Source organism: Brevibacillus humidisoli (assembly GCF_020923435.1).
Classification (GTDB): Bacteria; Bacillota; Bacilli; order Brevibacillales; family Brevibacillaceae; genus Brevibacillus_E; species Brevibacillus_E humidisoli.
Genome location: NZ_CP087263.1, coordinates 4,202,434 through 4,260,104, shown reverse-complemented (window position 1 = coordinate 4,260,104; position 57,671 = coordinate 4,202,434). Strand labels below are relative to the sequence as shown.

Here is a 57,671-nt window from a genome sequence, read left to right as displayed (position 1 = left end):
CCGGGATCGCCTTGTTGATGACGGCAGCGCTCGGCGTCGTATTGGCCCGGACGATTACAAAGCCGGTCAAAGAGATGACATTGCAGGCAACCGCAGTGGCGGATGGCGATTTTAATCGGGCCGTACGCATCTATAGCGGTGATGAAATCGGTCAGCTGGGAATGGCGTTTAACTACATGACCACGCGACTGAAGGACGCGATCCTGCAGCAGGAGGAGGAGCGGGAAAAACTGTCGCAGATTTTGGCCAATATGAGCGATGGTGTGATCGCTGCCCATCGCGATGGACGGATCATCCTGATGAATCGTTCGGCGGAAGAGATGATGCAGGTACGTGCCGTGGAGGTCATGTCGGCCAGAAAGACGCTCTACGATGTGCTCCGACTCCCTCCTGAGGAGGAGCTGCCTTTGCTGGGGCAGAGTGAACCACTCACCATGGAGATCATGACACCCAATCGGGAAGTACTGATGCTGCGCGTAGCCTTTTCCCCTCTTCAACAAGACAGCGGGAAAAAAGGCGGGATTATCGCCGTGCTGCAGGATGTCACGGAGCAGGCCCGGTTGGATCAGCAGCGACGGGAGTTCGTGGCCAATGTGTCGCACGAGCTGCGCACGCCGTTGACCACGATCCGCAGCTATGTGGAAGCACTGCTGGATGGAGCGGCGGAAGATCCCGAGCTATCCGGCCGGTTCCTGCAGGTGACGCTGACGGAAACTGATCGGATGACACGGTTGGTCAACGATCTGCTGCAGCTCTCCCGCTTTGACTCACAAGGTGTGCGGCTGCACTTGAGAGCTGTCTCGCCTGCGGAGTTAATCCGTTATGCCGTAGACCGTTTTTCCATGCACAGTGAACAGCAGGGAATCGACTTTTCTATCAAGATGAGAGACGAAGAGCTGCCGCACGTATACGCCGATCAGGATGCGATGAGTCAGGTGCTGGACAACCTGCTGTCCAATGCCATCAAATATACCCCCACGGGTGGCTCCGTCACTCTGCAGGTAGAGGTAGATCATCGGCAGCGGCGGGTCTACGTCTCTGTCACCGATACCGGGATTGGCATTCCGAAGCGGGATCTGAGGCGTATCTTTGAACGGTTTTATCGGGTAGACAAGGCGCGTTCGCGCAGCCAGGGCGGTACCGGACTAGGACTGTCGATCGCTCGCGAACTGGTTCAGGCGCACGGTGCGGACATCTCGATTACCAGCGAACTGAATCGGGGAACCACTGTTACGTTTTGGGTGCCGTTTGCGGACAAGGAGGGAGGGGCATGAGGCGATACAAGGAACGGATCAAGTCCGTCGTCCTCAACCTGCTGGTGCTGCTCAGTTTTGTCTTGACCGCCCTGCTGTGGAACAACCAACCACAGTTTGAGATGATCGCGCCTGTCACCTACGTGGAACCGGAACCGATCGGCATTACCCGGGAGCTGGATGAATTGATCCGACCGGAAGAAATCGTGCTTCACTACGGGCAAAACCGGCATACCAAGGCTAGCCCGGTCGATCCTCAGTACACGATGGTGACCAGCCAGATGGATAAGTGGTACTTTTACGATTTTCACCAGTATGTCTTTCCCGCAAGCAAATGGCGGGAGCTGATGCAGGACCATGTGGGAATGGAGATTCGCTACCGTGCCAGCATCCCGATTTCGGTGGTGCAGGAGTTGTTTACGTTTCGCGGGGAGATGAGCCGGGACGTGACCGAGATTGATCGTCTCTGGCTCTATCTGGAGGAGAGCGAAGATATCGTCTATGCGCTGTTTATCTCCACTGAGGAAAAAGAGGTGGTGCGGGCTCGAACTGTGGTGAGTCCCAAAGATTTGCGCGACTCTTATCTGAAGCTGGGCAACAACCTTCCCGAACAGTTCCTCAAGGTGATGGAGGCCGAGATGTACGAAGCCCCGCAACTTCGTACCTACTGGCGCATTTTTTACCTGCCCAAAGAGAGCAGCGTGATGAGGAAATACCGCTACAACTATCTGCCGATTACGGAACAGGCGCTGACGGACGCCTTTTTCCTCGATCCCACCCTTGTGCGCAGAATCATGGAGCGGGATGGGACGATCATCTACACGGACGGCAGCCGCTCGATTCAGCTCCGTCAGGAACAGCCGATGTTCACCTTCACCGATCCGGCCTTGCCGGAGCGACGAGGGGAATTGACGCCGGCCGAGAAGCTGCACAGTGCCGTCGGCTTTATCAACCAGCATCTGGGCTGGACAGATCCGTACTATCTGGAACAGATCCATGAGCGGCCGGGTGAGGGGGACGTGATCACCTTCCGCCAGTACATGGGAGCGTATCCTCTGGTCTCCGACGAGGGAGGAAGCCCGGAGGCGCTGACGGTTACCTCTGATGAGGGACAGGTGATTTCCCTGAAACGGACGCTCCTTGATTACGACATGTACATTGATTTTGAGGAGTTTGCTGTAATGTCCGGGCCGGAGTTGTTTGCCTATGCCAGAGAGCACGAGGTAGACCTGAGCCTTGTCCACCACGCTTACCTGGCGTACCGGCCGAACCTCTATGTCGGCTACATCGAGCTGACACCGGTCTGGGTACTGGAGAACATAACCGGTGAAAAGGTATTGATCGATGCGCGGTCACAGCAGACAGAAGGGAGCGGTCAGAGTGGACTGGAGTAGGGCAAAATCGATCCTGATCGGGGCTTTTCTGCTGCTCGACCTGTTCCTCGGCTATCAGGTGTATGCGTCGCGAACCCAGCAGTGGAGCGATGTGCAGCAGGTTCAAAAGGGAGCGGGTGACATCGAGCTGCTGCTAGACCAACGCAACATCGCGCTGAAAGTGGAGATTCCCGAAGAGGTACGGCAGATGCAGTACGTTCACGTAGAGTATCTCAGTACCGACTCGTTCGGCAAACACCCGCTGCCGACGGATCAGCACATCACGATCAGTGACTCGCTGATTACCGCCCGGTTTGATCAGCCGATCCAACTGAATGACTCCACAAACGCCGCCGAGCTTTTGCGCGAGCTGCAGAAGCGGGTGATGTACGCCGATCAGTACCAACCGGACAAGTATTACACGGAGCGGGGTCTGCTCAGGTACTGGCAGCAGTATGAGGGTCTGCCCATCTTTGTGGCCCCGCTGGAGTTGTTTGTCCAGAGGGAGTCAGTCATCGGTTATCAGCAATCTTATCTGCGCATACGCAATCATGGCAGCGGCCGGCAGGTCATCTCGGCCTATACAGCGCTGCGGTCTTTGCTGGAAAAACAGCTCATCCGAAACGGGGAGACCATCGAGGATGTGACGATGGGCTACTATGGGCATGAATACGATGCCGATATTCAGGTGTTGGCCCCGATCTGGCGGATCATACACGATGGCAAGATCGATTACGTCAACGCTTTTACGGGTGCAGTGGAGCGGCCGCTGGACGACCGTGCCTCCAACTGAAGAGCTAGCGAAGGATAGAGAGGAAGTAGGGGATGCAGTTTGCGATTTAGTATATTGGCCAGCGGAAGTACAGGAAACGCGATCTACATCGGCACCGATCGGATGTCGTTGCTGATCGATGTCGGCATCACAGGAAAACAGGCGGAAGCGGCTCTCAAAGAGATTGGGGTCCATCCGGGGGATCTACAGGCCATTCTGGTCACCCATGAACACGTCGACCATATCAAGGGGATTGGCGTGATGGCACGCCGCTATGAGATTCCCATCTATGCCAACGAAAAGACCTGGCAGGCGATGGACGGACAGATCGGCCGCATCAGCGAGAAACAGCGTCAGCCGTTTGAAGTGGGCGAGATGCGGGAGTTTGCCGATCTCACGGTGCAGTCGTTCGGGATCTCCCACGATGCGGCCGAACCGATGGGATTCTGCTTTTACCATGGCAGCAAAAAGTTGAGTGTGGCCACGGATCTCGGCTATGTCAGCGATCGGATCAAAGAGACGCTCCGCGGCGCCGATGCTTATATCTTTGAGGCCAATCACGACGTGGAGATGCTGCGCATGTCGCAGTATCCCTGGAGCGTCAAGCGGCGCATTCTCAGTGACGTCGGCCACCTCTCCAACGAGGCGGCCGGTGAGGCGCTCTGTGATCTGCTCGGCGGGCGCTCAGAACGCGTCTACCTGGCTCACCTGAGCAAGGAGAACAACCTGATGGACCTTGCCCAGCTAACCGTAAAGGATGTTTTGGAGGAAAGAGGGCTGCGCGTCGGTGACGACGTCCATCTGCGGGAGACATACCCGCACCGGCCTACGAGAATGGAGGAGGTGTAGGGGACACACTGTCCTCTGGCGGTCGATTCGGTCGTTTGGTAGAATCGGATTGAGGATGGCTGCTCGGTAGCACGCGCCCGTCCACAACCGTCTGTTGATCCAGGTGACGTGCTTTCGCATGCAGTTCTTCGTGCGAAAGCACGTTTTTTTCGATCAGGAGTTCAATCAGGGCATCCAGAAGCAGTGTATTGTGGTAGTCGGCATCACGCAGGTCAGCCAGCTTGGCGGCCAGATTGATCTCTTGCAGCGGGGAGTAGCGTTTCATTTCTATCAATCCTTTCCTATGTGGTCAGTAGTCGGATCTTTCATCCGGTAAAGTAGAGACTGAGAATCTACTACCAGCTTATCCGCCCAGACCGGCAAATATGCTTAACAAATATCGTGTCGCGCAGCCCATTCCACAACCTTTCCATATTTCTCACGCCACTTTGCCAAAACGATTTTGTATACTATAGTTGACAAATCGTATAGATGGGGCAAAAAGCTGTTACCCTAGTAATACAAGAGGAAGGAGAGAGAAAGCATGGGTTTTTACGATGATGACATGTATCAGGTGCAGCGAAAAAAACGTCGTGATAGTGGCATCGGTCGGCTGATTCTCACCTCGATCACTTCCGCGGTGATTGGCGGGCTGGTTGTTCTGTTGATGCTGCCGACGCTGTCCAAGGCTGGCTATATCTCGATGATCCAACCTAATCTGGCCTTTGCCAAGGACGAGGGGGATGCTGTTACCGCCGCCAACACAGCCAATACCGTCGTTCAGCCTGTCTCTCTCAGCGTCGAATCCGCTACCGTGGAGGCAGTAGAGAGAGTAGAAGAGGCGATTGTCGGTGTGATCAACATCCGGCGGGTAACCAACTTCTGGACCCAGCAGACCGGAACGGTAGAAGGCGGTCAGGGATCGGGCGTCATCTATGAAAAGAAAAACGGCAAGGCACACATCGTGACCAACTACCATGTGATTGATGGGGCTGAGCGAGTGGAAGTCTCCCTGCCCAACGGAGATAAGGTAGAAGCAAAAATACTCGGTGCAGATCCCTACACGGATATGGCCGTACTGGAGATTGACGGCTCTGCCGTGACGACCGTAGCTGAATTGGGCAACTCTGATACGCTGAAAGTAGGCGAGCCCGCTATCGCCATCGGCAATCCGCTGGGACTGGAGTTTTCCCGCACGGTGACCCAGGGGATCGTCAGCGGCGTCGACCGCTCCATGCCGGTCGATCTCAACAGCGACGGCGAAACAGATTGGGAACTGGACGTGATCCAGACCGACGCCGCGATCAACCCCGGCAACAGCGGTGGGGCTTTGCTCAACATCCAGGGACAGGTGATCGGTATCAATACGCTCAAGATCGCCCGAGAGGATGTAGAGGGACTCGGCTTTGCGATTCCGATCAACGACGTGAAGAAAATCACCAAGCAGTTAGTGGAAGACGGAAAACTAAAGCGTGGCTATCTGGGAATCGTACCGCGTGATCTAACCACGATACCGCGTTACGCTTGGAAGCAGGAGCTGCACCTGCCGGATGAGGTCAAAGCAGGCGTGCTGATCTGGCAGATCGAAGAATTTACGCCAGCGGCAAAAGCCGGACTGCGTCAGTACGACGTGATCGTCAAGTTGGATGATCAAGAGATCACTAGCGGTGCGCAACTGCGCAAGTACCTGACTTTGGAGAAAACAGCCGGACAACAGGTAGAAGTGTCGTACTATCGGGACGGCTTCCTGAAGACGGCTACGGTGACGTTGGGTGAGCAAGGGCAGTAAGGGCGTTTCCTTGACGTCATGTACGGCACTGTTCAGGTGCGGTTTGATCGCCGCACCTGAAGATGAGGAGATGGATGGAACAGCCTATGGAATCGTCAGATGCGGTCAGATTGGCTAAGGTGCGGTCAGATCGGCTAAGATACGGTCAGATTCGCTCAGATGAGGTCGTGTGTGGCGGTTCCCACGCTTTTTTCCTAACCTAAGGTTCTTCTCACAGGAGGCGCGACAGGAGATCATCGCGCCTCTTTTCCTTTTGCAAGCTCTTTCGGGTGTCGGTGCTTCACCGGGCTCCAGCGAGGATGATGTAGATCGCCTATTACGTAGACAGACGTTTCATTATCTTTTGAGTAGCTAGTGTTTGGCTTGCAAATGAATGCTCAGGACGCGGTCTCTTCTCATTTTTATCTTTTAAACCATCCGAATATATGTTAACTTTTATATTGTGTAGAGTTAACATATAGGAGGTGGTTCGTGGATGGAAACGAGAAATACGCGTTTGCGCATGTTGATTCTATGCGCCATGTTTACGGCGATTACGGCTGTATTGGCACAAGTGGAAATCCCGCTTCCCATCGTTCCCATCAGCGGCCAGACACTGGCGGTTGGCTTGACGGCGACGATCATCGGCAGCCGTTACGGAGCACTGGCGATGATTTGCTACGCCTTGCTGGGGGCAATCGGTGCGCCTGTATTCGCTGAAGCAAAAGGAGGTCCGCACATCCTGATCGGTCCGACCGGAGGATATATTATTGGATTTATTGTTACGGCTTATGTGACCGGGCTGATCCTGGAGCGGACTCGGTATACCATCGCGATGGCGATGATTGCCAACACGGTTGGGATGGTGATTACCCTCGCGTTTGGAGCGGTGCAGTTGAAGTATGTGCTGGATATGACGTGGGCCGAGGCGATGGCTGCCGGCGTCACTCCGTTTATCGTCGTGGGACTGATCAAGGCGTTTCTGGCCAGTTGGATCGGCATCATTGTGCGGAACCGGTTGGTGCAAGCCCAATTGTTGGTGAGTCCACAAAAAGCGGCGTAGCCGTTCCGGGCTGCAGACAAAAGGGAAGCGGCGCCGGGGAGAGTAGCTCTTTTCCTCCAGTCGCACCAAAGCCAACCTGCCAGGAAGTGGGACTGTCCGCTGCGCCAGGCTGGTTGGCAAGAGTCGCTTCTTCCAGAAAAGAGCTACTGTCGCTCCTTCCGGGAAAGAGCTACTCTCCGCCTATCCCCGTCTATACGAGAGGATTTGCTGCTAGACTGAAACGGCGTACCATTCGGGTCGTTATGTGATAATGATGAGAATGCCAGAAAACACGATCTTGTGCACCCCTATGTCTCCCAATTGATGAGACATGGGGGTTTGTCGTTATGACAGAGGTACGTAGGGGCTATCTTTTCTTTTACGCGGCAAGTCGGGTAGAATGAAGGGACGGCAACCTGTGCTTGCGGGGGAAGGAGATACATCGATGTTTGAACTTCTGGCGATGTTTGAACTTCTGGAACTTACTTTATGGATTCATATCTTGTCCGGAACCATCTGCCTGCTGACCGGGCTGGCAGCCGCCTTTGCCGCAAAGCGAAAGGGGCTGCACACGATCACCGGCGAAATCTATCACGCTGCCTACGTCGGGGTGTTTCTCTCATCGGTGGTGATGGCGATCGCCAATTGGTCGGAGAGCGCCTATCTGTTTTATATCGCGATCTTCTCATATGGACTGGCGCTGATCGGATACCTGGCCCGCAAGCGTGGCTGGCGCAACTGGATGGGCAAGCACATCGGCGGGATGTTGGGGTCTTATATCGGAGTGGTGACCGGGATGCTGGTGGTTAATCATGGGGACATCCCGTTGGTCAGCGATCTGCCGGTGCTGCTGGTCTGGTTTTTGCCGACGATTGTTGGGACACCGCTGATTTTTATGATGGGCAGGAAGTATGGTAAGCGGAGCGGTACAAATAGCAACTGCACGCAGCAGTAGTCGGGGAGAACATCCGGTATGAGGGCAGTATCGCGTGTGAGTGCAGGGTTCACCGCACATGCAGCGGCCCGCAAAGGGTAGAATAATGGAAACAGGGAACAGAATGAACAATGAACAATGAACAATGAACGAATGAACAATGAATAATGAATAATGAATAAAAGAACGAATGAACAATTGATCACGGTCGAATTGCGTACTAGATTGGAAAGGAAGGGTTCATAAATGGAGACGACAGAAAAAACAGTTGTGATTCAAGGAAAAGAGATGACGATAGAAGATGGGTACCCGGTAAGAGTGAGCTGTGCCGAACATGTGGAGCGGGAACTGGATGATTATGTGGACCAATACGAAGTGGCACCTGATACATACCCGATCGAACAGGTAGAAAATCTCGATCTGGAGAAAACGTGCATGGTCTGCGGAGCGGAAGGACGGGTCGTCCTGCTGCGTGTGAAGGAGATGTAGCTGGTGCAGATCGCGATTATCGCTGTCGGGAAGCTGAAGGAAAAGTATCTGAAAGAAGGAATCAGCGAGTATAGCAAGCGGCTCTCTGCCTACTGCAAACTGCAGATCGTCGAGGTAGCGGACGAAAAGGCGCCGGAGAATCTAAGTCCAACCGAAATGGAGCAGATCAAGCAAAAAGAAGGCGAGCGCATCCTCGCCCAGATCAAACCGGATCAATACGTGATCGCCCTCGCCATCGAGGGCCAGATGTGGTCGTCGGAGAAGTTGTCTAGCGAGCTGGATAGACTGGCGTTGCAGGGGAAAAGTCAGATTGCATTTGTGATCGGGGGTTCGCTGGGGCTGTCGGAGGAGGTGCTGCAGCGGGCCAATGCGGCGCTGTCGTTTTCGAAGATGACGTTTCCGCATCAGTTGATGCGGTTGGTTTTGTTGGAGCAGGTGTATCGGGGGTTTAGGATTAGTCGGGGGGAACCGTATCATCGGTAGTGGTAAAGCAGAGGGTTGAGCTAAAGGTGGACGCTTCGATGCTAAGTCTCCAAATCGGGGCTTAAAAATGCAACACATGTGGAGTGCTGTGTGTCGCTCGTAAGAGTGTAGCACTTTTGGAGCAGCCGCATTTACCTTTCAATGAAACTGACAGCGCCTAAGTGGAGTCAGTGCTTGGGCTTTCCATATGCGCGGATACTGTAGAGGCAAAAGTGAAAGATATTAAGGAAATAGAAGGAAATTGAGAAAAATTGTCGAACTATGATTTGGTGATTCGATATAAATTACTCATAAATGAAGTTTGGCAAATGTTGAAGATACACTCATGAAATACAAATCGAGTCTTTGAATTAGGGATTGTGAGGTACGAGAATGAGCAAATTAATAGATAACAGCATAACAATATACGAGGCTTTACAAAACATCAAAGACGAAAAATATGTAATGCCTGCGTTTCAAAGACAATTTGTATGGGGTATGGAGCAAATTGAAAAACTATGGGATTCCATTTTGCTGGATTATCCTATTGCGACATTTCTATTCTGGCACGTTGATGACTCCAATGTGACATGGGATACCTACTTTTGCGGATTTTTGTTAGAGGTTACTTTTGATAGCAGAAAACAGGCTGACAGCGTTAATTATGAGTTGACAAGCATAAATGTTAAGAATACCGATACAGCGGTATTGGATGGACAGCAAAGGCTAACATCACTGTATTTGTCGTTGTTCGGGGAAGCATACATACGACCGAATTACGCCAGAAAAAAGACCGGGGATAAGATTGTAACCAAATTACTTATAGAACTGAACAAGAATAAGATATCTGTCGATGAAGAAGAATATAACAGTAAAAAATTCGATATTAAGTTTAGTGAAAAGGTTGGAAGATTGAGCCCAACCCAGTTTGAGATAAAAAACATCCTTGATAAGAAATTCCAAGATGAAACCACAAGAGAAAAAGCAATTGAAGATGCCATCGTGAATGTTCCGGCAGATAGCAAGGATTACGCAAGAAACATTCTGCTGAAGTTGTATAAAAAGATTTTTGTCGAAAAACTCGTTAGATATACAGAGATTACAGACATGAAACAAGATGATGCTCTTGAGATGTTTGTAAGATTTAATAGTGGCGGTAAAGCACTGCGAAAATCCGAAATAACGATGTCAATTCTTGAGGCATACTGGCCAAGTGCAAAAACGGAGTTTGGGAAAATTCTCGTTGACTCGTATGCAGGATTCGGTACGGACTTTATTATCCGTTCGGCTTTGATGCTGTATGGTGATGTTGTAAAATCCACTATTAACAAAAAAATTGCAGAGGACTTAAAAAATGATTGGAGTGGTTTCAAGAAAGCACTGACAAATTTGGAAAGTCTACTGATAAAAATGAAAATTGATGTAAGCCGTTTCTCAAGTAGTTGGAACGTGCTGTTGCCGATTATCTATTATATTTACTATAATCCTGATTACGATAAAAACATCAAGGGTGTTCGAGCTTATTTACTTAGGGCGATATTCTTTACTTATTTCCAATCAGGTACTACAAGTAAGCTACAACAGATGAAGAGTAACATTAATAGTTTTGACTATGAAATTACAATTGAAATGCTTGACCAGATGAATGATTTGAGAGTCACAGATGGTAAAATTGAAGATGTACTCAACTCCGAAAAAGGCAGCAGAGTTGCCGGAGAGGTTTTATACTACTTGAATCTTGATTGGACAAATAAAAACTTTAAATATGAACAAGATCATCTTCATCCGGATAACAGATTCAACGAAAGCAAACCTTTTTCTGTTTCTGTAGAAGATTGGCGAAGATGGCGTGGTATGCGTAATCGTCTACCTAATCTACATCTGCTTGAAGGTAGAAGTAATGGCAGTAAAAATGATATGCGACTCGTTGATTATTACAATGATATGAACGATGAACAAAAAGTAGAATTTTGTAAACAGGCTATGATTCCGCAAGAATTTTCACTTGAAATTGAAGACTTCGAAGAGTTTTATGAGGCAAGAAAAACAATGCTTGCAGAAAAGATACGTGAGTTGTTAGGGTGATATCTTTGTTCCATATGAGTTAAAGAATGCCCTTGATTTTTTGTAACCATATGGTGCATGCGGAGTGTGTAATAATTGATGTCGCTATAAGAATAACTTGGACGTGTAATTTTGCTCAATTTTTGATGAGTTCAAATCTTTTGTCCCCTTACTGAACCCGTTCACAAGAGCGGGTTATTTCTATTTAAGTGCAGCCACACATACTCTTTCATATCAAATCATATTAAAACAGATCAATGCATTTTATTTTAGGCAAAACAATTACAATTCTACTTGGTATCTTATATAATAAATAGAAACTATATTCTTCGATCTGAAGGAGCCTTAGAATGGATAGTACTAATGAAAGATGGTCAAGCCTCGAAGAAGTGGCAGAGTATCTTGGAGTCAACAAGGATACTGTGCGTAACTGGATAAAGAAACAGTCAATTCCTGCTTGCAAGATCGGCAAGTTGTGGAAATTCAAGCTGTCTGAAATAGACGAATGGGTAAAGAGCGGTAAAAGTGCTTTGGACTAATTGTCTTGATTATGTATACTTTACATCATGAATAATTGAGTTTTTGAGGTGAAAGAATGAAATTACAAGAGTTACTTGAAAGTGTGACTACTAACGCTATTGGTATTAATGATTACAGAGAATACAAGTCTGCTTTATTCACCGCATCCGAAAATGCGTTGCTTTCGTTTGAGCCGTTGAATATTGGAGAGACAGCCGGTAACCCTATTCAAGTGCTTGACTTCTTTAGTGGTGCGGGAGGAACCTCTCTTGGCTTTGCCGCAATAAATCGCATCTTCCCAGTTTTTCGTTTCCTAGGAGGATGCGATATTAATTCTATATCTGCGGCTACATATAGTAAAAACTTTGGGACTCCATTGTTAAATAATGATATCTTAAAGATATCCCAAGATAGGGAGAGCATTAAGAGTTTTCTGGAGAGCATCAATTTTGACTCGAAACTCCCAACAGTCCTGATTGGCTGTGCTCCTTGTCAAGGATTTTCCTCTCATAGGAAAAAACGATGGGATGAAGAAGATGATGAAAGAAACAACCTTGTGATAGCATTTTCTCGTATCGTTTCAGAAGTGAATCCTACTGTCTTCATCATGGAGAATGTCCCTGAATTTTTATCTAATAAGTATTGGAAATATTTCAGTAAAGCTAGGACAGCTTTTTTCAATGCAGGTTATATAGTAAAGCAACACATTTATAATGCCGCCGAGTTTGGAGTGCCACAGGAACGCTTTCGCTCGGTTATTATTGGTATGAAAAAGGAGTTCCTGTTACCAGAAGGTGTCTATACACCGGATAAATATAGAACTGTTAGAGATGCTATTGGTTCTTTAAGTCCACTTGCCGCGGGTGAGGCTTCAACTGAAGATTGGATGCATAAAGCGGTGGCTCACAAGCCAAGTACTCTCGAAGTAATTAGACAAGTCCCTCATGACGGCGGTAAATTACCTGAAGGAGTTGGCCCCGAGTGCTTGACTCGGGTTAATGGCTTTTCAGATGTTTATGGAAGACTTAGTTGGGACAAACCTTCTATTACAATAACACATTACGCCCGGAATCCTGCGAGTGGACGATTTACGCATCCTGTACAAGATAGAGGACTTACTGCAAGAGAGGCTGCGCGTTTACAGAGTTTCCCTGATGGATTTGCATTTGAAGGAAAATTTGATGACATTTACCGTCAAATTGGAGAAGCCGTACCACCCCTATTGTCATGCGGTATTGCGTCAAGCGTATTAATAGAACTTCTTTCTTGCGAACCATCGGAAGCACAATTAAGTGCGGGTATTCAAGCTGTAGACTTGCCGGTGAGCAATTCATACTCAAGTGTTATCGCAGGCATTAAAAGCACAAGGAGGTTCAAAAATGCGGTTAACTTGTGTTGATAGCTTTTCAGGCGCGGGAGGTTTATCGTTAGGTCTTCAAGAGGCTGGACTTGAAGTGTTACTTAGTTTTGACATTGATCCGAAATGTATTGAGACAATCAATAACAATAAAAAGTACTTTTCACATCCTGCTTTGTGTGAAGACATTAGAAATATGCTTGGAGGACGGCTACTTAATGATATTGGGTTAAAACAAGGGGAACTATTCCTTCTTGCCGGTGGGCCGCCTTGTCAAGGGTTTTCAGTACAGCGTATCGGTGAAGATGTTGACAGCAGAAATGATCTTGTTCTTCAATACGGAAGCCTTATAGACGAGGTTCGACCGATGTTCTTCGTAATGGAGAATGTATCAGGCATACAAGGCAAACGTGGTAAAACGATCCTTTTTGATTTGATAAGCAACATGGAGGCTATTGGCTATGTTGTACATAAGCAACTTATAAATGCAGAAGACTATGGTATTCCGCAACGCAGGAAGCGCATTATTTTGGTCGGAGAAAGAAAGGATATAGGCTCTGAATATACTTTTCCAAAACCGACGGGCGAACGCCAAACAGTACGCGAAACAATAGAGTTCCTACCGGAGCCTCCAGAGGACGGAACCTCACATCCGGAGTACCCTCTTCACAGAAGAGATCGGCTGTCCGATAAAAATATTAAACGGCTTATGGCGTTGAAACAAGGTCAGGGGCGCGACCATCTCCCCGTTGAGTTACTGGCAGATTGTCATAAGATAGATAGCGCAATTATTGGTCATCGCAATGTATACGGTAGAATGTCGTGGGATGATGTAGCACCTACTATTACAGCACGTTTTGATAGTTTCACACGTGGAATGTTTGGCCACCCTGAACAATTGAGGAGCATATCGCTTTGCGAAGGAGCATTATTGCAAACTTTTCCACTCGACTTTGTGTTCTCGGGTTCAAAAGTTGAAGTTGCTCGACAGATAGGAAACGCCGTCCCTCCGAAACTGGGGAAAATTATTGGTGAGAGCATAATCGAATATTACCTTAGAAAAGAAGTGAAAGATTTTGTCCTATCAGGCAATCATTAGAAAATATTTAACAAGCCTTCAGCAGGAATACCGAGACGCTCTGGCAGGTAATCAACACACTGCGGAGCTTTCCTTCAGACCTCCTTTGGATACTATGTTTAGAGAGCTGGCTGTCGAGCTTAACGGTAACCCGAATATCGTTGTCGTACTCGAACCAAAAAATCAAGCTCGTATGGGTAGACCTGATTGGCGTATGCATGACAGGAATACTTTGGGTGTATACGGTTATATTGAAGCCAAAGGCTTGAGCCAGAACTCTTTTGATATTACTCCGTATGAAGAGCAATTTAATCGTTATCTTTCCTTGGGACACAAGCTTATAATCACTGATGGTATAGACTTTGTTTACTCATTTACTGATGGAAAGAAACCACAAGTCGTTTCGTTGATTGATAAAGCACTAATGAATCGGCCCGATTGGTCTCGCCTTACTCCAAATCCACAGTTTGAGCACATGATGCATAGATTCTTTTCTGATCCGTCGCCTCAATATTACGACGAAGGGACATTGGTAGAGCAAGTAGCGCTCAGAACGCGCAATCTGTCTGATGAAATACTTCGTTATTCTGCCATCCCGTTAGACGAGGCAATGGATGATGAAGAGAGAAACGCAATCGTTTTATTAGACGAATTGAAAGAACTGGTATATAACCATAACGATCAGAATATGCGTGAAGACCGTGTGTTCGCAGATTTTGCAGCGCAAGTTATAATGTTTACGATTTTATTTGCACATCGGGTTGAATGTACTGATGCTGATTCTGCAGTAGAAAAGGAAAGAAAAATTAGGGAGTACCTGTCGCGAGAAATTGTCGAAGGACAAGCCCTTCGTCCGTTTCTTACTATTATTCATTATTTAAACAGTCCTGGTAACGAAAGTAGTTTTATACACACATGGACTGATGAGTGTATAAGTTTCTTATCGTTCGTTCACATGACCGAGCAACAGCGGCAGCATCCTGATTATCATAAACTGTTTGAACTCTTTTTATCTAAATTTGATGCTCGTTCGCGTTTCGATTATGGTGCTTTTTATACTCCCATCGAGTTAGCTGATTTTATAGTTAGATTAACTGAAATTATCGCAAGGCGCACTTTTGATGGAAACAGTATCTTTTCAGACGGGAACACAATTATTGACCCATGTTGCGGAACGGGATCGTTTCTCGAAAGCATAAGAAGAAACGATGTACAAAGAGGGGCGTACTTGTTATGTGGTATTGAAATATTACCCGCCCCATATATGCTTGCTAATTATCGAATGGCAATGCTTAACACAGAGATTAATGAAGCGCGTTCCCAGAATGAATTGTTATTAGCAAACACACTAAGCAACTATCTTTTTGGCATTCCTGCAAATACCCATACGGTCGAGGGATATGAGTTAAATAGAGCTTATGAAATTGCTTCAAGACCGATAACTCTTGTTATTGGAAATCCTCCATCTTCAGATTCATCGAAGATTAACGCAGGTGATGATTTTTCGGTAATCCTGGATCTCATGGATGATTTTAGACCACCTGTTCAAAACCGTCGTATTCGCCAGAATACTCAAAAACAAATTAACAATCCGTACTTACAATTCTTGCGTTGGGCTTGTGAAAAACTAGAAGCGTCTCAGAATCATTCCTTTTTGGCGTTGATCGTGCCATCCAGTTTTCTCGAAGCCGATTCATACAAGTTTGCAAGAAAGTACATTGTTGAACACTTTTCCAGTGTGTGGCTCGTATCGGTAGATGCCGACGCAAGAGCCGGTATTCGATCCGACAGCTTGTTTAATACCCAACAAGGGCGGGCTATACTTTTTGCAACACGCCGTTATGGAGAAGCCGTTGGAATGACCAAATATATGTATTTCGATCTCTCCCGCAGTGCAAAAGCAGAAAAAACAGAAATACTTAAGCAGAGTGCTGAAAATATGATCGAGATGTTTACGGAACATGATATCGACGAGGCTAACTATGGCCTCTGTCCATCGATACCTTTTAATCAAGAGCTTTATTCATCATATTGGCCTGTGAGTAGCGAAGCAGATGAGATCGCGATTTTTCAGCAATATTGTTCTGGTATAAAATTGGCTCCAACGAGTATCTTCACGCATATGAAAGCACCTATGCTTAAGCGGCGTAGCAAGGAAATTATGCAACTAAGGGAATCCGCTGCGGAAGAATGGATGGCAAATCAAGACAAACCACCAAAAGTTGTGGAGACAAATTTCTTTGCCGAGCAATTGGCTTCTTACGGTAATGTGCGAGCCGTTGACACTTTACTTGATACCAACATTGTCGATTATGCATTCAGACCATTTTTGCCCATGAAGGCATTTCTCTGGCAGGATCTATTACACCGATTTAGCCGAGTTGGGGGCGGTGGAACACGAAGACGCCCAGAAATCAGCGCGGCGTTCAATGCCGAGGGAACTATCGGATTTGCGCTTTCTCATTCGCCTAAGGACCAAAAAGATATGCTTAAGCAATTTGCTTCTTTTTGTTGGTATTATCCTGATAATGATTTATGCCGAAGAGGCAACTCTTACATTTATCTTAATCAGTATCCTGTGAAAGGCACTCGGAATAGAGTTATCGGCAACAATATTCATGCTGACCTGTGCGCTACCTTATCTCAATTATTAGAAGTCCCAACTGATGTTGTCGCGACAGAAGTGGTGTTCTATACGTTTGCTGTTCTTTGTTCGCAGGTATATTTAGACGAATTCGAAGGTGCTTTGTTTACCGTAAATCGCGCTGATATGCGGCCGCGCATTCCGATTGTAAATAATGCGGATGTATTCCGTCACATAAGTTCGCTTGGACGAAGAGTGGCAGAACTTGAAAAGCGAGACTACATCCCCGCAAACCGTATGGGCTTTGATGTTGCAGCTATCCAAGCAGAGATTCCAGAAGGTTTCAAGTTGAAGCTTATCGATCAGCCCTTTGACGAAGAGCACGAGACTCTCATACTTTCCGACGGAACAATAAAAATAGAGATTCCATGTCCTCTTGATGTTCAACGCATCAATATCGCAGGTTATGATATCATTAAAAATGTCTGGATGAAGTTCAATTCATACGACTTTACCCATTGTGTCTTTTCACGCGATGATGTTATCGATTTGCTAAACTTAATCAATAAGTTGGTAGAATATATCTCTTTAGTCGGGGAAATTGATGTAGTCATGCATGATGTCATTGAGGGCGAATATCCACTTTTAATACCTTCTGCAGGTGGAGCCCAAGAGGAGTGACCGGCTATGGCAGATGTGTATGACAAGGAGACTCGCTCTTCTGTGATGCAAAGGGTGAGGTCGAAAGGCAACAAATCAACAGAGCTACGTTTGATTAACTTGTTTACGGAATATGGAATTACAGGATGGCGCCGCAACTACCCTGTAAAGGGGCATCCCGATTTTGTGTTCCTTAAAAAACGGGTTGCAATTTTTGTTGATGGTTGCTTTTGGCACGGTCACAATTGTCGTAATACACGCCCAAAAGAAAATGCTGATTATTGGGATAAGAAGCGTGAACGTAACATTTTGCATGACAAAAAAATCACAGATAGATTTGAAGCGCGTGGCTGGACTGTCGTGCGAATATGGGAGTGCGAGTTAAAAAAGAAAAACCTGCACGAAACTATGTCACGACTCCTAAGGTTTCTCGAATTATAAATAAGTTTTGAAGATTATATGTTCCGAGGCACCAGTGAGAGATAGGGCTAAGTTCACTCGTAGGAAATAGCCCTATCTCTCACATTTATTATTTAATAACTTTTCCTTCTGCACTACCATGTTAGCGAATTTTACACCCACCATAGGTTAATAATACATAAAATAGCATTATATGTAAAAGTATTTGTTGTAAACTCCGACTTATTGTCCTTCCGTTAGTATATTTCTTCTTCGGATATTCCTTTCACTCAAAAATCGTCGTGTTTACGGCAGTTTATCATATTTTCATGGAGTTGATCCGTTACAGTTGGTACTTTACCCCTCCAGTTTTGCTTTATTTTCAGGATGTTTTTTGACGGATTTATTCGAATTTAATATTGACTTTATAGGTCTATACTTAGTTGGTAAGATGGACGGCTCAGAATTGTTGAGTCGTTTTTCTTTACTCTGGAGTGTTTGTTGTCAGGATGTTCAGATCACCTGCTTTTTGATAGAATGGTCTTAGAGATTGTCACAATATGTCAACTTCCCTTGAGGAGTACTTTTTTAAAAGAGAGGAGCGGTCTCTGTGTTACAGTTGGTAAAGGAGCGGAAGAATATAGCTGAACAGGTCAGCGAAATGGCGAATCCGGTTGAGGCTTTGTGGGAGGTTGAATTATTATACGGGAAACATCCGGCATATACGGAGAATACGTATGCAGTGAAGTTTACCACGAAGTTAGAGGGTCATGCATCGAAGTGTTTCTTGGTCATCGATTTGAGGGATAGGTTCGATGAATTTCTCAGAGATCTGAATGTTTTTGGGAGTATGGAGAAGGTGGAGCTACATCAAACTATCGATTATGTGAAGTACCTTAAAATAAACGGTATTTTCAGGAGAGTGCCAAACTTGCTGTCGGAGATGGAAGGCTCTGCTGGTGCAGATGAGAGTTTGGAGTTGTTCAGCTTGGTTGCTGATGCAGTTTTGTCCGAACCTGATGCTTTCCCGACAGTCTCATCGGATGCGTATAAAAATGGTGTTAGTTCGGGGGTTATTCTTGATTCCGAACAATATGCAGAAAAGTATGGAGAGAATGCCGTTGGAATCACTACAGAGGCTTTGTTAGAGATACTTGATCTGGATGGTGGTACCAGGGATGCTCGTTTTAAGGAGATCGCTCGGGGGTGGCTGGAGCAGGGGCTTCTTTTAAAGCGAAGTAATCAGGTGTATTTGGCAAGTAGAAAATGTACCGCTTGGCAATTAAAAATGCACACTTGCCAACCAGGGTATCATCGATTCATCAGTGAATCCTTATGACGAAAACTATCACGATTAAAAACAATCAAATGCGAATAGTGAATGAGACGATCAATGAATGCTTCCGTCAGTATTGGATCGCCAAAAACGTGATTCCATTGGCCGAACTGTAAGTTGGTTATGATGACACTACGCTTTTCATAACACAGATTGATCACTTGAAACAGTAACTCTGCTCCTTGCTTGTGAAGGGGTACATAGCCTAATTCATCAAGAATTAATAGATCCAGGCTCTCTATTTGTTTAAACAGCCTACCAAGAGTTCCCTTCTCGTTAACCTCTAACAGGCTGTTCACGAGTTGAGCGACTGTATAGAAGCGCACCCGTTTTTGGCTTTTTTGGATGCAGTTCCAGCCTGCCAAGGCTGCCATAAGCGTTTTCCCGACCCCGACGCCTCCATATAGGATTAAATTCTCTTTTCTCTCTATGAACCTGCCTTGCAAGATTTCTTCCTTTGTAATGTTTCCATTCATATGAATACCGTGCCATTCTAGCTGCTTGCCAGATATATCCGGCAAACAGGATTGACTGAGAAGGAGATTGAGCTTCCGTTCCTCTCGTTGCTGTATTTCCCTTTCGAATAAGCAGAGCAGAAATTCTTCATGTGTTTCAGCTTCCACCGCGTGATAATTCTCCCGTATCCAACTTAATTTCAAACGCTTGGCATGCTCTTCAATGAGGCTTCTCACCGCTGCTCACCTCCTGGCATAATCATCAACCGATCATAATGAGAGAGGCCTCTGCTTGAATTTCTAGTTGATGGCACTGAAGGCGGAAGCGACAGTGTTTCTCGAATGCCTCGTCCATTCACAAGCTGATAATAGACGTGCTTGATGGATTCCGTGGTAGGATGTCCATGTTCGGATGCAATCCGTAGGGCTTGTAGAGATATGTCGAAATCCTGTTCCTTTAATATGACGGATAAAAGTTGGAGAGCATTCCGTTTCTCCTCGACTGTACATTCACCGAAAAAGGCTTTCCATTCCTCCGGCAATTGATCGTAGAATGAGCTGTATTTCAAAGCGGTTGGCCTCTTTGCCATCAAGGTCAGATAAGGTTGCCAGTCCATCGACTTCTTTGTCTCCCCATATAATCTGGGGTGGCGTACGATCACTTCATTTTCCTCGTTCAGAAGCGAGATCGTATCAAATGAGATCTTCGCCAATACCGCTTGTCCCGCAAAGCGTGGCGAAGTGGAATATTGCTTTTGGTCAATACGGACGATTCCGTATTTATCCGCTTTGACCTGCTCGAACCGAACGCATTCGTACGCTTTACCGGGCAGTTGGAGGAAGCGCTCCTTGTCTTCCAAATATAGTTCGGCAATCAGGGTATCCTTTTCATAGTGGCAACGTTTCCGATCCCCCAGGCTCCAATTCAGGGTCTTCTCATTCAAGACCGACAGGTCTTCATAGTGGATTTCCGGCAACAGATAGTTGTTTCGTATGTATTTGACCATTGCTTCCACGTGCCCTTTCTCGTTTCCGCTTCCCGGATTGCAGAATTCATATTGGAAGCCATAATGGGCAACAAAACGAGCGAATTCCTCTGTTACTTGCCGTTCCCCGTTTGGCAGCACTTTCTTCACCGCAGGTGACAGGTTATCGAAACGGATCGTATGCGGCACGCCTTCTAGAAAGGCGAACATGTTCGTCAGTCCTTGTAGAAAACACTCCCGGTTTTGGGAAGGGAACACTTGAAACAGGAATGAATTGCTGTAAGGGAATGAGAGGACGAGGAAGGGCAAGATGACCTCTTTTCCCCTGTGCTTAAAAGGAGCTTCCCCAAAATCTACCTGTGCTGTGCCGGCCTTCGCCTCTAACGGTAAGGCAGTGTCATTGCTCTCGTCCAATAAGGCGGCTTTCCTTTTCGCCACATAGGCACGAATCGTACGGTCAGAGCCTTGGAATCCATGTTCCGAAACGAGAAGAGTATAGATTCGCTTTGCGGTTCTTCTGAACTTCTTTTTCTTCCCCATATCTTCAAGTAGCCATTGATCAACGATTGGTTTAACCGGATCCATTACATTGGCTTTCCTTGTCTGTACAGACTTCACCTCCTGATTGAAATCCTCCATCTCCGAATACTTCTTGATTGTCCTGCGATCCATATTCATCTGTCTTGCAACAGAAGAGTAGGAGCGACCTTTTGTGTTTGTTTCATGTCTGATATAATTGACTTCAGCCATTGCTAACATCTCCTATATACCTCCCATGAACGTTATGCCCAACGGGGAGTGTATGTTTTTTAATAGATGTTGCAAGTGGCTCTTTTTAATATGAGCATAAATTAGCTGCCATTTAGTACATTTAAATCATGCCATAAACAGTAATCAGGCTCGCTTACAGGAGCCCATAAAGCCCAACATTAGCTCCAAAGAGGTTAAGCGGTTCTATATCTTCAAAATAGATGATCTGGGGAAAGTTTAGGCTCTAGGGGGATTCTATGAGCGTAGCTAAACGAGAAAATGCCATAAAGTATGACGTCGGGCATCCTCGCTCGGTTATTTCTTATATTGGCGGGAAATTCGCCTTGTGTGAACAAATCATCGCGGTAATAGAGTACGCCGCTCGTACATATAGTTTGGATTCGTTTTATGAAACCTGCGGTGGTGGTGCGAGAACGCTTTTAAACTTGCCAGTTAGTCTTTTCAAGCATCGAGTTTACTCTGAGATCCATCTCGGCTTGTGTAATCTTTTCGCTTGTTTGGGTATGAAACCTGATGTGTATGAATTAATGGCGTTGCTTGAGGATTTGGGAGTCGGTGAGGATGTGTTTCTTCGGGCGAGGCATGCGCTGGAATATGAGACACGTATGATTTCGATGGGACATTCCTATCGATTGGGAGGAGTCGAATCAGCAGCTTTCACCTTTATCCAGTGTATGCAGTCACGCGCGGCGGACATGACCAGTACTTTTGATTCTTCAAGGTTGTCAGACAAGCGGCGGCTTCGAAGTTATTTTAAACGGGTAAGGGAGTTAGATCGTTTCTACCCGATATTAGCTGATGTTCAGGTTATTAATGGCGATGTCATAGAATTGCTTGATTTGATTGCCGAGGGTAGCTCGGCTTTTGCATATATTGATCCACCTTATGCACCGGATTGTACGATAATAAATAAGCACTATGGAGATCGCTCTTGGACGATGGCAGATCATGAGCGGCTGGTTGATAGGTTAATGGGGATTCAGGCTAAAGTTGCCCTCAGCGGTTACAATAGTTTCATCTATGATCGACTGGTTGAGGCGGGATGGCGAAAGTTGTATTTGCGAAGACTCTATGTCTCCAGTTCGGCATCAGTCGGGCGTTATAATGAGGAATATCTCTGGATTAACTTCGATATCCCTGCCAGTTTAGAGGATCAGGTCAGCTGGTTTGATTATGGTTCTGTCTAGCGGTTCACTGGCTCTAAAACCGATGGAGTGGCTTCTAATACCTATGGACTAGCTGTAAAACCATCAAAACCACCAAAAACCACCGATATGTGCTTTGTGCTTATTGAGTTGTTCTGGGCATATTTTTTATAATATGCAGTGAGATTAAATAATTTGAGGACATGAAATGAGATAACGAATACATTAAGTACCAGACGTTTGATCAGATTGGACATGAGAAAAGTTCAGAGACGACATTGCTTATTAAGATCGGTTAGATGAGGTCAGCAGAGCGATGAGTCCAATGAGGGAATCTTTTCCTTATTGGACTTTTCCCGCCACTCGCACCTGTTCTGCTCCCCTCCTTTTCGTTTTTCGGCTCACTCGTTATTGGTCTGAGTTTGATGTGCAGTTGGCGTGATGCGCCTGTCCTCGCCGTCTTGATATGGAGTCGCACCCTCTACTGGTTTTGAGGGTTCAAGATTGCGGTTTTTTCCGACCTATCGGTATCACAAGCGACCATAAGTCGGTCTGGCGCAGTTTGATCCATTTTATCGGCATTTAGCTAGAGTTGCTCAACCGCACCTAGTTATTTTTCCTTTGAGGGGTATCGTATTTTTAAGAGATTCATTCGCATAGGCAACCTGTAGCAGTTCGAGAGAGACTGCTTACGGGTTGCCTTTATTTTTTGGCATGTTCAGAGATTTTAGCTCGGACAGAGTTTTTTACGCATCGGTCACTATTCTCATTATAACGGCGGGAATGATTTCACGGTTTTTCCTTCTTCCCTCTTCCGCAGTCGCTGATACGCTGGTCTGCACTGGTTTTTCGTTAGGATGGTAAATCGAATAAAAAAATTGGAGGTGATTTTTAACGGTTTTCAGTCGTTTCTGACTGTGGTTTTTAACGGTTTTGTCGGCAGGTAAGCGTTGAGGTGTCACCGCCGGGATATAATTGACCCAGTTTCGCCGGAATGAAAATGACCCACCCTTAGCGAATATATCCCCTTCGGTATTAACGGCCAAGTTAATGATCGGAGGGAGACACATGCTAAGGAGTGGGATAGTGATATCGTTACATACCATGAGAGCAGAAGGCAAGAGTATTCGTGAAATTGCCCGTCTGACGGGGCATTCTCGAAATACCGTTCGCCGATATCTCCGGGGTGAATTCACCCCCGAAAAAGGAACCCGTAAACCTCGTGGTTCCAAGCTTGATCCTTTTAAACCGTTCCTGCAGCAACGGCTTCAAGAAGGTATCTATAACTGTGAGGTTTTATTCGAGCTTCTACAAGAAAAGGGATACACCGGAGGGCGCACCATCCTGAAAGACTATGTGAAGGACTTCCGTCCTCCCAAACAAGTTCCCGCTGTTCTTCGTTATGAGACGAAACCAGGTGAATACGCCCAGGTTGACTGGGGACTGTGTGATTATGTAGATCAGGACGGTAACGTCCGGAAAGTTCCGGTATTTGTCATGGTATTGGGGTACTCTCGTGCCACCTATATCGAGTTTACCAAGCGTTGTGACATTTACAGCTTTCTGCGTTGCCTGATCCACGCATTCGAATATTTTGGGGGTATCCCCAAAGTGATGCTGACCGATCAGATGAAAACAGTCGTACTGGGCATGGGAGATGATCGAAAACCCCGCTGGCATCCACTTTTTGCCGACTTTGCTGCGGCGATTGGGCTTGTTCCAAAAGTATGCAAAGTTCGACGCCCCGAAACAAAGGGCAAAGTGGAACGAGGCGTTCAATACGTAAAAAACAACTTCCTTCCTGGCAAACGCTTCGTTGATTTACAGGATCTCAATCAACAAGCCCTTCACTGGTGCGAGCGAATTAACCGCCGTATTCATGGAACAACTGGCGAACGTCCCATTGATCGACTCCGTGAGGAAAATCTGCCGCCCATCCCTTCAACTGAACGGTGGGAAAAATACTTGCATGAACCGAGACAGGTCAGCCGAGACGGATTTGTTAGCTACGATGGTGTACGATATGGGGTTCCATGGAGGTACAGCGGACGTGAGATAACCGTGCGAGAAGTGAATGGGTGGGTGGAAATCTGGGCCGACGGAACATGTATTGCTCGACACCAAAAGGTGTATCGATCCCGCGCAACTGTTTTTTGCGAAAAACAGTATGCAGGTCTTACGACCGCTCAAGGATATGCCTATCCACGTCCGCAAGCCCGACAGATTTCATCGCAGCAAGTGGAAGTGCGCTCGCTGGATGTCTATGAGCAACTGACAGGGGTGGGAGCATGATCGAACTGGAACAGGCACGGCTGCGTCTCGAGGAACTTGGGCTTCAGCAAGCAGCTCTCCTCTTGGATGCTCATTTGGAAGCGGCAAGTCATGGACAGCCCACTTATCTGTCCTTTCTCAACATGCTCCTTGATGCAGAGATAGCGGAACGTCAAAAACGGAATATGGAGGTACGCACCAAACTTGCACACTTGCCTTACCGAAAAACACTGGAAGAGTTCGATTTTGCTTTCCAACCCAGCATTGACGAACGGTTGATTCGAGAGTTGGCCACGATGACTTTCGTATCCGGACACGAGAATGTCTTGTTCTTAGGGCCTCCCGGAGTAGGAAAAAGTCATCTGGCGGTGGCGTTGGCTGTAAAAGCTATCTCGCAAGGGATATCCGTTTACTTTGTCAGTCTCTCGCAACTCATCGAGGATCTGCGAAAAGCTTACGCGGAAAACAGGCTGGATAAACGCCTCCGCATCTATATTCGACCGAAGCTCCTGATTATTGACGAAATTGGTTACTTACCGTTTGACAGTTTGGCAGCCAACCTCTTTTTCCAGGTAGTAAGTGCAAGGTACGAGAGAGGGAGTATTCTGTTGACTAGTAACAAGAGTTTTGGTGAATGGGGGGAACTGATGGGCGATCCGATACTTGCTACGGCTATCCTGGATCGGCTCTTACACCATTCCCACATCGTCAACATTAGGGGGAATAGTTACCGACTTCGTGAGAAGATGAGGACTGGAGCCTACGGCTCCCCCTCTGCCACCTAACCAACAAAAGATCGCCGGGTGGGTCAGTTCTAAACCGGCGATGGTGGGTCAAAATAAAGTCGGCGTTGACAACGGAATCGTAGCCTAAGATACGACCGCCATTTGTTAAGCCTTCGTTTGCACGTTTCTCCATTCCTTTTTTTACCCGTCCCACAATCAGCCTACGTTCATATTCAGCGAATGTTCCCAGCAAGGAAATGAACATCTTCCCTGTTTCTGTTGAACTGTCGATATCGCATGTGCTAATAACCAACTTTTGTCCACGTGGATGAAGTTCCCGATCAACAAAGGTCAATACATCCAAATTACTCCGGGAAATTCGATCCACTGCGATTGCTAACACAATATCAAATTTCTGGTCTCTTGAATCTCTTAGCAACCGTTGCATATCCGGTCTGTTGAAATCCTTACCAGAATATCCACCATCGTTGTAAACTTCAAAGACTTCGTAGCCCTTTGAAACGCAGTACCCTTTCAAAATATCTTCCTGAGCACCAAGTGAAAAGCCTTCCTTCTTTTGTTCCTCAGTCGATACACGCAAATACAAAGCAGCTTTCGGTTTACTATTTACTACCATCATACATTCCTCCATGATCATCATATTCTGGTATAGGGGCTTCTAATAAATAGAAGCCCACAGCGCATCAAACAAGGTTACTTGTTCTGTTGTTGCTTCATTGCGTAATTTTTTATAAGTCCAGCCAGAACGCCGATCAACTCTTCCTTCTTCAATTCCTCTTCCGTCAGAATAAGCAGTTCAGAATTTTCAATCCCCTGTGATTTGCAGGAATCCACTTGTACATTTTGATCCATCTTTATCCCCATCCCTTTACATTGACTGTTTACCATCTCCCATCTAGACCAATACTGGTGTATGTAATAGCATGGTCTAAGCGAGGGAGTCAAGTTAATAAATTAGAACGTTTGTTCTGTAGATAAAACTTAACTTCATTCCATTTTTTGGTATTTTATTGCGGATGTCAGTCGTTCTATGAAGCCCTCTACAACCAAGCTGACTGGTAACCTCAATCCACCTCTGCCGCGCGAATGTTCCATGTGCCGCACAGAACGAATCCAACAAATAAACAGACCAAGACCAGTCTCTCTCTGCATATCCAATCACCCCCCACACAAAGCCAAGTAGAATTTTTTGAACACTTATAGTTCCAGATATCCGTAGCAGACTCCCGAAAGATTTTTTCTCACCCGATACCGCACCGATTTTTATAAAAAAAGTCCCTAGTAAAAACAAAAAAAGACAGACCCCGAGCCAGACGCTACGCTACAGCGTCAACTCAGTGCCTGTCCTGCGGCTTATTGCGAACCCCGAAACAGACCGACATCTTTAATGCTCCAGATACCATGTGAAGATTTTGAACTCGTAAAAATCGAAAATACGAATTGCGAAGCCGATATAAAGATACCCCTGCCGGAGCTAAAGTCTAATTTTTTGACGAATGACCCGACTCCACCTGCTCTAAATCACACAACCGTCTCAGTTCTCGGTATAAAACCGTCCGAGATACCCCTGTTAGCTGACAAACCTCCCGAATGGAATGAGTTCCCGCCACATGGAGCTTAACCGCCTTTTCTAACGCCTTCTTGTCGGTTTTCGGACGTCCTCCAATGCGACCGCGACTTCTTGCCGAAGCAACTCCCTCCCTCACACGATCTCGAAGGGTATCACGCTCAAACTGACTAAGAGCCGCCAACATAGTGAGCATGAGCTTCCCCGTGGTCGATGAAAAATCAAGCTTCTCCTTGTCAGAGATGAAGGCGACCCCTCGCTCTTGCCAATCCTCCAGCAACGTTAATAAATCCTTAGACGATCTCGACACCCTACTGAGAGACTCTACTACAACCGTATCTCCCTCACGTAAAACGGACTGCATTCGTCTTAATTCAGGTCGCTCGAACTTCGCACCACTGATCGAATCAATGAAGATGTCCTCCTTCGGGATGCCGTACTCCTTCATTAAAAGATCAACTTGACGATCCGGCTTCTGATGTTCCGCTTTTGAAACTCGCACATACCCCCAGACCTTCGAACTCATACCAACTCAACTCCTTCGAAACAAAATATCCTGCCAAGCAAGTCGAAGGAATATAGAATTGGATGCGTTCCGAAAACCCCGTTACAGGGAACAGTTCAGGGTTAAAGGGAATCCCGATTAACTGGTTTACGGTACTCAGGTAAAGGGCATATTTTGGGAACATATTATTGCGCCGCGAAGCCCTATTATTAGTGTAGGACGGATAGGTGCCTTTATTTATAGTTTTAGGCACAGCTAATAGGAGTCCCCAAACAGACAAAAGCCCTTTTCGGGAATCACGAAAAGGGCTAACATAAGAGCATGCCAACGAGCGTGCCAAAAACCTTTCCCTAAACCACCACCACCCGAGTGATGCGCAGGACAGGCACTGAGACAAAACAACCAGGCTGTTGCAGGTTAGGGAGAGAGATGTACCCGACTGACGTGCTGCTACGCCAATCCGCCCACTTCTTGATTACCGCATCGGAAGGAGTCGACCCCATCCACTTAGCAACGGTCGCTGTATGATATGTGGTTACCAGCGAACACTCCTGCCCCTGCACATCCAGATAGGAAAGGCGCACCGTTCGTTTTTCAAGCTCGGCAAGTAAACGCCCGACATAATTTTCAACTGCGTAGTACGGAAAGATATACCCCGCAGAGCGAGAGCCGACTCGATACCGATCTACTTGTATCCCATCACGACCCCAAAACAGACGAACTGAATCGAAAGCATTTTGATTAAGCTCTGCGAATTGGAACGTCAACTGACGCTTAAATCGATCAAAACCCTTGCTACGATCCATAGCTGTCAACTGCAAATGAAAATTCCCCATTATCTGCACTTGAATTTTCCCCATATTAGGCAATAGGTTTGTTTGAATAATGCCCCCCGAGGGGGGCTGGCGGCGGGAAAATTCCGTTCATTCGGTTTTATCTTCAATTGTCTCTGGTCGAAAGAAACCAGCTTTTTTCTTCTCCTTTATGCGATAACTTTCTCCTTTAATGTTGATGGTGTGGGAGTGATGCAATAATCGATCAAGGATGGCGGTGGCAAGTACCGTATCTCCAAATATCTCTCCCCACGAACCATAAGACTTGTTCGAGGTAAGAATAATCGAACCAGATTCATAACGCTCCGAAACGATTTGAAAGAAAAAATGAGCTGCCGTTTCATCCATCTTGCGATAGCCGATTTCATCAATGATCAGTACATTCGGCTTAATAAAAGCCCGCATTTTTTGTTTGATACTATTGTTTTGATGGGCAATCTGAAGTGTCTGAACCAAATCGTGAGCAGTTGTAAAGTAAACTGTCAAACCTTGCTTAATGGCTTCCAGAGCCAATGCAACAGACAAGTGGGTCTTTCCGACTCCTGGCGGACCCAGCAAAATGAGATTCTCCTGTTGGTGCACAAACCGGAGGGTTGCCAAATCACGAATCCGTCTTTCATCTACGGAAGGCTGGAAACTGAAATCGAATTGCTCTAATGTTTTATGGTAGGGTAAATGAGCCAATCGTGTCTTCATTCGAATAAATCGATCCCTCTTGGCCTTGATTTCCTCTTGCAAAAGCTTGTCCAAGAACTCCAAATACGATATATTCTGAGCAGCAGCTTCTTCTGCGTGGTGGTGAATAATTTCCGGGATTCGTACCCATCCCATTTGCGAAAAGGCTTCTTCTAAACGGGACTGGAGCATCATTGTACGATCACCTCCTCGTCAGCAAACTGCTCGTAGACTGATAAATCACGTTCCACCACTTCAGGGCTTGGATTTGAAACCAGACGCGGCATAGGTTGGGGAGCCTTCACGCGACTTTGGGTTTGAATCCCCTCGAAGTGTTTTTTATTGGTTACGACTTGTTTGGAACGAACTGCTTTTTGATGTTCAGCGATAATCGTGTTGCCCTGATAGATCCGGATATGACCATTCTGGAGATCTTGTACCTGTACCGTATGACCAATATAGGTATAGGGTACAGAATACCTGCTTCCTCCGTAAGAAACGAGCAAATCGTTGGATACTCTTCGAGTATGCCGTTCTACTTCTTCGAACGGAACCGGGTTAAGCGGCTTCAACTGTTCATGTTTCCATCGATCTACCGGCTTTTCATGTGTGGTGCCGTGAATCCGTACATTGGCTACCGTATCCAACCAATGGCGTACTTGTTGATTCAAGTCACTCAGGCTGGTAAACGACTGTACGCGAGGCCAAAAATTCTTTCGCACATAGCCAACACCATTTTCTACTTTCCCTTTTGTTCGTGCACGGTAGGGGGCACAACGCCGGAGGGTAAAGCCGTGATGACTTGCAAACTGAGAAAAACGTTCATTCCACAATACATGGCCTTGGTCGTCGTAACCTGCAATGACGGTTTTCATATTGTCGTACAAGCATGTATCCGGTCTGCCTCCAAAGTATTGCATGGCACGTAAGTGACAGCCGATGAGGGTATCCAGCCGTTCGTTCTCCGTAAATTCCACATACAACATTCTCGAGTATCCCAAAACCATGACAAAGGCGTATAGTCGTTTATATCCACCATTCCATTCCACTTTGAAATGTCCCCAGTCTACTTGCGCTTGCTTACCAGGTGTGGTTTCATAACGGATCGTTGCCTTGGAGGTAACGACGGGGCGCAATGGTTCCATGAAGGAACGAAGGAGTCTAATTTGTCCTGAGTATCCCTGGGCTCTAATTTCATCAAACAAGACAACAGCATTTAAGCAGCCTTCTTCCATTCTCGCTTTGATATAGGGTTTAAATGGATCGAGGATGCTTGCTTTTTTGACGGTTCGCTGGTATTTCGAAGGTTCATCTCTCTTCAGCCACTTACGGATTGTTTTTCGATCCCTCCCTAATTCGTTCGCAATTTGCGTGGTACTCATTCCTCTTTGTTTCATGTCTTTAATCAAGTAAAACTCCCCATTCTTTAGCATATTTCTCTCCTCCAGGGAGAGATTTTCTGCCGAAAGTGGGGAATTTTCAAGTGCCGTTATTGAGGATTTTAACAGTGCCGTTCACAAAAGTGACTTTAAACCATCTACACGATATGAATATGATAAAGATTGGCATGGTTTTTTGCTAGTTTTGCTTGACTCATTGATATTACATCCAGAGTTTAGTCGTGACAAGACCAAACAGATTTACTCTTTGGATAGGGTAAAGGAATACAACGAAAAATTGTTTCAAAGCATCGAAACATACGTTCCTAATCATTTGCAGACAGCAATAAAAAACCATCCCTCTTTTGTTCGTGCTGAAAAGGAAACAGAATTAATTGTGGAGCTTGAAAAAAAGGTAGCCCAAGTAATGGCTGTTATTCAGATGATGCCCGCGTTACTTCGGTTTCAGGTGCTTTTGGGGATGAACAAGGCTTTGGATACTTACCATCTAAATCTATCTAAGCAACTATCAACGTATTACATTAAAAACGCACTTGAATTACGACATTGTGATGAAGAAACTCGAAAACAGCGGGAAATTGAACAAGAGGAACTGGATAAGCTGATTAGCTACCTGTTAAGAAAATCGATTGATAATCAAAATAAGAAGTTGGAACCAAGCATAGAACATTTAGCAGAAAATAATATCAATGACAAAGATTATGAACGACAAGTAATCGAAGTTCTGTTTGAACAGGTTATATTAGGAGAGTTCAAAGAACAGGCTAACAGCAGAATACAGAAGTTGATAGAGGATACGGAAGCCGCAATATTAAGTCATCCATCAAATGAGGAGATAATTACGAAGGTAATTAACGTATTGAACAATCCAGATAATCCAAAGGAAAAACTAGTTCGATCTTGGCTAGAACAAGTGTTAAAAATAATTGCACTTAGTGATCGAAACGGAGACCGAAATAAGCAGGAAGCAAAACAGATTTTGCAACAAATCATGTATGAAAATTTTCTTCAAGATATTAATAATTGACTTTTAAGGTTTAGGGGGAAAGACGCTCAAACGTCTTTCCCTTATTTTGTTTTCGGCATTGTTTTAAATTTAATAACATAATCCGATGAGCACACATCACTAGAACAACGTAAGGATGCTAAGTACACTCATCGGCAGTTTAATTCTTCTCGTATTAATAGATCGGAGGTGAAATTATGTCGATGTCGTTTGTAGGCTACAAGGCTACGTTCCATGAAGGAAATGTTCAATTTGAACAGGGATTGCTCAAGAGAGAAGGCCCGAATAAGGTTCAGGCTTACATCTATCACAGGATGCTAAAAGATGTGAAAAAAATGAAGCCGAAACCAAACCGAGTTAGCCTTACATCCAGAGGCGTACAAGCCGAATGGGTATTGCCAAAGCCGATTACGTTTCACACACAGGATGAGGTAGATCAGTTTGTAGATCAGATCAATAAGGGCTTCAAGAAGAACTGGTTTGCACGACAATACTCACTCGACTTGATACCAGTGTGTAATTATTAGCTAGCAAGATCGAATATGGCAAAGGGGTATATCCCTGTTTGCCGCCTGATTGCACTATATGTAATGGGAAATCCGGCCAAGTACGATAAACCACAATCATTAAAAGGGAAGGAATGAAAAATATATGAAACACAACGTAACTTTCATCGATACTCGCAATGAAGTTAAAGACACTTTCAACTTCATGTATGAGCATGTTCGTTATCAGCAGGGTACTTTTTTGCAAGAAATTCAAGTTGTTATTACAGGCTTCAATGGGATACGTTTTGCTAAAGTTACGGACCCCATTGAAAAAGATTGTATGATGCATCAACTTTTATGGGAACTATTTTACATTACTGACCATTGCACAAGTAATGTTACTATCTCTGATTCTGAAATAATTGTAAGTTGGGCATTACCGCTTCATATCAACACAGGGTGCTTTACTGCTAAAGAGATTAATGAAATAGAAGACAATGTAAAATTGTTCCTAATGCAGATAGACGGAATCATTATTGAAGATTGTAGCTTACTTATGGTTACGGACGCTAGTACTGATGAAGAGTTGGCTTATTTCCGTGACACCGTCTTTTTCCAGAATCAGGTTTGCAAAATGCTTGGGCTTCAAATGTCCATAAAAGTAAATCCTCATGTAACTAGGTAAAATGGCATTAATGGTCGGAGGGTGTCCCAAAAGCCATGAATAATGGCTGAGGGATCCCCTTGATCAAGTCCGAATTTGTGTGTAAATTCCCTCAGCTAGAATTTGCTACATAATGCGTGTCACTTTAGAAGCGGACTTTGGTCTGTTTCCCCGCCATTCTAAGTATTCGGCCATATCGAGATACTTCTTGCCGGCGGCCCATTTCTCGTCTTGTTCCATGAGTAGGGCACCGATGAGTCGAATGACCGATTCACGGTTTGGAAAGATGCGTATGACGCGTTCGCGACGACGTACCTCCTCATTCAGCCTCTCAACGCTGTTCGTAGTCCGTAGACGTTTACGGTATGTTTCTGGAAGGCTCAGAACAGCCGTAGCATCGTCAAAGCCAGCTTCTAGAATCCGCATTGCTTTCGCCGCTTTTTCCTCGTATGCTGCGATCGTTTGTTCAAGCATCATTCTTGCAGTGGCTGGATCAGGTGCCTCTAGAATTGCGCGTACTCTCGGATAGATTTCGTCCTTAAGCCCTTTGGGCGTCGCATCCAGGACATTACGCATGAAGTGCGTTTGGCATCGTTGCCAAGCGACGCCTTGTAATTGTTGACGAATGGAACGCACTAAGCCTCCATGATCATCAGATACAACAAGATCCACACCGCGAAGTCCACGAGACTTCAGCCAACTGAAGAATTCGCTCCAGCTTTCTTCGGACTCTGTATCGCCCAACATGAGGCCCAATACTTCGCGGTGTCCATCTGTATTCACGCCAATACCAAGCATTACGCCTCGAGAGCGAACACGACCGTCTTCACGCACTTTCAGATACAGCGCATCAACGAGAACAAAAGGAAAACGGCTATCCGACAGCGGACGGTTATTCCAAGCCGTGACGATTGGATCGAGACGTTTACACAGGTCGGAGACCGTTGATTTCGAAAACTCTGTGCCGCAGAGCTCCTCCGTCACTTGTGACACTTTACGTGTGGAGACACCGTTGATGACCATTTCCATCATGGCGAGGATCAGTGCTTGTTCACTTCGCTGGTAGCGCATAAAGAGTTCCGTAGAAAACTTGGCACCACGAATCCGGGGCACACTTAGCACAATCGTACCGACACGTGTATGTAATGGGTGAGGATAAGAACCATTCCGGTAACCTTGTCGATCTTCGGTACGCTCGTAACGATCGGCTTCCACTTGTTCCGTCACCTGCGCTTGCAAGACTTGGTTTAAGACCGATTCTAGCAGTTTTGCTACACCGGCATCTTGGGAGTTTCCTAGAAACAGTTGATGCAAAAGCTGCGAATCTACGTTAATCTGGTATTGAGCCATTTCATAACACCTCGTCCATTTAGAATGTTGCTTCGACAACACCATTCTAACTGAGGGATTTGAATATGGCTCCCTTTCTTTTGGGGAGTCTAGCATTTTACACAATTATACGGACTCAACTAATTGCATTCTAGATATATATTTCAACCTAACTGTTAAAAAGTCCTTTCAAGTGAGTTGTAACTGATGGCAACACAAATAAACAAAATTGACCGTCCGACCCGTTACGGTGAAAAATACCATAAATGATGTTTCCCGACGGTCAAAGTTATAATAACCCAATAAAAATGTAAAACAAGGACAGCTCTCGAGGCTGCCCTTGTTTTGGTCAACTTGTGGTGCGTTTTAACCATTGAAGTAATTTACCCTCACGTTGCCAAATATGATAGTTAGCATTTACATACATAATGGCCTCGTTTGTATCGCCAAAACTATAATAATCCGGCGACTGGCGGGGCAGCTTCTTTCGACCTAAGAGAAAATCAATAACGTGACGATTTTGCTGAGTTGCCTTAGCCAGTAAGCGATCCAATTTTGAAGACAAACCGCTTTTCCCATATTCGATCAACACACGACTGTAATTCATGTAGGCACTATCTTCATTATATGTTTCTAATAATCGCGATGCTTTTTCAAACTGGTTCAATTCAATGTAGATTGAAAGCAGAGAGTAGCGAACTCCTTGATTATCGTTAGGATTCAGATCGAGCATTTCTGAAAATTCTTTTTCTGCTTGTTCAATTTGTCCTGCCATCAAAAGGCTGTTGGCATAGCCTTCCTTTGATCGCATATACGGTCGAGTATGGATTAATCCCCAAAAATGACCTCGATCTTCATGAAAACATCTCAAGCCAAGATCGCGCTCCCCAGCTTCTTTTCCTTGTTTGTAAAGCCGTAATAATTCCTCCAGATCATCACTTGATTCAGCGAGAATGTTATAGGCGTCCGGACTATCTGGATACAATTGAAGAGCTTGTTTAGCCAGTTGAATTCGTTTTGGAACAGAAGGCTCTTCCCAAGCATCATACAGGATCTTCTGTGCCATCTCTTTGGGATCGAGGGAGGAGTTTTTTGTCATACGAGTGTGGTTAGATAGATGCGAGTTTATAAACTCATTGAGTTGTTCCATTGATTCGAACTCTTTTCCCTTAACTAGGCTTGTCATCTCGTACAGAGCTCTTTCTGCAGAGAGACGAGATGGATCGGTATGTGTCTGCAGGCCGCTGTTTTCTTGGAAAATGGTATGAAACAACCATTCCTCACCGAGGATTTCCTGCGCACGTTTGGAGATCGTTCCTACTGAGACACCGTATTTCTCCGATAACTCAGATTGCGTCACAGGAAGATCCAGCATTTTGGCAACACAGTATTCAATAGCAGCTTCCATGACACCAGGTTTCCTTACTATTGGGTGAGCAGCGTTTGCGTACAGATTCCACATTCGAATGGCAGAAGCAATAATAGTAGGTTCATATTGGGGGTACATGGAATTGACAATGTTTCTAGCTAACAACTCATATAAATAATGATCCCAATCAAATTCCTGATCGATATATGAAAAAAGAAGGGCTTTGGCATCTTGTGGCGCCGATGGTGAAAAACCTCTGAGTTCGTCTTGGGATAAACAGCATTTTTTGTACTTTTTTCCACTCCCGCACGGGCAGGGAGCGTTTCTGCCGATTTTCAAGATGGTCACTTCCCTCGTGCTACATATTAGTTGCTACTAGTATATCATAGAACTATGATGTACTTTGAGTCGCCATCTCCATGGAGAAAGATCATCAAGGATAAGTAGCAAGTGAAAATAGATACCATATGGCAGGACAGTAAATGGGGATTGATAAAAATGTCCAGAAAAAAGGGCAAGTCTTCCACACCACGACATAAACGGTTAAACAGGTCGGGACGTCTGCAGACGGCAAAGCATTGGCTTCACAAGTATCAAGGGAAAAATCTTTTGCACGGGTATAGTAAGCATTTTGGGGTAGATTTACTTTGTGCCATTGAGGAATTGCAGATGTTGAGCGTGTCGTTCGATGAAAAATACGTTAATCAAGTGAAGCAGAGTGTAGAAGATCGAATAAAGGCAAGAAAAAAAAGGGAAGAGAAACAGCAAAGAGAGGAATGGCTCCGGGCACAACCTTTTTCGGATGAAGCGTTTAGCTTCATCGCTGGCTATACGAATGGCGGAGTTCCATACGGGATTACTTGGGAGGAACAAACTGCAATGGGTAACGGGAAATCGGAAGCTGAAGATGGCATTGATGACTTGCCGTTTTGATCGACAATATACAACTTTATTATCTCGTCTGATTTAATCCGACAGGTATCTTTCACCTGTTGAACCAGATGATGGGGATGACTACTTGAATAGCCAATATCCGTCTGAAATACCTGAAAATATGGTAAAATGAATAATGAGAAGATAAGCAAGGAGGGACTCCCGATGAATTCGCAGAATCAATCTTCACATCGTTCTGATCAGGATCAATATAAAATTGTACTCATTCCTGCGGAAATTTTAGATATTGTAAAAGAGAAACTGGGTGACGAGTTTATCTGGGATTATGATGAGAGGACTCAAGAACTGTTTTTGATGAAACGACCAGAGTCATATACTGAATTTCTTTCCGGGCTTGGTAAGGACATGTGGAGTAGTGTAGGTGGAGAGGAGCATATCCATGGGGAGCGTAGCTCATGGAGCGATTAATTGCTGATTTGAAGCAATACGGCAAAGTGGCGATTGATACTAACGCTCTTATTTATTTGATGGAAAAGCATCCCCTGTACCATGATCCTTGTAAAGAGGTGTTTTCGTTAATTGAGAAAGGGCATCTAGTCGGGATTACATCAGTACTACTATTGACAGAAGTGTTGACAAAACCATTGAAAGATAACAATGAAGGGCTTGTTCGAGCTTATAAAGCTGTCATCAGTACATTTCCTAATTTGGTAATCAAACAAATAGACAAGCAAACAAGTGTACTTGCGGCTGAATTGCGTGCAAAATACGGAGTAAAAACACCAGATGCATTATTTCTAGCAACGGCAATTATGGAAAATGCTGATGTTTTTGTTACCAACGATGTGAGATTAAAGAGAATTGAGGAAATGAACTTTCTTGTTCTTGATGAGTACAAAGAATGACTTTATAGACAATGATGATCCGCCAACTTGGTACAGCTGCCGAAGTACCAGGTTGACGGATTTATTGTTTTGCTGCTGTAAAGAAAATTGACCGTCCGACCCGTTACGGTGAACCGTATCACAAGTAGCGGCAAGTTTTTTGAGGTTTGAGCCCTCAGGAGCCCTTCAAAGATGTTTTATTTTAGAGGTTTACCTACCATCACCTTTCCTGAAAAGACTCGTTTTACGGGCGTTTACGAGCCATTTTGGGTACTAGATTACGAGAGTGTACCTTGGGGGGGACTTTTGCTTGCGAAAAGCAAAAGCCCCCTCCACCTTATCGGTGGAAGGGGCAAGGGTCAAAAAACACTTCTTTATCCCTTCGTCGAACTCTAGTTCGATGCCTTCGAGTTCTTTGCCATTCTTCTTTACGTGTACTTGCTTTATTACCGTTTGAAGAAGGGTTTTCTGCGTGTTGAGGGGCGAGTTTTCCAGGAGTTTGTGGAACATTGTCAGGACTTCACGAACTTCCTTGATTGAGATGGGGCTTGACGTGTTGGTCTCAAGCTGTCTCTCAGCCTCACGCTTGCGCTGTGCAAACTGGTCGAACTTCGCCTTTAGTTCGTTGAGTCTCTCGACCAGAAAATCGTTGTCTATGGCATCGCTCTCATACAGCTTGAAGTACTTCTGTTTCTGGGATTCGAGAGTTTTCAGCTCCTTGTCCAACGCTGCGATTTCTTTTTGAAGAGGCAAGACGCTCTTTGAGCGATCTTTATTGATTTTATTTACGATGTCTTCCAAAATTTTAGGCTGAAGAACGACTTCTTTGATTCGGTTCATCACGAAATCTTCCACAAGGTCTGCCCGGACGGAGTTTGAACTGCAAACGCGACTTCCGTTGTTCCTGAACCTGTTGCAAACGTAGTACCGCCGTACGACAACGGTTCCGTCCTTGAGCTTGTCTTTTACCCGATGGGCTCCCAAAGTTCCGCCGCATTGGGGACACCGCATCAGGCCAGTCAGGAGGTACGTACCCTCAAACACTCTCGGCGACGTTTTTGATTTTTTGCCGTACAATTTTTGTACGGCTTCCCAGGTGTCCATGTCGATGATGGGCTCGTGTTCCCCGTCTGCGATGATCGGGTTTGGGTTGATTCCCTTGCGTCGCTTTTCGTTCCAGTTTTCACGGACGTTATAGCGAATCTTTCCAATGTACACGGGATTGGTGAGAATGGTTTTGACTGCTACAGTGCTGAACGAATTCCCAAGTTTTGTCCTGTAGCCTTCGTTATTGAGTTGATTGGCTATGCTTCTTAGCCCTTGACCAGCTGCGTACATCCGAAAGATTTTTCGGACGAGCTCTGCTTCGACAGGGTTGACAAGAAGCACGGACTCGCTACCTTTACCGGAAGGAACCTCGACAACATTGTATCCAAGGACGTTACCGCCATTCCACTTTCCGTTTCGTGCCCGCTGTTTCATCCCCATCTTTACGTTTTCTATGATGGTGTTGCGCTGAAACTCGGCGATTACACCCAAGATTTGAATGCTCAACTTCCCTGCTGCCGTTTCGGTGTCGAACTCCTTTTCGGAGTAGCTCCGAAACTTTACGTTATTTTTATTGAGTTTTTCCACGATGTACAGAAGGTCGGAAGTCTTTCGGCTGATCCTGTCCAACTTCCAGACCAGTACCTCTTGAATTTTACCCTCTTCAACGTCCCGCAAAAGCTCTTGCAGAGCAGGCCTTTTGTCGATGCTCTTACCGGAAATCCCTGCATCCACGTACTCCTTGTAGACAATTTTTCGTTCCGATTTGCACAAAGAACGAAGCACTTCCAGTTGTGCCGGGATGCTGTACCCTTGTTCAGCTTGTTCTTCCGTGCTCACACGCGCGTATATAGCAACGTTTATTGGATTTGTTTTGAAATCGTAGCTCATCAAGGAAACTCCTTTCTTACGCGATTTGTCGGAACTCTCGTGTACCGAGAAGTTCCGCAGTCAGTTCGAAGTCGGCCAACTCTTCGGCCTCCTGGTCCAACAGGGCAAGAATGTGGAGTCGAATGCTCTCGTTTATTTGCGACCGCTTTTTGCGCTTTTGATTGGTGGAAAGAAAACTTGTGACCATCTCGGCAAGAATCTGGATCATCGCAGTGTAGCTGTCGTCTACTCTCAGATGCAACATGGTTCCCTCCAGATGGAAAATTTTTTACAAGGGATCTTATGGGGCCAAGGCTGGCCCCTTTGCCCCTGTGTACATCGGTTTTGCCAGCAGCGGAGCGCCGCGACCCAAAGGTTTTGCAGTGATGTGCTGCGCAGTGCACTACAGTGCAGCACGAGAGCACAACGAAGAGCAGGCGCTTAGTTTGACTTTACTGGGCTTTGAGCCAAAAGTGCAGCTGTGCACTAGGAGAGAAGGATGTCCGAAAGAACTTCATCTGTCTCTTTCTTTTTGAGTGTCGACACTTTCTTTGGTGCTGGTGGTTTGATTGGAACCTTTCTTTGAGGTTCCTTTTGTGACTCCGTTTGTGGGAGAATCTCTGAACAGTCGTCATCCTCAAAAAGTTTCGAAAGATCATCTTCCGGTTTATCCAGCAGCACTAATCCAGGAAAGTACCGCCAACCGCCAGAATTTTGCCTATCTGGTGCTGGAATCCCAGCTTCTAACAGTGCTGTCCTGAAGGCGTCGTAGAAAAGTTGACGTCTTCTGACTGTGGCAGATGAGAAGTCTGTTTCACCAGTTCTTCTGCACCATGTAAGGAAAGCATCATACAACTCGTTGCTACCAAGCCTGTCGCTTGAGTTACCTACTCGGATATAATCGGCAACGAACGGTATGACGGGGTTTTGTTCACTTTTGTAGTTAGAAACAGCCTGTTGAATCGCCTTAGAAGTGGAAAATTCAAAATCTTGTTCTCTCAATCGCTTGAGCCCTTCCATCGCAAAATTGAAGATGCCCGGCAATTCGGCGAGAAGCTTTTGTAGCAGGTTTTTGTCTACCTCAGCCCCCCTGAAGATCCTACGAAACGGGACAATTACCAGTCTTCTGTAAAAACCGTGGGATTTATCAAGGGTTGTCGGCAGGGTATTTAGAGCAAACAATAGCTTGCATTTTGGTTTGTAGCTGAAGCCTTTTTCAAACTTATTTTCGACCCGAATCATATCTCCAGCTACGATGGTCTTTATTTGTTGCGTGTTCAGCCCTTTTTCATTAAATTCATTCTCAGCTGACACGTTTAGGATTTTTCCAACCAGTTCTGCTCGGGCAAAAGGATGGTTGAGTTCGTTCATCGCTACGTGGGAAGTGTTCTGGCGTCCAACAAGGTGCTCAATGAGCTCAATCAGCACCGATTTACCATTTGAACCAATTCCCTCGAAAATGAACATTTTGTGGGCTCGTGTTTCGGAAGTGCAGCAGTATCCCATGATCTCTTGTACGACCTTGATGGTTTGTTCATCGCCCTGAAAAATTTCGTGTAGAAACCTGTTAAATCTCGGACATTCTGCCGCAGGGTCGTATTCAATGGGATTCTGAATGCTGGAGTACTTATTGGGATCGTGTGGTTCCAGCACAAAGGTGTTGGTGTTGAACATACCGTTTGCCAAATTAATATAGTCCCTGTCGGTGTCGAACTCTTCCACGAATGTGGCAGATCTTTGTAGAATTGCCATGTAGCGACCCTCCCAGCTAGGGTTCCAGGCCCCCTCTTGGACGGCTTCAATCTCACGATACAAGAGACGGTGTAGCTGTTTTTCGCGAAGTGGTTTCCAGACACCGTTTTTATAAACATAAAAACGTTCACCCACGGTAAAAACCAAATGGTATTTATCCATCACGTACTTTGCAAAGAGATGGGGATCTATGTTAATAACCCCTTTTTGAGGGTCAATAATAAATCCCTTACTCTGCAATTCCTGAATTTGTTCGAGAGTGAACAAGGGTTGACCACCTTGTTGGGACGTTGTATTCCTTGCTTCTTCCGCTACTTTTTTTAGAGCAGCGTTTAAATCACGCTTTGGGACACCCGCGCTGGTGAGTTTATCCCTCAGGCGTTGGAATTCAGCAACATCCTGACTTGCTACCTCTACAAGCGCAGCCAGAACAGGAGGCTCAAACGGAGCCCCCATGTCACCAGCTTCAAATGCGCTGACCGCTTCCTGGATCAGATTTTGGATTTCTTCCAGTCTTTGTGTACCCACCATTTTTATCTCTCCTCTCTTGTGAAAAGTAGTTTCAGTTTACTTATTGAGAGGAGAGCAGCCAACAAACGACTCTAGGTGAAAAACGGAGAAAATAACGCATCAGCACAAAACGCCCGCAAACGTTTTAGGCTCGTTATCGAGTCCAAAAGGTTCCTCAGCAGCCCAATTTTTAAAGGAAAAAATACGTGTTTTTTTCAGAAAATCGCCGATTTTGGCATGAGATCGCCTAATTTGGACTTTCATTTTTTTATGACGGCGTGCCGAGCTTTTTGTGGCGGAAAACCAGCCTTAAACGATATTTAGCTTTTTAAAAAAATTCCCCTTCATCTGCGTTAGAAGGGAAATTCGCTGCGGTGTTAGTTTAGTTGTGAAATTATGTTTGTCTTTTACCTATCTTTTCTTTCCCTAGAATGACAATTACCTCGGCGACTAGGAGGACAATCTTCGCAATGGCTGTTAATTTCATGGTAACACCGCCTAGTACTCGTTTGGAAAAAGCATTGTGCAATATTTATCGGAGTCTATGACCCAGATGGTAATTCCGCCAATAGGTTTGGCAACGTATAGGCAGAAAACCTCATCAAGTGGAGGTTGTTCCTGCGGGTTTCGTACATTCTGGAGCGGTACACCATTTACCAGAACGACGGACAACTCAAACACCTGCAAGTAATCCAGAGAGTCTCCCCGTCGCTTTCGTTCTTCCAAGATGTCCCACAAGGCCAATTGTACGTCTAGTGGCACTCGTTCGCTAACTCCTCTTGATACGTATTTATCGGACGAAAATCTCCCATTTCTTGTCATGTAATCGATTTCTTTGCTCATTCTACATCCTCCTCCAGCCAATTCAGGAATTCTTCGTCGTCGGCAACGACTTCGGACGGAACGTAGAAAGCCATTCCGTACTCGTTGGTGTAGATTATGACCAGCTTGTACCAGCACTGACCGTTTCGTTCCACCTTCTCGACAAACTCCGGCAGGCTGCCGAGCAATCCTCCGTCCTCTCGGCTTAAGCCCACCACGGACAGGTCACGTAGGTTGTCTCCCTTCTCCAGCACGACCATGAAACCGTATTGATCGAGCGCAAACTCCTCGTCCAGACCGTCGAAATCGAACGCCTCCTTCAGTTCCAGAAACTCTTCCTCCAGGTACTTCTGGAAGCTCTCGGAAAAGGCTTGTGCTTTCCGCAAGCAGCGTACATCTACCAGTGTTTTGATCGTTCTCAAGTTACAGGTCCCCTTTCTTTTTTATCAGGTGAGCGAGTAATGCTTTTTGGATTTTGATGTTCAGCCACTGGTTACGAAGCCGCTGTTCGACCTCGTTGATCAGGTTCAGAATTTCGTGGTACGTCGCTTGGTTTCGTGGCTCCCCTGACTGGTAGAGATTGTCCAGGAGTAGCGTGACACAGTGTTCGCAGGTCTGGATGCCAAACACAACCTGGTCTTCCTGCAGAACCAGCTGCTCGTACCGTTCAGCCGGTGTATCCATGTATGTCCTCCTCCTTTTACACGCTCGACAATGTGAAAAGGCATCCCACCGTCCCTGTTACGGGCGGCAGAATGCCTTATCTACACAAAAGATTCCCTATTCTTTTCCTGTACCGTTGCAGGCCGGGCAGGTATGTACACCTGAGCCGCCGCACGCGTAACAATTGTCATCGGCGGCGTGTTTGCCAACACCGCCGGTGCAATCGCAAAGAACTTTCTTTTTGCCTCCGCATTCGCTGCAAAGTGCCATGACTGTCACCCCCTTTCCCGAATCTTCCATCTCTTAACCCTAGAGGTACCTAGACGGAGGTGACATCTTGTTCCCTTGATGCTGTCGATTTTTTTCGGAACAGGCGAAAGATTGCTCCGATGAGACGAAACGGCAATGTTACGACCCAAAATGCAGCCTTTATGATGCCCCACAAGAGTTTCAGCACCCCTGCCAGGAAGTCGACGATGAGTGCCAACCATCCCCTTACGATGAACCAGGCCAAAGCGAGAAAGCCGAGGGCGAGTAGAATGATGATGCCGTAGAAAAGAATCGCGTCCATGTTTCATGCCTCCAATTTTGCTAGATGGGGTTTCCATTACACACTATTGATTCCAAAACTTCACCATTTATTATCTTTTGGTGTTATTTATCTGTCAATTAACATTTATAGTTTGTGTTCGGTTTCTATTCCCTCCCTTAAGCTTGTCTTGAGGTGGTTTATGTGACCGAGTTGGTCAAACGATTAGGAAATCGCATCCGGCTTCTCCGAAAGGAAAAGGGCCTGAGCCAAGAGCAGCTAGGCGAATTGTCCGGTTTACATACGAACTACGTTGGTCAAGTGGAGCGAGGGGAAAAGAACGTCACGGTGGAGAGCCTAGAGAAGATCGCACGAGGGCTTGGTGTTTCGTTGGAAGATCTGTTCCGGCACATTGACCCTTCCCCGCGAGCAGATGAACTGCGCCAACTGATTGATCTACTCACGGAGCGCTCCAAACAAGATCGCGTTTTTGCCCTGAAACTGGTGAAGTCCGTGTTCGACTGGGAGCAAGAAAAGTACCAGTAGTTTAGCTACCTGCTCATCACCACCCTTTTGCCTTCTCCCGAACACAAAGCAAATGGCCCTACATCTCTGAGGAATGTAGGGCTAGTGAGTTGCATCACTTATTCGTTTTTGTCCGTGTACATGGTGCACTGTAAGGATTTCAGGCTACTCCATGCTGTTGTAATTGTAGTGTTTCATTAGGTACAGCTTGACCGCCGTGTTGACGAGATTGCTGATCCGATCGATCTCTCCCGTCTCGTACAGCTGGTGCACCTTGCTGTAGACACCGTTTTCCAAGTATGTTGTAACCCTTCGGTACCGTTTGTCGAAAGAGGCTTGTCTTTTAGGGATTATTGGTTGTTCAGTTAAATGCTTTGACGCTGTTATCTGAGGGCTCCCTACATCGTTGGGTCCCTCAGCTTTTTTTGATTGAAGAGGCTTAACTCTCAGCGGTCTTGACTTTTCCCTTTCTGCTGGTTTCGAACCAAGCTTTGTCACCTCCTGGATTTTTTGTTCCTCATCCTTGAGAAGTACTACGTTTGCTCTCTCTGTGGAAGCACCTATTTGTAGGTTCTCTTGTGCTTGTGCCGCCCTTTTTTCGTTTATTTTGGCAACAATTCCGGCAAGAGGGGATTTCATGTTATTCATTTTCGTTCACTCCTACTCTGATGTTTCAGTTTCGTCAACATCTATGTATACGGGAACGTAGATGTGGACGTTTATGAAATTGTTTTCAAATCGGTGGAGTGAAACAGAGTTGTTTTTTCTACCTCCTTCGGGTGATGGTATCAGATCAATAATATATGTCTAAAGATTGGGTTGTTACGGTTTTGTTGGTAACTCCAACGGGGATTCCAAAAAATGGGGGATCAACTAGAGCAGCCTTGTGCAAAACAGAGCGGATGGAGTGCAGTACTAGAGCAGCAGAAAACCCTTGTCTGGCTTGGCAGATCGGCAAGTGCAGGCAAAAGCGCAAAACTTGTCTAGCGTTTTACCAAAAGAGTTTCCGGAGTTAGAAAAACGTTAGTACTAACAACTGTGAAATAAGCTCTGGATTTACGAAGAAATAAGGCTTATGATGCAACCAAAAAGATAAAAATTATGCTTAATTTAAAATACAATATTGACACAAAAATGATACTATAATATCCTCTTCTTAAGAGGTGATGATGAAATGTCAGTACAATGGTTTTCTCCAAATAAAACAATACCAGCAATAACAATTGCTTCATATGGTATAAGTTTTAACGCTGGTTGCTTGCCGTATTTTAAAGATGTAGAAAGTGTTATGTTAGGATGTGATACAACCACTAAAAAGGTACACGTAAAATTACTTAAGAATGAGGAGGGTTCAGGATTTTCAGTACCGAAAATAGATGAAAAGACTAAAAATGTTCGTATCTCTTGTCGCGAATTTGTGCAATTTATTCAGTTGAAATTCAAGTATGATGTATCAAAAACGTACAAATTTTTTGTTGATGAAGTATTGGAAAATGAGCTTATTATCGATTTGAGTTCACCAGTTGTACTTGAAAAGAAAGCTAAGTCCCAAAAATAATTACCCAAAAAATGCGGGGAAGAGGAGGTTGGCAAATGAGTACCATCTTAGAGGATTTTCTTAATGCAAAAACTGATAGCGATGTATTGAATCTTATAAGCAAACTTCAGTTGGAATTGGGTTATATAATTGATTGGAGACCTGTTGGAGACCGAGAAAATAATCTGGCAACAATTAATCTTGGAAGTGATCCTGCAGCTGGAGTAGTCGAGAGAATTACAAATGCTATTGACGGTGTAATGGACAGAAAGTGGTATGAATTAGGCCAACCGTCTGATGTATCTTCCCCAAGAGAAGCAGCTGAGCAATGGTTTGGGATTAAAGAAGGTAGACTTACAAATATTAAGAACTGGAATTCACCGGAAATTCAGGATTTACTTAGCAAAGTAAAGGTGACTCTTCATGATTCTGGTGATGTCAACAAGCCAACTATCGACATTCGAGACAAGGGCACTGGAATAAAGAATGAAGATATCCCGTATTCTATATTAAGTTTGAACGCAAGTAGAAAGTTGAAAAAATTGTTTCTTGCTGGAGCATTTGGACAGGGTGGGTCGACTGCTTTATCCTACTCAAACTATACACTTATTATTACAAGGTCAATTTTTGAGCCAGAAAAGGTTGCCCTTACAATCGTCCGATTTAATCCAGGCAACATAAAAACTGATAAGCACGGTCTTTATGAGTATCTAGTGGACAAAAGAAACAATCTCCCTCTTGAATTTATTATTGATTCCGAAGATACATTTGAATGTGGCACTTTAGTGCGTCATGTTTCAATGGATCTAGGAAAATATAAAAGTGTATTGACTGCACCTAAAAATTCTCTTTATTACCTAGCTCATCATTATTTATTTGACCCAGTAATTCCTTTTACGATTGAAGAAAAAAGAAATAATGCAGTAAAGGGTCAGGATCGTCCGGTAGGAGGAAATAACAGACTACTTGATCACAACAAACTAACTGAATATCATGACAAAGCCACTTTAGCATTTCGAACTGGTAAGGTCACAATTTATTGGTGGGTGTTAACGTCTGAGGGTGAAAACCCAACAAACCGTATCACGCAATATACTACAGCTGCGAAGCCGATTGTTATAACTTACAATGGGCAGAAGCAAGGCGAACTTCCAAATACAATAATAAAGAACGACCTAAAGTTTCCATATCTGGATAAGTATCTTATTATTCACGTTTCATGTGATGAACTGGATAATGAGTCTAGACGACAACTGTTTCCCAGTACTCGGGAATCTCTGAGAGACACTTCTATTCTTGAAGAGTTAAAATCACTGGTGGTAAAAGCACTTGCTTCAGATGAAGAACTGTATCATTTAAATAAACAAAGAAAAGAGAAATACCTTAAACGAGAAGATTCAAAGGCCATTGAAAACATTCGCCAAAGACTAGCTGACCGTTTTAAGATTCATGCCAAAGTTGGGCAAAAAGGTGAATCTCCACGTGTTACACCGCCTGAAAAGAAACGTCAAAGAGAGGCCTTACCCCCAATACCTGTTGTGGAACCGCCAACTTTGTTTGAAATAATTAACTCAAGCCCGAGAAAAGTTTATTCTGGAAAAGGATTTACACTACGTTTTCGAACTAACGCAGACCCTTCATATTTTAAAGTGAATGAAACTTTCAGGGCTATTGTATCCCCGAACAACTTCGGGTACTTCTTGGGTATAACATCAATTAAAAATGGATATGGAACAGCATATTTCGAAGCAAATGAAAACTTACCGGAAGGTGACACAGCAGAAATTACCTTGGAGGTTATACCCAAATCAGCAAAAACATTATCAGCATCTATCCCAGTTCAAATCATTCCGCTTCCCCAAAAAGGAGGGGGAACGGGTGGGGAAGTAACAACCCCAAATATTACTCCACGGTTTGTTTATGAGGGAGAGCAATTCTGGGTAGATAATGAATGGGATGAAAATTCGGTTGCCAAAGTTGTAAGATCTGAAGATTCTATTGACATTTTCGTATCAGCTGGCAACAAAAATTTAAATTCGTTGCTTCAACAGTCCCTTCGAAGAAAGATTGATGTAATTGAAACGATCAAAGATATGTACCTCGAACATATATCATTTCATGCTCTGCTGATGGAATTAGATGAACAAAAAAAGGAGAACCAAGCAGAGTCAATCGAAGATGAGACGTCTAAGGATAGAGAGCTTAGTCGTGTCTCAGAAACGATTTGTGATATGATAGGACAAATTATGCAAACACTGGCATTCGATGCGGCAAGTGCTGTTGCTCATGAGTGATTATAAATTAGACCCTTTCAGAAATCACTGAAAGGGTCTAATTAATGTTTCTTTTTTAATCTTGCTCTGTAGTTGAAGCAGCCTCATCTATCCCTAAACATTCGAAGAAACGAAGGCGGGAAGTCTCTACATAATACGGGTCAATTTCGCATGTAATCCATTTTCTAGCGAGGTCTTCAGCTGCTTTTCCTGTGGAACAACTTCCACCAAATGGATCAAAAACTACATCACCTGGTTCAGTCAAAAAGTTAATAAAGAATGACGGTAACTCAATTGGAAACCTCGCTGGATGTTTGTTTCGTTCGTATTTTCTACATCTACGAGAATACTCGTCATTTGAAGAGGTATTGGATAAAGCCAACAGATTATAAACCTGCTGGCCATCTATAACTTCTTCAGTAAAGGGCCAGGCATTTATTAATAGGTTCTCAGGTATTGCCCCTTGATTATCAATTTGCCAACTATGGCCAACAACATGTTCTGAGTCACGTGGGCCGGGATTATAGCCTCGTTCCAACAACTTCTTCATACTTTTTGTGTACGGCTTGAGGACTCTTCGATTATCTGCTTTAGGATGTTCCGTTTTTGAGAACCACCACACTGGATTAACAGAATCGCGTACTCTTACACGTTCTATGTTTACCCATTGAACTGGTGCTGGCATTTTAGCTGGGTTAAACCAGTAAAACTCTTGGGCGAGATGGAATCCTTTCTTAGTGAGTTCGATTGCTAATTCAAAATGATACAATGAACGAACGGGAACTCCCTTTTTATAGCTTCCACCAATATCTACCACCAGGCTCCCAGTCGGTTTTAAAATGCGAAGTAGTTCTGCTGCAAAGTGATCGACAAACCAATTTACATACTGCTCTTGATCCTTGTTGCCATATTTTTTAGGTCGCGTTAACGCGAAAGGTGGAGAGGTCATAATTAAGTCAATTGAATCACTAGGTAAACGTTTAATAAATTCTATAGAGTCATCACAAAAAGCCATACCAAATTTTGTAGAGTATTTAGGTTTCATTTTTTTCTCTAATAGTTGGAATAAATCTGTCGTCATTTTATAGCACCCACTTTCACAATCTGTTCTTATTCGACAAAAAAGACCGGATTCCTACCGGTCTATAACGCCAAATTTTGCAGTATTGAATTTGAAACTTGCCGTTACAGACAGCACGGTGAACCGTACCATAAGTAACGGCAAGTTTTACGGATACGTAATGAGAGCGTGAAAAGGAAGGCTCTGGACATAAGTCAGCAATCGAAAAGAATTGAGTAATCAATCATTTTATTTCGTCGATAGACCCGATAAGGTGAACCTTAGAGCCAAGGCATTAGAGACGGTTAATAGATACGAATCGGACAAGGCCCTAATTAGCTTGAAAATGCTGCTAATTAGGGCCTCTTTCACTGCTGGTCCACGACAGAACAGCTACTCCGTAAAGTATGTCAAACGTCCAATTAGATTACACTCTTCAGCAAACCAAATATATCCGTTGGGACAAATCGCGATTCCGTGGGCTTCTGCATTCTTGGTTGGGATCTCGTATTCCGTAATAACTCCTTCAACCGTAACTCGGCCGATCTGGTTGCCGCCCCATTCCGTGAACCAGAGATCTCCGTTCTTCCCGGAAATGATGGCATGAGGACGAGCAGCCGGCGTTGGTATCACATATTCGCTTATCTCACCTGAGGTTGTAATTCTGCCGATTTTATTAGCCATGATTTGTACGAACCATAAGGCTCCGTCGGGTCCATCCGTAATTCCAACCGGCCCGGAGTTGGGGGTTGGGATCGGATATTCTGTTATCTCGCCGTTTGTAGTTATTCTCCCAATCGCGTTAGTCTGATTCTGAGTGAACCATAATGCCCCGTCCGGACCCGCAGTAATATAAGAGGGAAATGCCTTGGGATTAGGCAATTCAAACCCAGTGATTTCACCTGATGCAGTGATCCTGCCGATCCTGCCGCTGTTCATTTCTGTAAACCAAATCGCGCCGTCAGAGCCTTCCGTTATGCCAAAAGGTGCAGAGTCCGCGAGAGGTAGTTCATGTTCTGCAAAACGGCCGTTCGTCGACATGTTCCCGATCTTGTTTGCTTTATTTTCTGTAAACCACAAGTCACCGGTCCGGTCCGAAATGATCGACATCACGCCTGCATCTTCTGTTGGCAGGGGGAAGTGATGGATCTCACCTTTCGTATTGATTCGCCCGATTCGATTTCCTTTATGTTCCGTAAACCACATGGCTCCATCTTTTCCGGCGGTTATGCCATATGGCCCTGAATCTTGCTCGTTGATCGGATATTCGTGTATCGTGATCCTCATTCAAGTTACCTCCCCAAATAGAAAGAATCAAGGATGCTGTTCATTGTTCTCAACGCATCCATATCTCCGCTTACGATTGCGCCGAAATAAAAAAACTCCTATTCCGATGTTCGGACAGGAGGCAGACAGAAAGGCAAAAAAGACGCACCGCTTCCATAAAAAGAAGGGTCGCACTTTTTACCTATATAAAAGCCCGCACTAATCCTATCCAGAAAACATCGTTTGTAATACGCATGTTCTTAGAGAATAGGATTAGTAGATCATTGGCGTTTGGTCACCCTTTCGTAACTGATGGTGTAACTTTACCACACACCCCATCTGCAAACAACCCCATATCTTCGGATTTCTGGGTTAAGTTCCAATTCTACGCAAAAGGGGAGGTCATTTTTCAAAACTTGCTGTTATAGACAGCGCAGTGAGCCGTGTTATAAGCGTGACCAAGTGAAATCCTTGGCTTTATTGTCATTCCCAGGCCCATGTGGACGCACTTCTCACTTTATTACCCGCTTGAAATCGTTCATAATAGAATAGTAGAGGAATGGTAGATATTTTAATCTGTTAATAGACGAAATGATATATAATTAACACAGAAAAGGCGTGTTCCTGGATGGCGCCTTGCTTTTTTGTGACATCAAAGCAGGAGTACCTACTCCTTTTTACAAATATAGGGGGTCAGGAAGGTAATTATGAGCAACGTACAGGAAAAAACCGACGTTATCTTAATTGGTGCCGGGGTCATGAGCGCGACATTGGGATCATTACTCAAAGAATTAGCCCCTGACTGGGAAATCAAAGTCTTTGAGAAACTGGCCAACGCAGGAGAAGAAAGCTCGAACGAATGGAATAATGCGGGTACGGGCCATTCTGCACTATGCGAGCTTAACTATACAACCGAAAAATCTGACGGTTCGATCGATATCAGCAAAGCCATCAAAATTAATGAACAGTTTCAGCTATCAAGACAGTTCTGGTCTTATCTTGTAAACAGCAATCTGATTCGGAATCCACAGGACTTTATCATGCCGATCCCTCATTTGAGTTTCGTACAAGGCGAAAAAAATGTAGCGTTTTTGAAAAAACGTTTTGAAGCGTTGTCGAACAACCCCCTGTTTCAAGGAATGGAATTTTCCGATGACCCGGTAAAGCTCAAGGAATGGATCCCGCTGATCATGGAAGGTCGTATCTCCAATGAACCGATCGCGGCAACAAAAATCGACTCTGGAACGGATGTCAACTTCGGCGCTTTAACACGCATATTGTTTGACCACTTACAGAATAAAAACGTTGAGATCAAGTACAGGCATTGTGTGAAGGATATCAAACGCACTAGCGACGGCTCGTGGGAAGTGAAAGTACATGATCTGGTGAGTGGCCAAATCGAATACCATACGGCAAAGTTCGTCTTTATCGGGGGTGGGGGCGGAAGTCTGCCTTTGCTGCAAAAAACCGGTATTCCAGAGTCCAAACATATTGGAGGGTTCCCGGTAAGCGGACTATTTATGGTCTGCAACAATCCGGAAGTGGTAGAGAAGCATCATGCCAAAGTGTACGGCAAAGCGAAGGTTGGCGCTCCTCCCATGTCTGTCCCGCATCTGGACACAAGATATATTGAAAACAAAAAATCATTGCTGTTTGGACCGTTTGCCGGCTTCTCACCAAAGTTCTTAAAAACGGGTTCAAACCTTGATTTGATCGGTTCTATCAAACCGGACAATGTGATCACAATGCTGGCGGCAGGGGCAAAAGAAATGGCATTGACAAAATACCTGATCCAGCAAGTTCTGTTATCGCATGAAAAACGCATGGAAGAGTTACGGGAGTTTATTCCGAATGCCAAGAGCGAGGATTGGGATATCGTAGTAGCGGGCCAACGTGTGCAAGTGATTAAAGATACGGTTGAAGGCGGCAAAGGAACGCTCCAGTTTGGTACAGAAGTGGTGAGTGCGGCTGATGGCTCGATCGCTGCATTGCTCGGCGCTTCTCCGGGCGCTTCTACTGCCGTTCATGTGATGCTTGAGGTACTAGAAAAATGCTTCCCCCAACGGATGAAAGCGTGGGAGGCGAAAATAAAAGAAATGATTCCTTCTTATGGCGTCTCGCTAGTGGAAGACCAAGAGCTTTTCCATGAAATCCATTCTGCAACAGCGAAGGCGCTTGGCCTGAGCGATAACTTGCCGAGTCAAGTTCATTCTTCGGATGCCGAAACAAAAGTATTAGAAAAAGTGTAAGCAATAATAGCTTCGCCAGCAAAGAGCTCTCTTTTCTGAGATGGAAGATAAAGAGAGCTCTTTGCCATGTGAAGAGAAGCCGTTTTAGAGATCGCTCTACTATCTAAGTACACGAGGTTAGAGGGGTGGAAAGTCTGCTTTGAGACGCTAGGAAAGCGGGAAGGTGTAGTGTACATATACAAAATCTTTTGAACCAGCCTTTGCTCCGTTGATTCCATATTGTCGTCTTTTTACAATATGAAGCCCGACCTGAATCGATATGCTGTTATTGATAACAATAATTCAAGTCGCTTGCAAGAAAGTGAAGGCACTTGAGAAATCAGAATATAGAGGAGTGAACCACTTGGGTAAATTCGGATACTTTGGAAAGCTGGTTGTCAACGAAGGACAACGTGACGCACTGGTTCAAATTCTGATAGAAGCTGCCGAATTCGCCCAATCGGTGGAAGACTGCGAGCTGTATGCTGTTAATATTTCTGAGTCAGAACCTGATTGCGTGTGGGTAACAGAGATATGGAAGAATGAGGAGGCGCATGCGGCATCGCTCGGACTAGAGTGGACAAAGTTGCTTATTGAGCGCGCCAAACCGTTTATCAGGAAAATGGACGGAATCAGGATGCAGGTTCTGGGCGGGAAAGGCGTCTAGACGATCTATACTGCCACAGTTAGCGGGCCCCCATCATTAGAAACAACTACGACCATGGACGAGATAATGACAGTCCAGACTTACTGTTTTATTGAACTTTCGGACACAGTAACTGCAATGAAGGTACAAGGACGTTTGACTGTTAAGGAAACATCCCGAAGATAAAATGGCATCGGTACTGAACCAGTGTCAAAATTTTTTTCATCAATATTACTTGACAGGAATATTCCCTATAAGGTATATTGCAATCAACAGAAAAATGACCATAATGAAAAGGGAGATGAGATGATTCGAAAGAGATGATCACGTAACGAGGTGAACGGCATGTCAGGGGAGAATCCGGGCATGGACATAACGACGCTGAGTGCTTTGGCTGAACCAAATCGTATGAAAATCGTCGAACTATTGCGCGACGGTCCATTGACCGTAGGAGAAATCGCCAACCGGCTGGGAATTCGCCAGCCCCAAGCTTCGAAACATTTAAAGGTGCTTAGCGATAGCGGGATTTTGGAAGTGAAGGCCGAAGCCAATCGTCGAATCTACAAGATCAGGCCTGAGCCCTTCCAGGCGCTGGATTCCTGGGCAAAGTCCTTCCAACGCATCATGGAAGAGAGATTTGACAATCTGGAAGACTACTTGCGGGAACTGCAAAACAAGGAAAAATCATAGGATCATTCCTTAAAATGAGGAGGAGTTACCATGTCAAACAACAAAATGGTTTCAAGAGTAGAGAACGACCGGGTACTGGTGCTGGAGCGCGTTTTCGACGCGCCGCGAGATCTCGTGTTCAAGATGTTTAAAGAGCCTGAGCATCTCAAGCATTGGTGGGGACCGAGGGGCTGGGAGCTTCCGGTTTGCCATGTCGATTTCCGCCCGGGCGGCGTTTGGCATTATTGCATGAAGTGCGTCGATGAGAGCCAAGGTGAATTTTACGGCATGGAAGCTTGGGGCAAGACCGTTTATAAGGAAATTGTGGAGCCGGAGAAGATCATCTACATCGATTACTTCTCGGATGCCGAAGGCAATGCCAATGAGTCGATGCCCGCGACCGAGGTAACATTGGAATTCATCGATCTGGGCGGCAAGACGAAACTGGTCAGCCGTGGTGAATATGTGTCGGCGGATGCCCTCAAGACGGTCATGGACATGGGTATGATGGAAGGAATTACTCAGACATGGGATCGTTTGGAAGAGTGGCTGAACGAGGTCAAGTAAGAAAATGGGGAGACGGCCGCCTGGCTTTGAGAGCCGGCGGCCGCACGCTAAGGCGAACTAAATCGGGAAGCGAGCAGGAAATATAGGCTGCCACGTCGAGTGCGCTTGCCGAATGAAGAAGATGAGGAGGAAGAGTGAGATCATGCGTAGACTCACGGTTATCTATTGGATTTGTACCGGATTGACGGCCCTGCTTATGGGTATGGGTTCCATCCCCAACATCCTTTCCTCGGCCGACTCTATTGCCCTTTTTCAACAGATTGGTTATCCAACCTATCTCCTCCCCTTTCTTGGGGTGGCGAAGCTGTTAGGCGTGATAGCGATTATCGTGCCTGGGTTTCCCAGAATCAAGGAATGGGCATATGCCGGTCTTACCTTTGACCTAGCTGGTGCCACGTATTCCTTCCTTGCCATCGGGGCACCCGTCGCCGTCATCGCTAGCATGATTCCCGGATTCCTGGTGATTGCCGGTTCCTACGTCACCTACCACAAAAGGAGAAAAGCCAAGATTTCCCTTTCCCTAGAAGTGTAAATATTCAATGATTGGTTTAGTAGGTCCAGTTATGCTGCAGATCTTCTGAATACACAGGCAGTGGAAGGTACGCGTTGATCGAGTCCCCGCCCTGCCTTTTGGCGTGCCCCTAATCGCTTATTTCTGCTTATCCCTCAGCGAGTATTCAGCCGGAGCAAAAAAGACGAACACGGTCAACGATTCGGTTATCGTATGAAAGCGGTGCTCCACCCCGGCTTCCACAAAGACAATGGAGCCCGGTTCGACAGAAATATTCTCCTCGCCGACGCGTAACTGGCCGCGTCCCTGGACAACATAATACACCTCGTCTTCCGTATGGGGCTGCTGCAAATCGACTGCCCCGGCCTCCAGCTGATAGATTCCTGCACTCATCGCTGAAACACGCAAAAACTCGTAATACGGTTCCCCCGACTGCTCGCGAGCGGACATCAAGCCTGACATGGTAAAGGCGTTCATAACCCCCTCCTGCACAATGTATGTATTTGCTCTCTTTTCCATAATGGGGATTAATGGGGATAGTACTTCAACGCCAAACGATGAAACCCTCTTCTCGTTGTAGGAGAAACATGGTAAAAAACCGAGGTTCTTCACAAAAAAACTCCCAACCTTCTAATCAAAATGGAAAATTAGTAGGTTGAGAGTTTTCACCATATATCTTATCGGCTGCAATAGCTACCATCGTCTTCGCACATTAGTTCCGGATGAGATAATCGAATGCACCCAAGGCTGCATTCGCACCCGATCCCATAGAAATAATGATCTGCTTATACGGGCTGTTGGTGCAGTCTCCTGCAGCAAACACTCCCGGTACGTTCGTAGCGCCACGGTTGTCTACAACGATCTCACCGAAGCGTGTGCGTTCAACGGTGTCGCCCAACCAATCCGTGTTAGGAACAAGACCGATCTGCACAAACACACCCTGCAACTCAATATGCTTGGTTTCTTCGGTATCGCGCTCCATGTAGGTAATCCCGTTTACCTTGTCGGTACCGGTGATTTCTTTTGTTTGCACGTTCTTTAGCACCGTTACATTCGGCAGGCTGTAGAGACGCTCTTGCAGTACAGCATCAGCTTTCAACTCCGGCATGAACTCAAGCACGGTTACATGTCTCACGATACCCGCGAGATCAATTGCCGCCTCAATGCCAGAGTTACCGCCGCCGATAACGGCTACGTCTTTTCCAGCAAACAAAGGTCCGTCACAATGAGGGCAGTACGCTACGCCTTTGTTCTTGAACTCAGCTTCGCCGGGCACACCAACATTGCGCCAACGGGCTCCTGTTGAGATGATCACGGCTTTGCTCTTGAGAACAGCACCGTTTTCAAGCTCGATTTCGATATGTTCCTTTTTTTCCAAACGCTTGGCGCGCTGGAGATTCATCACATCAATGTCGTACTCTTTCACATGTTCCTCAAGACTTGCTGCTAGCTTGGGACCCTCGGTGTATTTCACACTGATAAAGTTCTCAATGCCCAAGGTATCCATGACCTGACCGCCAAAGCGCTCAGCAACAATGCCAGTACGGATGCCTTTACGTGCTGCATAGATCGCTGCACTCGCTCCCGCCGGGCCGCCCCCGACAACGAGCACATCGAATGGATCCTTGTTGGCCAGTTCGGATGCGTCTGGAGCACTACCCAACTTGGCGAGAATCTCTTCCAGCGACATGCGACCACTGCCGAAGAATTCGCCGTTTAGGAAAACAGAGGGCACCGCCATCACATTTTTGCTTTCGGCCTCATCTTTGAATGCCGCACCGTCAATCATGGTATGCGTAATGCCAGGGTTGAGGATGCTCATCACATTGAGTGCCTGCACAACGTCAGGGCAGTTGTGGCAGCTCAGGCTGATGAAAGATTCAAAGTGATACTCGCCGCGAAGGTTTTTGATTTGGTCAATGACGTTCTCATCTACCTTAGGCGCTCTTCCACTCACCTGCAGCAGGGCTAACACCAGCGAAGTAAACTCATGCCCCAAAGGGACACCAGCAAACGTGACGCCAGTATCTTCGCCTGGGCGATTTACGCTAAAGCTAGGCGTTCGCGGCAGCTCCGTTTTCTCTACCGTAATGTGGGATGACATGCTGGCCAGTTCATCCACTAGGGCCAGCATGTCAGCAGATACGGTATCGGACCCGGCACTAACTTTAAGCACGATATCGCCTTCCATGAGTTGGAGATATTGGTTTAGTTGTGCTTTAATGTCTGCGTCCAGTACCATAATCGATTGCTCCTTAGATTTTGCCTACGAGGTCGAGGCTCGGTTTCAGTGTAGCAGCACCTTCTTGCCATTTTGCAGGGCAAACCTCACCCGGATTGTTCCGAACATATTGTGCTGCCTTGATTTTGTTAACCAGCGTGCTTGCATCGCGGCCGATGCCACCTGCATTGATTTCAACGGCTTGGATGACACCGTCTGGATCGATGATGAACGTACCGCGGTCAGCAAGACCTTCCGATTCGATCAATACATCGAAGTTGCGAGAGATGGTATGGGAAGGGTCACCAATCATCGGATAGGTGATTTTCTTGATCGTTTCAGAGCTATCATGCCATGCTTTATGTGTAAAATGGGTGTCGGTTGAAACAGAATACACTTCAACTCCGAGCCCCTTCAGTGTTTCGTATTCGTTTTGCAGATCCTCCAGCTCGGTTGGGCAAACGAAGGTAAAGTCTGCCGGATAGAAGCACACTACACTCCACTTGCCTTTAAAGTCTTGCTCCGTAACCTCGATGAACTTCCCGTTGTGGAAAGCTTGTGCTTTGAACGGTTTTACCTCGGTTCCGACTAATGACATACTCTCTTTTCCTCCTCATAAATGGTTTTACAAATTATTGATAGCTAGATCTGAACACGCAGCAAGCACGTTCAATCAGCTATAATAATTATAATCTAATATTAGTTCTCATATAGTAGTTTGTCAAGGAGTATTGCTTAGGTTTTTTCAGGGTTAAGGGATCTTGCCTGCAAAAAGGATGTGCAAGATTGTATAGGCGGCTTGGAGCGGTAACGAAATGGTGTTAGCGCATCTCCCCATGCATATATTTTTCTGAAGTCACTTTTGGAAAGGGGTCTGACCATTGGCGAGGAGAAAGCACAGATCAGCAAGGGCAGCTTCCTACAAAAAAGCAGTGGCTGCCAGGAAGCAGAGAAGAGGTGAGGTGTATGGGACAGATCGTAGAGAAGGCCGTAGGCTATTCAGCAAAAAGCCCAACTTCCTCCTGATCACGGTTGATGAAGAACGCTACCCTCCAGTATACGAAAGCCC

Annotated in this window: 58 protein-coding genes (2 of these 58 only partly in view); 34 read left to right on the top strand and 24 right to left on the bottom strand. The window is 45.6% G+C overall.

Annotated features, from left to right (window positions below; translation table 11 throughout):
- The 4 genes in view from walK to LOK74_RS20655 are tightly spaced (at most 39 nt apart) and all read left to right on the top strand, a layout consistent with a single transcriptional unit that may run on beyond the window.
- A protein-coding gene (gene walK, locus LOK74_RS20670) for a cell wall metabolism sensor histidine kinase WalK (protein WP_230043873.1) crosses the window boundary here: on the top strand, positions 1–1,274 show its 3' portion. Its footprint begins 565 nt before the window's first position; 1,274 of the gene's 1,839 nt are visible here — the last part of the coding sequence; the start codon falls outside the window, past its left edge; its stop codon occupies positions 1,272–1,274.
- Complete coding sequence (locus LOK74_RS20665) at positions 1,271–2,647, top strand: YycH family regulatory protein (RefSeq protein ID WP_230043872.1); 1,377 nt, start codon at positions 1,271–1,273, stop codon at positions 2,645–2,647. Before walK ends, LOK74_RS20665 begins: the two co-directional genes overlap by 4 nt.
- Complete coding sequence (locus tag LOK74_RS20660) at positions 2,634–3,419, top strand: two-component system regulatory protein YycI (protein WP_230043871.1); 786 nt, start codon at positions 2,634–2,636, stop codon at positions 3,417–3,419. The genes LOK74_RS20665 and LOK74_RS20660 overlap by 14 nt, the downstream gene beginning before the upstream one ends.
- Before the next feature lie 39 nt (positions 3,420–3,458).
- Complete coding sequence (locus LOK74_RS20655; RefSeq protein WP_230043870.1) at positions 3,459–4,247, top strand: MBL fold metallo-hydrolase; 789 nt, start codon at positions 3,459–3,461, stop codon at positions 4,245–4,247.
- Here the strand turns inward: LOK74_RS20655 and LOK74_RS20650 are convergent.
- Positions 4,225–4,512 carry a hypothetical protein gene (locus tag LOK74_RS20650; protein ID WP_230043869.1) on the bottom strand — a complete coding sequence of 96 codons (288 nt, stop codon included), beginning with the start codon at positions 4,510–4,512 and terminating at the stop codon, positions 4,225–4,227. The two genes, LOK74_RS20655 and LOK74_RS20650, sit on opposite strands and share 23 nt — an antisense overlap.
- A gap of 258 nt (positions 4,513–4,770) precedes the next feature.
- Here LOK74_RS20650 and LOK74_RS20645 point away from each other — a divergent pair, with 258 nt between their 5' ends.
- The 12 genes from LOK74_RS20645 to LOK74_RS20590 all read left to right on the top strand — a co-directional run bounded on the left by LOK74_RS20645 (position 4,771) and on the right by LOK74_RS20590 (position 18,921).
- Entirely contained in the window at positions 4,771–6,015 is a 1,245-nt protein-coding gene (locus LOK74_RS20645; RefSeq protein WP_230043868.1) for a S1C family serine protease, read from the top strand.
- A 475-nt stretch (positions 6,016–6,490) separates the two neighbouring features.
- Complete coding sequence (locus LOK74_RS20640; RefSeq protein ID WP_230043867.1) at positions 6,491–7,057, top strand: biotin transporter BioY; 567 nt, start codon at positions 6,491–6,493, stop codon at positions 7,055–7,057.
- Positions 7,058–7,481: 424 nt separating this feature from the next.
- The gene (locus LOK74_RS20635; RefSeq protein WP_230043866.1) at positions 7,482–7,991 is read left to right on the top strand and encodes a DUF2306 domain-containing protein; all 510 of its coding nucleotides are present in this window, start codon (positions 7,482–7,484) and stop codon (positions 7,989–7,991) included.
- Between the two features lie 225 nt (positions 7,992–8,216).
- Positions 8,217–8,459 (top strand): CxxH/CxxC protein, encoded by a 243-nt coding sequence (locus tag LOK74_RS20630; RefSeq protein ID WP_230043865.1) that lies wholly within the window; start codon positions 8,217–8,219, stop codon positions 8,457–8,459.
- A gap of 3 nt (positions 8,460–8,462) precedes the next feature.
- On the top strand, positions 8,463–8,942 hold the full coding sequence (gene rlmH, locus LOK74_RS20625) for a 23S rRNA (pseudouridine(1915)-N(3))-methyltransferase RlmH (protein WP_230043864.1): 480 nt from the start codon (positions 8,463–8,465) through the stop codon (positions 8,940–8,942).
- Positions 8,943–9,314: 372 nt separating this feature from the next.
- Positions 9,315–11,006: a DUF262 domain-containing protein gene (locus LOK74_RS20620; protein WP_230043863.1), complete on the top strand. Its 1,692-nt coding sequence runs from the start codon at positions 9,315–9,317 to the stop codon at positions 11,004–11,006.
- Positions 11,007–11,335: 329 nt separating this feature from the next.
- Complete coding sequence (locus LOK74_RS20615) at positions 11,336–11,524, top strand: helix-turn-helix domain-containing protein (protein WP_230043862.1); 189 nt, start codon at positions 11,336–11,338, stop codon at positions 11,522–11,524.
- Between the two features lie 56 nt (positions 11,525–11,580).
- Positions 11,581–12,903: a DNA cytosine methyltransferase gene (locus tag LOK74_RS20610; protein ID WP_230043861.1), complete on the top strand. Its 1,323-nt coding sequence runs from the start codon at positions 11,581–11,583 to the stop codon at positions 12,901–12,903.
- A complete protein-coding gene (locus tag LOK74_RS20605; RefSeq protein WP_230043860.1) occupies positions 12,884–13,960 on the top strand; it encodes a DNA cytosine methyltransferase in 1,077 nt (358 codons plus the stop codon). Before LOK74_RS20610 ends, LOK74_RS20605 begins: the two co-directional genes overlap by 20 nt.
- Entirely contained in the window at positions 13,938–17,204 is a 3,267-nt protein-coding gene (locus tag LOK74_RS20600) for a type ISP restriction/modification enzyme (protein ID WP_230043859.1), read from the top strand. The genes LOK74_RS20605 and LOK74_RS20600 overlap by 23 nt, the downstream gene beginning before the upstream one ends.
- Positions 17,205–17,210: 6 nt before the next feature.
- Positions 17,211–17,624: a very short patch repair endonuclease gene (locus tag LOK74_RS20595; protein WP_230043858.1), complete on the top strand. Its 414-nt coding sequence runs from the start codon at positions 17,211–17,213 to the stop codon at positions 17,622–17,624.
- A gap of 568 nt (positions 17,625–18,192) precedes the next feature.
- Positions 18,193–18,921 carry a hypothetical protein gene (locus tag LOK74_RS20590; protein WP_230043857.1) on the top strand — a complete coding sequence of 243 codons (729 nt, stop codon included), beginning with the start codon at positions 18,193–18,195 and terminating at the stop codon, positions 18,919–18,921.
- On the opposite strand, the gene LOK74_RS20585 is transcribed toward LOK74_RS20590, so the two are convergent.
- Entirely contained in the window at positions 18,894–19,610 is a 717-nt protein-coding gene (locus LOK74_RS20585) for an ATP-binding protein (protein WP_230042328.1), read from the bottom strand. The genes LOK74_RS20590 and LOK74_RS20585 overlap by 28 nt on opposite strands.
- Entirely contained in the window at positions 19,607–21,118 is a 1,512-nt protein-coding gene (gene istA / locus LOK74_RS20580; protein ID WP_007780157.1) for an IS21 family transposase, read from the bottom strand. Before istA (LOK74_RS20580) ends, LOK74_RS20585 begins: the two co-directional genes overlap by 4 nt.
- Positions 21,119–21,366: 248 nt before the next feature.
- Between istA (LOK74_RS20580) and LOK74_RS20575 the strand changes: the two genes are divergently transcribed.
- The 3 genes from LOK74_RS20575 (at position 21,367) to istB (LOK74_RS20565) (ending at position 25,331) form a co-directional block, all read left to right on the top strand.
- A complete protein-coding gene (locus LOK74_RS20575; protein WP_230043856.1) occupies positions 21,367–22,317 on the top strand; it encodes a DNA adenine methylase in 951 nt (316 codons plus the stop codon).
- A gap of 1,026 nt (positions 22,318–23,343) precedes the next feature.
- A complete protein-coding gene (gene istA / locus LOK74_RS20570) occupies positions 23,344–24,567 on the top strand; it encodes an IS21 family transposase (RefSeq protein WP_230043855.1) in 1,224 nt (407 codons plus the stop codon).
- Positions 24,564–25,331 (top strand): IS21-like element helper ATPase IstB, encoded by a 768-nt coding sequence (gene istB, locus LOK74_RS20565; protein WP_230043854.1) that lies wholly within the window; start codon positions 24,564–24,566, stop codon positions 25,329–25,331. Before istA (LOK74_RS20570) ends, istB (LOK74_RS20565) begins: the two co-directional genes overlap by 4 nt.
- Here the strand turns inward: istB (LOK74_RS20565) and LOK74_RS20560 are convergent.
- The 6 genes from LOK74_RS20560 to istA (LOK74_RS20535) form a co-directional block, all read right to left on the bottom strand.
- Positions 25,261–25,911: a recombinase family protein gene (locus LOK74_RS20560; protein WP_230043853.1), complete on the bottom strand. Its 651-nt coding sequence runs from the start codon at positions 25,909–25,911 to the stop codon at positions 25,261–25,263. The genes istB (LOK74_RS20565) and LOK74_RS20560 overlap by 71 nt on opposite strands.
- 74 nt (positions 25,912–25,985) lie before the next feature.
- Complete coding sequence (locus tag LOK74_RS20555) at positions 25,986–26,144, bottom strand: hypothetical protein (RefSeq protein ID WP_230043852.1); 159 nt, start codon at positions 26,142–26,144, stop codon at positions 25,986–25,988.
- Between the two features lie 629 nt (positions 26,145–26,773).
- Positions 26,774–27,385, bottom strand: coding sequence for a recombinase family protein (locus LOK74_RS20550; protein ID WP_230043851.1), 612 nt, complete (start codon positions 27,383–27,385; stop codon positions 26,774–26,776).
- Between the two features lie 329 nt (positions 27,386–27,714).
- A complete protein-coding gene (locus LOK74_RS20545) occupies positions 27,715–28,170 on the bottom strand; it encodes a hypothetical protein (protein ID WP_230043850.1) in 456 nt (151 codons plus the stop codon).
- A gap of 117 nt (positions 28,171–28,287) precedes the next feature.
- Entirely contained in the window at positions 28,288–29,067 is a 780-nt protein-coding gene (istB, locus tag LOK74_RS20540) for an IS21-like element helper ATPase IstB (RefSeq protein WP_230042330.1), read from the bottom strand.
- Positions 29,064–30,305, bottom strand: a complete 1,242-nt coding sequence (gene istA / locus LOK74_RS20535; RefSeq protein WP_230042329.1) for an IS21 family transposase — start codon at positions 30,303–30,305, stop codon at positions 29,064–29,066. The genes istB (LOK74_RS20540) and istA (LOK74_RS20535) overlap by 4 nt, the downstream gene beginning before the upstream one ends.
- Before the next feature lie 214 nt (positions 30,306–30,519).
- Here istA (LOK74_RS20535) and LOK74_RS20530 point away from each other — a divergent pair, with 214 nt between their 5' ends.
- The 3 genes from LOK74_RS20530 to LOK74_RS20520 all read left to right on the top strand — a co-directional run bounded on the left by LOK74_RS20530 (position 30,520) and on the right by LOK74_RS20520 (position 32,451).
- Entirely contained in the window at positions 30,520–31,299 is a 780-nt protein-coding gene (locus LOK74_RS20530) for a hypothetical protein (protein WP_230043849.1), read from the top strand.
- A gap of 176 nt (positions 31,300–31,475) precedes the next feature.
- Positions 31,476–31,805, top strand: coding sequence for a hypothetical protein (locus LOK74_RS20525; RefSeq protein WP_230043848.1), 330 nt, complete (start codon positions 31,476–31,478; stop codon positions 31,803–31,805).
- A gap of 124 nt (positions 31,806–31,929) precedes the next feature.
- Positions 31,930–32,451 (top strand): hypothetical protein, encoded by a 522-nt coding sequence (locus LOK74_RS20520; protein WP_230043847.1) that lies wholly within the window; start codon positions 31,930–31,932, stop codon positions 32,449–32,451.
- 105 nt (positions 32,452–32,556) lie between these two features.
- Here the strand turns inward: LOK74_RS20520 and LOK74_RS20515 are convergent, their stop codons facing one another.
- Positions 32,557–33,780, bottom strand: coding sequence for an IS256 family transposase (locus tag LOK74_RS20515; protein WP_230043400.1), 1,224 nt, complete (start codon positions 33,778–33,780; stop codon positions 32,557–32,559).
- Between the two features lie 328 nt (positions 33,781–34,108).
- A complete protein-coding gene (locus tag LOK74_RS20510; RefSeq protein WP_277613399.1) occupies positions 34,109–35,467 on the bottom strand; it encodes a tetratricopeptide repeat protein in 1,359 nt (452 codons plus the stop codon).
- A gap of 111 nt (positions 35,468–35,578) precedes the next feature.
- Here LOK74_RS20510 and LOK74_RS20505 point away from each other — a divergent pair, with 111 nt between their 5' ends.
- From LOK74_RS20505 to LOK74_RS20495, 3 genes are all read left to right on the top strand, one after another.
- Positions 35,579–36,061: a hypothetical protein gene (locus LOK74_RS20505; RefSeq protein WP_230043845.1), complete on the top strand. Its 483-nt coding sequence runs from the start codon at positions 35,579–35,581 to the stop codon at positions 36,059–36,061.
- Positions 36,062–36,226: 165 nt separating this feature from the next.
- The gene (locus tag LOK74_RS20500) at positions 36,227–36,490 is read left to right on the top strand and encodes a hypothetical protein (RefSeq protein ID WP_230043844.1); all 264 of its coding nucleotides are present in this window, start codon (positions 36,227–36,229) and stop codon (positions 36,488–36,490) included.
- A complete protein-coding gene (locus LOK74_RS20495; RefSeq protein WP_230043843.1) occupies positions 36,478–36,927 on the top strand; it encodes a type II toxin-antitoxin system VapC family toxin in 450 nt (149 codons plus the stop codon). The genes LOK74_RS20500 and LOK74_RS20495 overlap by 13 nt, the downstream gene beginning before the upstream one ends.
- 252 nt (positions 36,928–37,179) lie before the next feature.
- On the opposite strand, the gene LOK74_RS20490 is transcribed toward LOK74_RS20495, so the two are convergent.
- The 7 genes from LOK74_RS20490 to LOK74_RS20460 form a co-directional block, all read right to left on the bottom strand.
- Positions 37,180–38,844 carry a recombinase family protein gene (locus LOK74_RS20490; RefSeq protein WP_230043842.1) on the bottom strand — a complete coding sequence of 555 codons (1,665 nt, stop codon included), beginning with the start codon at positions 38,842–38,844 and terminating at the stop codon, positions 37,180–37,182.
- 16 nt (positions 38,845–38,860) lie between these two features.
- The gene (locus tag LOK74_RS20485; protein WP_230043841.1) at positions 38,861–39,088 is read right to left on the bottom strand and encodes a hypothetical protein; all 228 of its coding nucleotides are present in this window, start codon (positions 39,086–39,088) and stop codon (positions 38,861–38,863) included.
- 221 nt (positions 39,089–39,309) lie between these two features.
- On the bottom strand, positions 39,310–41,106 hold the full coding sequence (locus LOK74_RS20480; RefSeq protein ID WP_230043840.1) for a DNA primase family protein: 1,797 nt from the start codon (positions 41,104–41,106) through the stop codon (positions 39,310–39,312).
- Positions 41,107–41,583: 477 nt separating this feature from the next.
- The gene (locus LOK74_RS20475) at positions 41,584–41,928 is read right to left on the bottom strand and encodes a DUF960 family protein (RefSeq protein ID WP_230043839.1); all 345 of its coding nucleotides are present in this window, start codon (positions 41,926–41,928) and stop codon (positions 41,584–41,586) included.
- Positions 41,925–42,329 (bottom strand): hypothetical protein, encoded by a 405-nt coding sequence (locus LOK74_RS20470; RefSeq protein WP_230043838.1) that lies wholly within the window; start codon positions 42,327–42,329, stop codon positions 41,925–41,927. The genes LOK74_RS20475 and LOK74_RS20470 overlap by 4 nt, the downstream gene beginning before the upstream one ends.
- Before the next feature lies 1 nt (position 42,330).
- A complete protein-coding gene (locus tag LOK74_RS20465) occupies positions 42,331–42,591 on the bottom strand; it encodes a hypothetical protein (RefSeq protein ID WP_230043837.1) in 261 nt (86 codons plus the stop codon).
- A 298-nt stretch (positions 42,592–42,889) separates the two neighbouring features.
- A complete protein-coding gene (locus LOK74_RS20460) occupies positions 42,890–43,141 on the bottom strand; it encodes a hypothetical protein (RefSeq protein ID WP_230043836.1) in 252 nt (83 codons plus the stop codon).
- A gap of 162 nt (positions 43,142–43,303) precedes the next feature.
- Here LOK74_RS20460 and LOK74_RS20455 point away from each other — a divergent pair, with 162 nt between their 5' ends.
- Positions 43,304–43,645: a helix-turn-helix domain-containing protein gene (locus LOK74_RS20455; protein ID WP_230043835.1), complete on the top strand. Its 342-nt coding sequence runs from the start codon at positions 43,304–43,306 to the stop codon at positions 43,643–43,645.
- A gap of 144 nt (positions 43,646–43,789) precedes the next feature.
- Here the strand turns inward: LOK74_RS20455 and LOK74_RS20450 are convergent, their stop codons facing one another.
- The gene (locus tag LOK74_RS20450) at positions 43,790–44,272 is read right to left on the bottom strand and encodes a hypothetical protein (RefSeq protein WP_230043834.1); all 483 of its coding nucleotides are present in this window, start codon (positions 44,270–44,272) and stop codon (positions 43,790–43,792) included.
- A gap of 526 nt (positions 44,273–44,798) precedes the next feature.
- Here LOK74_RS20450 and LOK74_RS20445 point away from each other — a divergent pair.
- Both LOK74_RS20445 and LOK74_RS20440 read left to right on the top strand, forming a co-directional pair.
- On the top strand, positions 44,799–45,182 hold the full coding sequence (locus LOK74_RS20445) for a hypothetical protein (protein ID WP_230043833.1): 384 nt from the start codon (positions 44,799–44,801) through the stop codon (positions 45,180–45,182).
- 35 nt (positions 45,183–45,217) lie between these two features.
- Positions 45,218–47,455: a hypothetical protein gene (locus LOK74_RS20440; RefSeq protein ID WP_230043832.1), complete on the top strand. Its 2,238-nt coding sequence runs from the start codon at positions 45,218–45,220 to the stop codon at positions 47,453–47,455.
- Between the two features lie 55 nt (positions 47,456–47,510).
- Here LOK74_RS20440 and LOK74_RS20435 read toward each other — a convergent pair whose 3' ends face one another.
- Both LOK74_RS20435 and LOK74_RS20430 read right to left on the bottom strand, forming a co-directional pair.
- A complete protein-coding gene (locus tag LOK74_RS20435; protein WP_230043831.1) occupies positions 47,511–48,515 on the bottom strand; it encodes a DNA-methyltransferase in 1,005 nt (334 codons plus the stop codon).
- 372 nt (positions 48,516–48,887) lie between these two features.
- The gene (locus tag LOK74_RS20430; RefSeq protein ID WP_230043830.1) at positions 48,888–49,781 is read right to left on the bottom strand and encodes a Vgb family protein; all 894 of its coding nucleotides are present in this window, start codon (positions 49,779–49,781) and stop codon (positions 48,888–48,890) included.
- Positions 49,782–50,467: 686 nt separating this feature from the next.
- Between LOK74_RS20430 and LOK74_RS20425 the strand changes: the two genes are divergently transcribed.
- The 5 genes from LOK74_RS20425 (at position 50,468) to LOK74_RS20405 (ending at position 54,402) form a co-directional block, all read left to right on the top strand.
- Positions 50,468–52,009 carry a malate:quinone oxidoreductase gene (locus LOK74_RS20425; RefSeq protein ID WP_230043829.1) on the top strand — a complete coding sequence of 514 codons (1,542 nt, stop codon included), beginning with the start codon at positions 50,468–50,470 and terminating at the stop codon, positions 52,007–52,009.
- 334 nt (positions 52,010–52,343) lie between these two features.
- The gene (locus LOK74_RS20420; RefSeq protein ID WP_338148680.1) at positions 52,344–52,655 is read left to right on the top strand and encodes a putative quinol monooxygenase; all 312 of its coding nucleotides are present in this window, start codon (positions 52,344–52,346) and stop codon (positions 52,653–52,655) included.
- 324 nt (positions 52,656–52,979) lie between these two features.
- Positions 52,980–53,324 (top strand): ArsR/SmtB family transcription factor, encoded by a 345-nt coding sequence (locus tag LOK74_RS20415; protein ID WP_230043827.1) that lies wholly within the window; start codon positions 52,980–52,982, stop codon positions 53,322–53,324.
- 30 nt (positions 53,325–53,354) lie between these two features.
- A complete protein-coding gene (locus LOK74_RS20410) occupies positions 53,355–53,870 on the top strand; it encodes an SRPBCC domain-containing protein (protein WP_230043826.1) in 516 nt (171 codons plus the stop codon).
- A 142-nt stretch (positions 53,871–54,012) separates the two neighbouring features.
- Positions 54,013–54,402: a DoxX family protein gene (locus tag LOK74_RS20405; protein ID WP_230043825.1), complete on the top strand. Its 390-nt coding sequence runs from the start codon at positions 54,013–54,015 to the stop codon at positions 54,400–54,402.
- Between the two features lie 117 nt (positions 54,403–54,519).
- Here LOK74_RS20405 and LOK74_RS20400 read toward each other — a convergent pair whose 3' ends face one another.
- From LOK74_RS20400 to ahpC, 3 genes are all read right to left on the bottom strand, one after another.
- A complete protein-coding gene (locus LOK74_RS20400) occupies positions 54,520–54,858 on the bottom strand; it encodes a cupin domain-containing protein (protein ID WP_230043824.1) in 339 nt (112 codons plus the stop codon).
- A gap of 235 nt (positions 54,859–55,093) precedes the next feature.
- Positions 55,094–56,623 carry an alkyl hydroperoxide reductase subunit F gene (ahpF, locus tag LOK74_RS20395; protein ID WP_230043823.1) on the bottom strand — a complete coding sequence of 510 codons (1,530 nt, stop codon included), beginning with the start codon at positions 56,621–56,623 and terminating at the stop codon, positions 55,094–55,096.
- A 13-nt stretch (positions 56,624–56,636) separates the two neighbouring features.
- Positions 56,637–57,200: an alkyl hydroperoxide reductase subunit C gene (ahpC, locus tag LOK74_RS20390; protein WP_230043822.1), complete on the bottom strand. Its 564-nt coding sequence runs from the start codon at positions 57,198–57,200 to the stop codon at positions 56,637–56,639.
- 334 nt (positions 57,201–57,534) lie between these two features.
- Between ahpC and LOK74_RS24305 the strand changes: the two genes are divergently transcribed.
- Positions 57,535–57,671, top strand: the 5' portion of a protein-coding gene (locus LOK74_RS24305) for a sulfatase-like hydrolase/transferase (protein WP_338148679.1). 343 nt of this gene lie beyond the right edge of the window; 137 of the gene's 480 nt are visible here — the first part of the coding sequence; it begins with the start codon at positions 57,535–57,537; its stop codon lies beyond the right edge, outside the window.

Bases quoted from the DNA above. Each gene is read 5' to 3' on its own strand.
- LOK74_RS20605 (WP_230043860.1), top strand. From the start codon at position 12,884: ATGCGGTTAACTTGTGTTGATAGCTTTTCAGGCGCGGGAGGTTTATCG.
- LOK74_RS20450 (WP_230043834.1), bottom strand. From the start codon at position 44,272: ATGAATAACATGAAATCCCCTCTTGCCGGAATTGTTGCCAAAATAAAC.
- istA (WP_230042329.1), bottom strand. From the start codon at position 30,305: ATGCTAAAGAATGGGGAGTTTTACTTGATTAAAGACATGAAACAAAGA.
- ahpF (WP_230043823.1), bottom strand. From the start codon at position 56,623: ATGGTACTGGACGCAGACATTAAAGCACAACTAAACCAATATCTCCAA.
- LOK74_RS20520 (WP_230043847.1), top strand. From the start codon at position 31,930: ATGAAACACAACGTAACTTTCATCGATACTCGCAATGAAGTTAAAGAC.
- LOK74_RS20400 (WP_230043824.1), bottom strand. From the start codon at position 54,858: ATGAACGCCTTTACCATGTCAGGCTTGATGTCCGCTCGCGAGCAGTCG.
- LOK74_RS20445 (WP_230043833.1), top strand. From the start codon at position 44,799: ATGTCAGTACAATGGTTTTCTCCAAATAAAACAATACCAGCAATAACA.
- LOK74_RS20615 (WP_230043862.1), top strand. From the start codon at position 11,336: ATGGATAGTACTAATGAAAGATGGTCAAGCCTCGAAGAAGTGGCAGAG.
- LOK74_RS20515 (WP_230043400.1), bottom strand. From the start codon at position 33,780: ATGGCTCAATACCAGATTAACGTAGATTCGCAGCTTTTGCATCAACTG.
- istA (WP_230043855.1), top strand. From the start codon at position 23,344: ATGCTAAGGAGTGGGATAGTGATATCGTTACATACCATGAGAGCAGAA.
- LOK74_RS20620 (WP_230043863.1), top strand. From the start codon at position 9,315: ATGAGCAAATTAATAGATAACAGCATAACAATATACGAGGCTTTACAA.
- LOK74_RS20405 (WP_230043825.1), top strand. From the start codon at position 54,013: ATGCGTAGACTCACGGTTATCTATTGGATTTGTACCGGATTGACGGCC.
- LOK74_RS20645 (WP_230043868.1), top strand. From the start codon at position 4,771: ATGGGTTTTTACGATGATGACATGTATCAGGTGCAGCGAAAAAAACGT.
- LOK74_RS20415 (WP_230043827.1), top strand. From the start codon at position 52,980: ATGTCAGGGGAGAATCCGGGCATGGACATAACGACGCTGAGTGCTTTG.
- LOK74_RS20435 (WP_230043831.1), bottom strand. From the start codon at position 48,515: ATGACGACAGATTTATTCCAACTATTAGAGAAAAAAATGAAACCTAAA.
- LOK74_RS20500 (WP_230043844.1), top strand. From the start codon at position 36,227: ATGAATTCGCAGAATCAATCTTCACATCGTTCTGATCAGGATCAATAT.
- LOK74_RS20525 (WP_230043848.1), top strand. From the start codon at position 31,476: ATGTCGATGTCGTTTGTAGGCTACAAGGCTACGTTCCATGAAGGAAAT.
- LOK74_RS20495 (WP_230043843.1), top strand. From the start codon at position 36,478: ATGGAGCGATTAATTGCTGATTTGAAGCAATACGGCAAAGTGGCGATT.
- LOK74_RS20610 (WP_230043861.1), top strand. From the start codon at position 11,581: ATGAAATTACAAGAGTTACTTGAAAGTGTGACTACTAACGCTATTGGT.
- LOK74_RS20650 (WP_230043869.1), bottom strand. From the start codon at position 4,512: ATGAAACGCTACTCCCCGCTGCAAGAGATCAATCTGGCCGCCAAGCTG.
- LOK74_RS20425 (WP_230043829.1), top strand. From the start codon at position 50,468: ATGAGCAACGTACAGGAAAAAACCGACGTTATCTTAATTGGTGCCGGG.
- LOK74_RS20430 (WP_230043830.1), bottom strand. From the start codon at position 49,781: ATGAGGATCACGATACACGAATATCCGATCAACGAGCAAGATTCAGGG.
- ahpC (WP_230043822.1), bottom strand. From the start codon at position 57,200: ATGTCATTAGTCGGAACCGAGGTAAAACCGTTCAAAGCACAAGCTTTC.
- LOK74_RS20550 (WP_230043851.1), bottom strand. From the start codon at position 27,385: ATGAGTTCGAAGGTCTGGGGGTATGTGCGAGTTTCAAAAGCGGAACAT.
- LOK74_RS20480 (WP_230043840.1), bottom strand. From the start codon at position 41,106: ATGGTGGGTACACAAAGACTGGAAGAAATCCAAAATCTGATCCAGGAA.
- LOK74_RS20485 (WP_230043841.1), bottom strand. From the start codon at position 39,088: ATGTTGCATCTGAGAGTAGACGACAGCTACACTGCGATGATCCAGATT.
- LOK74_RS20555 (WP_230043852.1), bottom strand. From the start codon at position 26,144: ATGGATCAAAATGTACAAGTGGATTCCTGCAAATCACAGGGGATTGAA.
- LOK74_RS20595 (WP_230043858.1), top strand. From the start codon at position 17,211: ATGGCAGATGTGTATGACAAGGAGACTCGCTCTTCTGTGATGCAAAGG.
- LOK74_RS20635 (WP_230043866.1), top strand. From the start codon at position 7,482: ATGTTTGAACTTCTGGCGATGTTTGAACTTCTGGAACTTACTTTATGG.
- LOK74_RS20545 (WP_230043850.1), bottom strand. From the start codon at position 28,170: ATGGATCGTAGCAAGGGTTTTGATCGATTTAAGCGTCAGTTGACGTTC.
- istB (WP_230042330.1), bottom strand. From the start codon at position 29,067: ATGATGCTCCAGTCCCGTTTAGAAGAAGCCTTTTCGCAAATGGGATGG.
- istA (WP_007780157.1), bottom strand. From the start codon at position 21,118: ATGTTAGCAATGGCTGAAGTCAATTATATCAGACATGAAACAAACACA.
- istB (WP_230043854.1), top strand. From the start codon at position 24,564: ATGATCGAACTGGAACAGGCACGGCTGCGTCTCGAGGAACTTGGGCTT.
- LOK74_RS20410 (WP_230043826.1), top strand. From the start codon at position 53,355: ATGTCAAACAACAAAATGGTTTCAAGAGTAGAGAACGACCGGGTACTG.
- LOK74_RS20640 (WP_230043867.1), top strand. From the start codon at position 6,491: ATGGAAACGAGAAATACGCGTTTGCGCATGTTGATTCTATGCGCCATG.
- LOK74_RS20440 (WP_230043832.1), top strand. From the start codon at position 45,218: ATGAGTACCATCTTAGAGGATTTTCTTAATGCAAAAACTGATAGCGAT.
- LOK74_RS20575 (WP_230043856.1), top strand. From the start codon at position 21,367: ATGAGCGTAGCTAAACGAGAAAATGCCATAAAGTATGACGTCGGGCAT.
- LOK74_RS20460 (WP_230043836.1), bottom strand. From the start codon at position 43,141: ATGGACGCGATTCTTTTCTACGGCATCATCATTCTACTCGCCCTCGGC.
- LOK74_RS20465 (WP_230043837.1), bottom strand. From the start codon at position 42,591: ATGGATACACCGGCTGAACGGTACGAGCAGCTGGTTCTGCAGGAAGAC.
- LOK74_RS20490 (WP_230043842.1), bottom strand. From the start codon at position 38,844: ATGAGCTACGATTTCAAAACAAATCCAATAAACGTTGCTATATACGCG.
- LOK74_RS20560 (WP_230043853.1), bottom strand. From the start codon at position 25,911: ATGATGGTAGTAAATAGTAAACCGAAAGCTGCTTTGTATTTGCGTGTA.
- LOK74_RS20630 (WP_230043865.1), top strand. From the start codon at position 8,217: ATGGAGACGACAGAAAAAACAGTTGTGATTCAAGGAAAAGAGATGACG.
- LOK74_RS20475 (WP_230043839.1), bottom strand. From the start codon at position 41,928: ATGAGCAAAGAAATCGATTACATGACAAGAAATGGGAGATTTTCGTCC.
- LOK74_RS20665 (WP_230043872.1), top strand. From the start codon at position 1,271: ATGAGGCGATACAAGGAACGGATCAAGTCCGTCGTCCTCAACCTGCTG.